We start from the raw sequence: 55,700 nt of genomic DNA on the forward strand, positions 1-55,700 counted from the left end.
CACTACAACCTGTTCCGCTACTACGATCCGCAGGTCGGCCGCTTTACGACCCCGGATCCGATAGGGCTAAACGGTGGGTTTAATCTTTACCAGTACGCACCGAACCCGCTGAACTGGATCGACCCGCTGGGCCTTACTAAATGTTCGCCAGGAAAAGATAATAGTGCTCACAATGCAGCGGACTATCAGAAGCTTAAAGATTATTATACTCAGCATGAAAAATATGGTTCTGGCGGTGTAAGAGAATTACAGAATGGTCGTTACCGTTTTTATGACGAAATAAAACCATCTCGAAATCCAGGTGAAATGAAAGGAGCGAGGTTAGTTAGAGAATGGGATCCTTCTACAGGTAATAAACGTACATGGTATGAAACGGTAGACCATACTGGAAATATACGAAGTGTGGCTCCAAAGCCTGTTACTCATGAAAAGAATCATCATATATTTGATATTGATGGTAATTATAAAGGAAGGAGGTAGCGTTTTGAGCATTCAACCTCAACGTATTGATATAATTAATAAAATATTAAATATATTAGCAGGTGATGCAAAAAGAAATGATGTATCTGAATGGGCATTTAATATGTTCGATGATGACTCATTAAGATTAGATGATCCCGTGGTTTTAAAATATCTGAAATTGCTAGGAGCTGTTGATTTACCTTCTACAGATCGGGATTTTTTATATACGGATGATGATCTTCGCCACTGGATAACTGAAATCGAGAATCAGTAATAAAAGCCGGAAGCGATCTTAACGATCCTTCCGGCTTGTTCTCTTTAGCTGCCCGCTGTCAGAATCAGACAGCCCTGTTCAACCTTCACCGTTACCTTCTGACCCACCTCAAACCCCATCTCAGCCAGCCACTTCCCGGCAATGTTCACCTGCGGCGTGCTCCGGTCTCCCCGGTGCGGGCGGTATCCCACAACATACTGTCGTTCTCTTTTTGCCGCTTTATCTGCGGCGGTGCCTGACTTAGAATGCGTTCCAGCCATGATAACTACCTCGCTTAGTTGCTGTGGTGAGCGGTGATAAAGGGTGTCCGCCCTTTATCACCGCGCTAAAACCGGCTCAGCCCAGCACGCGCCTTGCCTGGTGCTTCAGTATCATCGCGTCGAGGATCGACGTGATCGACTTCTGCTCTTCTGCGTCCATCTGCCTGACCGCTTCAAACTTCAGCTTCAGCTCATCCTGCGGCTCCCGCTCGCCTTCCTCAAATATCAGCCAGTCAGCCGTCACGTTGAAGGTCACAGCGATGCGCCTGAGAATGTCTAAAGAGGGCTGCGCTTCGCCTGACTCGTAGCGACGAACCTGCGTCAGATGAATGCCGACTTTGTCAGCCATCTGAGGCTGGGTCAGCCCGTGCTGCCTGCGCAGCTGGAGAAAACGGGTGGAAAAGCTGTAGTGGTCTAATAGATTCGGACACGCTCAGAGGTTATAACTTCAGTAACCAGAGAGGTGACACTTATGAGTGGAAGAACATTTACCCCCGAATTTAAGCGTGAATGCGCTGAACTCGTTCTCGATCATGAATACTCCATCGCACAGGCTTGTAAGGCAACGGATGTTGGACCCACGGTAATGCGACGCTGGGTTAAGCAGCTCCGGCAAGAACGCAATGGCGACTCTACGGCACCAGGCATGATGATTTCGCCTTCTGCGGTTCCGCTGACACCTGACCAGCTCCGGATTCGCCAGCTTGAGGAACGCATTCAGAGACTGGAACGGGACAAAGAAATATTAAAAAAGGCTACGGCTTTGCTGATGTCGGACTCCATAAAACCCTGACATTAATCACCGCATTGAGCGGGCCGTACAAAATAAAAGAGCTCTGCGCGGTGCTGGGAGTGCAACGCAGCCAGTTTTACTACCATAAAAAACAGCAACAGAGAGGTAACGCAGAGCGTGATGCCCTGCGCCAGAGAGCTGCGGAGTTGCATCTGATGAGCCGTGGTTCTGCTGGAGCCCGGACGCTGTCATCCATGTTGAAACAGGAAAGTAAACAGGTTGGCCGCTATAAAGCGGGCAGACTCATGAAGGAAGCCGGGCTTATCAGCCATCAGCCCGGCAAGCATCGCTATCGTGTACGGGATAAAGTCTCACGGATAGCAAACAATGAGCTTAATCGCTGCTTTAATGCAGCAAAGCCAAACCAGGTCTGGTGTGGAGATATTACCTTTATCAAAACAGCACACGGATGGTCTTACCTGGCAGTTGTAATGGATCTGTATGCAAGGAAAGTGGTGGGCTGGTCTTTATCCACCGTTGCAGATAGCAGGCTTGCACAGGATGCGTTGAAAATGGCGTGGGTCAGCCGCGGTTGTCCATCAGATGTTCTTTTCCACTCAGATCAGGGCACGCAATACAGCAGCCTTGTTTATCAACTGGCGTGCCAGCGATATGGAATGAGACAGAGCATGAGCCGGAGAGGAAACTGCCTGGACAATGCAGTAGCAGAGCGGCTGTTTCGAAGCCTGAAGAGTGAATGGCTGCCAGAAAAAGGGTACTGGAACGTTGAAGAAGCCAAAAAAGATATCTCATTTTATCTGAGTGGCTATTACAACAGAGTACGTCCTCATCAATATAACGGCGGCTTGTCGCCCGTTGAAAAAGAAAGGCAAAGTCTAAAAAAACCTCTGACAGTGTCCTAAAAATATTGACCACTACAAAGCAGCTTGCAGCACGACGTAGCCGGGTTGCCGGTAAAGCAGAGGCTGTTAGTATGATACGGTGCAGACAGGGCCAGTCACGGCGAGGCGGTAGCGTGCGGGCCAAAAGTGCGCGTCGGGGCATCGGGGGAAACCCCAGACCACAACCGGCAGATCTGACGTCAGAAAGTCGCGTTACATCAGCAGGTTAAGTTGCCTTAAAAGTATGGCCGCACCGGAATCGTCCCGATGACCCGATTGGGGTGCTGGGTGGGTTTAATCTTTATCAGTATGCGCCGAATCCGAATGGATGGGTTGATCCACTGGGATTGAATAAAACAGAATGTACACCCAACAAGAAAACGACTTATGAAGGTGTTAGCCGCAGAGATGCATTAAGACAGGCTAAACGTGATGCGAGAATACCTAACAATCAGCAGCCCTATGAAGTTAGCCGAGAGAAATTAGGGGATGGGTATGGTGATTTTGTGAGAGATAAGAATGGGGTGCCTGTTGAAACAAGACAGTATCATTTTAAAGACCAAAATAACTCCACAGTGGTTATTCAAGAACACAGTTTAGGCCATGTTAAAGCAACACCTCTTCATAGTGCTGAACCACATTTTAATGTTAGGCCTATTAAGAACCTGAATACGGGAGATGTTCCTGGTACTCATGGGCATTACAACTTTTGAGGGTGGTATGAATATAGTTGAGCTATCAAGAAATAGATTCCTGGACTCTCTTTATCCTAATGGCTTAGGAGATAATTTATTAATCGGCCAGGTTAACTTGGATTTTTCAGATCGAGTCACTTTAAGCATCCATACATATGAACCTCCCAGCAAAAAAGTTGAAAAATGGGGTCGATGGGGGGAGGACTACAATGTAGTGGTTGTTAATTTATTGTTGCAGTTTATTACGGATTGCCAGTTAAACAACTGGCAAAACATAACATCCTCTCAAGTTATTATTGAGACTAGAGATAATGGAGTTTTTTCTCTAACCTCTCAAGGTGAAAACTGGAGTTTAAATATTAACTTTAAGGCCATGACTTTTCAAGGGTGTGATGTATATATTAAATAGTGCGTTATGAATATCCGAAAATAATAAAAATTATGTGTGGGATTGTAATAGATCCCCCTTACTCTTGTGAAATTTAATTTCACCCTTAAAAATCTAACAAAAGGAAACTAATTTATCAGACCCCAAGCAATGGATAACAATAAAATACCTGCATATTAAATAATAAAAATCGAGGGGTGATTAAAGAATCTTGGTTTATTTTAATATTTTAAGCCTGTGCGTAAATTAACTAGTGTATCCATAACTGTCTGTTTATGAAGATAAATGTAAGTATTCAGTGCCAATGTCTCGTTACATCAGCGATCAAAATAATGCACCCGTGCGAAATATTCACAGTAATGTAATCCCTTGCATCAGAACCCAGCGCTGATAAAAATTTTTACGGGATAAAACACCGGATGTTTTATTCACCACCCGGCATTTGCATTTTTATTGAGCTGGCGTTACTGGAATGATGCGCAGCGTGATGCCATCAATCCCGGTTACCATGACCTCTGTTCCGGCGGGTAGGGAAGAGGTGGCCTGAACGCGCCAGCTGCTGTCGCCGATGCGCACATGGCCAATCCCATTCACCAGCGCCGTCTCCAGCGTCAAACGAAAGCCAATCAGCTGATGGCCGCGTTGGTTCAGAGAGGAAACCACAGGTTGACTCTTCTGATCACGTTGCATCCAGCGATACCACAGATACAGGCTGAGTAGCATTAACACCGCAAATAAGCTGCCCTGTACCGCCCAGCCGAGGGGAAACACCCACTCCACTAAACCCACCAGAACGGCGGCAACACCACTCCATAACAGATAACCACTGGTGCCAAGCATTTCGGCGGCCAGAAGCAGGCCGCCTAACGTCAGCCAAAACCAGTGTGGATGAGCGATGAGATCGAGCAGCATCAGGACTTATTCTCGCGGCGAGATTCACCCAAGAGTTCGCTAATGCCCGCAATCGACCCGAGCAGGCTGCTGGCCTCAAGGGGCAGCATCACCACCTTACTGTTACTGGATTCGCCAATTTTTTGCAGCGCTTCGGTGTAGCGTTGGGCGACAAAATAATTCACCGCCTGGATATTACCGGCGGCGATGGCGTCTGAAACCATTTGGGTTGCACGGGCTTCGGCCTCAGCCTGACGTTCACGCGCTTCGGACTCGAGGAATGCAGAAGTCCGTTCACCTTCTGCTTTCAGGATCTGCGACTGTTTTTCCCCTTCAGCGCGAAGAATTGCAGCCTGACGCACGCCCTCGGCGGTGAGGATGTCCGCACGCTTAGTTCGCTCAGCTTTCATCTGGGCATTCATTGCTGCGATCAGTTCCTGCGGCGGGCGCACGTCACGAATCTCAATGCGGGTAATTTTAACGCCCCACGGATTGGTCGCTTCATCGACGATGTGCAGCAAACGCGTATTGATGTTATCGCGCTGCGACAGCATCTCATCCAACTCCATGCCGCCTAACACGGTACGGATATTGGTCATGGTCAGGTTGAGAATAGAAAGTTCAAGGTTGCTGACTTCATACGCGGCACGTGCAGAATCTATCACCTGAATAAAACAGACGGCATCAATGGTGACGTTAGCATTGTCTTTGGAAATCACTTCTTGAGAAGGGACGTCGAGCACCTGCTCCATCATATTGATTTTTCGACCAATACGGTCCATGAAAGGCACTACGAGGCTTAAACCGGGTTCTAAGGTGCGGGTGTAGCGGCCAAATCTTTCTACTGTCCACTGAAACCCCTGGGGAACGATCTTAACGCCTGACCAGATGATCACCAACGCGACCACGATAAGAACGGGAATTACCGTAAGCATACAACCTCCTGACTGTCGGAATAGCGGGCCGAGTCTGTTCGGCCCGAGGATCGAGCACTCAGTAGAGCAGGGAATAGAGCTGACGACGATAACGTGACGCCAGCGCATCACCTGTACCGAGCGCGGCTAAAATTTCCTGCAACATCTTACGCGCCTGACCATCTGCTGCATTAAGGTCGGTCTTGATGAAACTGAATAATAATTCCAGTGCCTCTTCGTTACGGCCAACCTGATGAAGCTGTAAAGCAAGTTTAGCAGCCAGTTCTGCATTTTCCGGTTCGCTTTGCAGCTGGGTCTGCAACTGCTGGATTTCTGGCGTATCTGCGGCCTGCTTGAGCAGATCAATTTGCGAATGCAGGCTCTGAAAGCGGGTGTCCTTATCCTGCAATGGCACGACATCCAGCACCGCTTCGGCTTCATCACTGCGGTTCAGCGTGATCAACACTTCTGCCAGCAGGAAACCAATTTCAGTGGCTTGTTGACTCAACTGCCAGGCATCTTTCAGTAATGGCAGAGCATCCAGCGGTTTGCCCTCATCCAGCAGCGCCATTGCCTGCTGCACCTTCAGTTCTTCTTCACGCGGCAGGACTTTTTGCAGCAGAGCGCGAATCGCTTCCTCTGGCTGCGGCCCCTGGAAGCCATCAACTGGCTGGCCATCTTGCAACAGATAAACGGTAGGAATAGCGCGCAGGCCAAACTGCGATGCCACCATAGGTTCTTTATCGCAGTCCACCTCGGCCAGAATGAACTGCCCGGCGTACTCCTGCGCCAGGCGCTCCAGAATCGGAGTCAGCTCCAGGCAGTGTTGACTGCGTTCGGACCAGAAATAGAACAGCACCGGCACCTGCATCGACTGTTCGATGGTTTGGCGCAGGTTAGCTTCGGTAACGACGATGATGGGCGCTTGAGGTGACATAGTGAATCCCTTAATAAAAAGTCTTAAGAGGATATGGGGCTGGTGGCCCCAACTTCAAGCACCATTTGCAGGTTGTCAGGCACGTCCGCGCAAAATGCGATCCAGTATCCAACCTGGCAGCAAGCGTTTGAGAACCGTCATTATCTGCGCGACCAGCGTCACCGGATAGCGCAAACGTGGATTTTTACTCTCCAGCGCATGATGAAGTTTAGGTAGGATGGCTTCCGGTGGCAGGGTGAACCGATCGGCGCTTGCGGGATTCAGCACGGGATTGGTGCTGTCACCTTGCCTGACGTTCTCAGTAAAACGGCTACTGATCGGGCCGGGTTCGATCAGGCTGACGCGTATGCCTTGGGTATGTAGCTCCATCCGCAGCGCATCACTCCAGGCTTCCAGTGCGAACTTACTGGCGGCATAGGCACCACGTCCCGGCATGGAGATCAGCCCAAGCACAGAGCTGGTGTTGATAATTCGGCCATCGCCGCTGGCTTTCAGTGCCGGTAACAAACGCAGGGTAAGTTGGTGCACGGCAAACAAGTTGGTGGAAAATTGCTGTTCTAACTGCTGGCGCGTAAGCGTATGCAGTGGCCCATAAATCGCGAAACCGGCGTTGTTGAACAAGGCATCGAGGCGATGTTGAGTCAGTGCTAAGACCTCATCGGCTGCGCGGTCAACACTGGCTGCATCATCAAGATCGAGCTGTAGCCCTGTCAGGCCGAGGCTGTTCATCTGCGCGACGTCAGCGGGCTGACGACAGGCGGCAATCACATGATAACCGCGTGAGTGCAGATCTTTCGCCGCTGCAAGGCCAATGCCGCTAGAGCAGCCGGTTATTAAAATGGTTTTTTGCATAATGCATCTCAGGCTAAGTGGCAAACTGAAGGTGCAGGAATAGGGACATGACAGCGGAAATGTAAAACAGCTAAAAACATCACTGCTGCTTTACATTTCTTTACCCCTTAACCCTGAGTGGTGTGTTTTACCAGGGGAGCCAACGTTTTCGCCATCAGATCGGCGATAAACGGCTGCGCATCGGGATTGGGGTGGATACCATCTTGTTGCATCCACTCAGGTTTAAGGTAGACCTGCTCCATGAAAAAGGGTACTAAAGGCACGTGATACTGCTGCGCCAGCGCCGGATAAATCGCGCTAAAGGATTCGGTATAACGACGTCCATAGTTAGCCGGTAACCGGATTTGCATCAGTAACGGTTGTGCGTTGGCCGCTTTCACCTCGTCAATCACTTTGCCCAGTACCTGGCTGACATTGGCGGGAGGAAAACCACGCAGGCCATCGTTACCGCCCAGTTCGATTAACACCCACTGCGGCTGATGCTGCTTTAATAGGGCAGGCAGGCGAGCCAGGCCTTGTTCGGCGGTGTCACCGCTGATACTGGCATTAATCACTTTGGTTTGCGGCTGCCACTGCTGCGCCAGCAGATTCGGCCATGCGGCACTGCCCGCCATGCGGTATCCGGCACTCAGGCTATCGCCCAGAATTAACAGGGTATCGGCGCTGGCAAAGCGTGATACCAGCAACAGCAAAAACAGGAAGGGATAATGCCAGCGGAAAACATTGTTGCGGTTCATCATCTTACTAAGTCCGTCGGTCAGGGAGAGCATCAGCTAACCATCCTCACCGGAGTTGAGCTGGTTGTCAAACCGGCGGAAACCATCGCCCTGATTGGGGAGTCGGGTTCTGGGAAGTCCACGCTATTAGGGATTTTGGCCGGCCTGGATGATGGTACTGAGGGGGAAGTTCACCTGTTCGGCCAGCCACTGCACCAGATGAACGAGGAGCAGCGGGCAGCGCTCCGGGCGCAACAGGTGGGATTTGTCTTCCAGTCTTTCATGTTGGTGCCTACGCTCAGCGCGCTGGAGAATGTTCAGTTACCAGCACTGTTACGCGGTGAGAACGATCGCCAAAGTCGCGAGCAGGCACGTGCGTTGCTTGAGCAACTTGGACTGGGTAAACGGCTCAATCACCTCCCGGCTCAGCTTTCGGGCGGGGAACAGCAACGTGTTGCGCTGGCGCGCGCGTTTAGTGGCCGACCTGGCCTGCTGTTTGCGGATGAGCCAACCGGCAATCTGGATCGTAAAACCGGGGAGCGCATTGTTGATCTGCTGTTTTCACTCAATCGTGATTTTTCCACCACGCTGATTCTGGTCACCCATGATGAACAGTTGGCTGCCCGTTGCGATCGCCAGTTGAGGCTGGTCGATGGCAAATTGCAGGAGGTGCAATGATCTGGCGCTGGTTCTGGCGCGAGTGGCGCTCGCCCTCGCTGTTGATTGTCTGGCTGGCGCTGACGCTGGCTGTGGCTTGCGTTTTAGCGCTGGGGTCGATCAGCGATCGCATGGAAAAAGGCCTGACCCAGCAAAGCCGTGATTTTATGGCAGGCGATCGTACGCTGCACAGTAGCGCCTTGATTCCCCAGTCGTGGCTTGATCAAGCCCAGCAGGATGGGCTCTCAGTCAGCCGCCAGCTGATCTTCATGACCATGACCTTTGCAGTAGATAAACCGCAGTTGGCCTCGGTAAAAGCGGTAGACAATCGCTACCCCATGTTTGGCACCTTGCTAACCAATCCTCCGGACCTTAAGCCCGCGCCCGGGACTGCTCTTGCAGCGCCTCGCCTGATGGCGCTGCTAAACCTGAAAGTGGGCGATAAGCTGGATGTGGGAGATACCACGCTGACCATTGCCGGTGAGTTGATTCAGGAACCGGATGGCGGGTTTAATCCGTTCCAGATGGCACCGCGACTGATGATTAATCTGGCGGATGTCGATAAAACCGGCGCGATTCAACCCGGTAGCCGCTACACCTGGCACTATAAATTTTCCGGCAATCCCGATCAGCTTGCCGCTTATGACAGCTGGATCAAACCGCAGCTAAAACCGGATCAGCGCTGGATCAGCGTTGAAAACTCGGAAGATGCGCTGGGCCGTTCCATGCAGCGAGCACAGCAATTCCTGCTGCTTTCCGCCTTACTGACGCTGATGCTGGCCATTGCGGCAGTCACGGTCGCCATGAATCACTATTGCAGCAGCCGCTATGACCTGATCGCGATCCTGAAAACCCTGGGGGCTTCTCGTCAGTCGCTACAAAAACTGATTATCGGCCAGTGGCTGGCGGTGCTGGTGTTGGCCGCAATATGCGGCAGTGTAATAGGCCAGGGCGTAGAAGCAGCACTGCTGGTGATGCTCAAACCGGTCTTACCGGCGGCTTTGCCTGCGGCTAGCGGCTGGCCGTGGCTGTGGGCCTGTGGTTCGCTGTTTACTATCTCGTTACTGGTGGGTATTCGCCCCTATCGCCTGTTACTGGCGACTCAGCCACTGCGCGTATTACGGCGTGATGCCGTTGCCAGTCTGTGGCCGCTGAAATTTTATCTCCCCCTGATGGTGCTGGTGGTGATCGGTTTACTGGCGCTGCTGGTGGGCAACAGTAAGTTACTCTGGTCGCTGCTGGCGGGCGTTGTGCTGCTGGCCGGTCTGTTATCTCTGCTGGGGTGGGGGACTTTGCTGCTGTTACGTCGCCTGGTGGTGCGCAGTCTGGCGTTGCGATTAGCCATTAATCGCCTGTTACGGCAACCGGCGCAAACCCTGAGCCAACTGGCGGCATTTTCATTCTCCTTTATGCTGTTGGCACTATTGCTGGTGATGCGGGGCGATCTGCTGGATCGCTGGCAGCAGCAACTGCCGCCAGACAGTCCCAACTATTTCCTGTTGAACATTACCCAGGATCAGGTGCCGCAGGTGCGGGATTTCCTGCAACAGCATCAGATCCAACCGGACACGTTCTATCCTGTTGTACGCGTGCGTTTGACTCAACTTAATGGCGAAGATGCCGATCCGAAAAAAGATCCGTCACTGAACCGTGAGCTGAATCTGACGGCGTTAGCCGAGAGGCCAGAGCATAATCCGATCGTGGCAGGAAGTTGGCCGCCAAAAGCGGGTGAAGTCTCCATGGAAGCTGATTTAGCCGATCGCCTCGGTGTGAAACTGGGCGATACCTTGACCTTTACCGGCGATACCCAACAGTTCAGTGCGCGTATCAGTAGTCTGCGGAAAGTTGACTGGGAGAGCTTACGGCCTAACTTCTTCTTTATTTTCCCGCCGGGCGCACTGGATGCGCAGCCGCAAACCTGGTTGACCAGTTTCCGTCTCGATAGCAATCCGGAACTGCTGGCACAGTTGAATCGTCAGTTCCCGACGCTGAGCCTGCTGGATATTGGCAGTATTCTCGGCCAAATCAGCCAGGTGCTCAGCCAGGTGAGCCGTGCACTGGAAGTGATGGTCATACTGGTGACGTTATGTGGTTTGCTGCTGCTGTTGGCACAGATTCAGGTTGGCATGCGCCAGCGGCGTCAGGAACTGGTGGTCTATCGTACCCTTGGCGCTGGCAAGCGCCTGCTGCGAACCACGCTGTGGTGTGAGTTTGCACTGTTGGGCGTGGTAGCGGGTATTGCGGCGGCACTGGGCGCAGAAGCAGCGCTGTGGGCATTGCAGCGTAAGGTGTTTGATTTCCCGTGGCAGCCAGACTGGACGCTGTGGCTGGCGCTCCCGCTGTGTGGTGCGCTGTTGCTCTCATTGTGCGGTGGCTGGCTGGGCGTACGTTTGCTCAACGGTAAAGCACTGTTCCGCCGTTTCGAATCGGCATAAAAAAAGCCGGTCAGTGACCGGCTTTGCTGATTACAGCTTTTCTACTGCCCAGGCGATGCCGCTGGCATACTCCTGCGGCAGTTGTGGCACCAGAGCATTCAGTGCAGTGGCTAAACGCGGGTGATCGCTGTCGCTGAGGTTGAGATGTCCGACTTTACGGCCAGGACGTACTTCTTTCTCATACCAATGCAGATGCACCAGGGGCTGCGCCAGCCAGTCATAATTCACGTCGGTGCCAATCAGGTTAACCATCACTGAAGTGGCTGCAACCACGGGCTGCGGCAGCGCCAGGCCGAGTACCGCACGCAAATGCAGCTCAAACTGGCTGACAGAAGCACCATTTTGCGTCCAGTGGCCGCTGTTGTGCACGCGAGGCGCTAACTCATTGATCAGCAAACCTTCAGGCGTAATAAAGCATTCCATCGCCATCACACCAACATAGTTCAGTTCATGCATAATCGCGCTGAGCATGCTTTCAGCCTGCGCCTGCTGCGCGGCATCGGCTTGCGCGAAGGCTACGCTGGTGCGCAGAATGCCTTCCTGATGGAGGTTATGAGTTAACGGATAGAACACCGTGCTGCCATCATGTCCACGCGCACCAACCAGCGAAACTTCACCAAGGAAGTTAATGCCCTGCTCAACAATACATTCGCCATAGCATTCATCTGGCAGCGTGTCAGTTTCATTGGCACGCAGGCGCCACTGACCGCGACCATCGTAGCCACCGGTGCGACGTTTAACGATCGCCAGTTCGCCAAGGGTGCTGAACACCTGCGGCCATTCCGCTTTGTCTGCCAGTAACTGCCACGGCGCTGTTGCCAGATTGAGCTGGTCGAGCAGCTGTTTCTGCGTCAAACGGTCAGCCAGACGCGGGAAAATGTCGCGGTTCACAAAGGCAGGATGGCTAGCCAACTCGCGCGTGAGGGCGGTTTCAGGCCAGCGTTCGACCTCGGCGGTGATCACACTCTGTGCAATCGGCAGTGACTCGGGCTCCGCATCAATTCCCACCGGATACACCTGAATACCCAGTGGCTCAGCGGCCTGACGCAGCATGCGTCCTAGCTGGCCGTTGCCCAGTACGCAAACCGGCTTCATGCTTCCTCCCGTGGGTCCGGGTTATTCAGCACGTCATCGGTCTGGGCCTGACGCCAGTTCGCCAGACGCGTATTCAGCGCTGCGTCGTGAATCGCCAGGATCTGTGCAGCCAGCAGGCCAGCATTGGCGGCACCGGCTTTGCCGATCGCCAGCGTACCCACCGGAATCCCGCGTGGCATCTGTACAATGGAGTAGAGGCTGTCAACGCCGCTCAGGGCTGCGCTCTGTACCGGAACACCCAGTACTGGCACCAGCGTTTTGGCTGCCAGCATGCCTGGCAGATGAGCGGCACCACCGGCACCCGCAATGATCACCTGGTAGCCATTATCGGCGGCGGTTTCAGCAAAGCTGAACAGCTTATCTGGCGTACGGTGAGCAGAAACCACTTCAACATTGAAGGGGACGTCCAGCGTGGTGAGGATTTCCGCAGCGAACTGCATCGTGGCCCAGTCACTTTTGGAACCCATGACAATAGCGATACGGGCCGTGGTGGCGGCAGCATTGGATGACATGCGGTCAACTCCTGTGAATATTCATACGTACCTGGCCGGTCGGTCAGGTGAAGAAGGGCACAGAGAATAGCATGAGAAGTGCGGAAGGAAAACGGTTGCGTCAGAGGAAAACCGGCACAAGGGCCGGTTTTCAGAACGGAAAGCGGATCAATTGAATACCGTTGGCATCGAGTTGGATCATCGATCCTTCTTCGTGCCACGCACCCAGTACGGCACGCTGTGCGGGCTGGGTCTGCAAGGCAAACTGATGAATCGCCGGTCGATGCGTATGGCCGTGGATCAGCGTTTTCACCTGCTGGCGTAGCATGGTGCTCTCCACCGCCTGCAAATTCACATCCATAATGCTGATGGATTTGTGCTGATTAGCCTGCTTGCTACCTGCACGCATTTTACCGGCAATACGCTGACGTAAGCGTAAGGGTAGCGCGAGAAACAGCCGTTGTAGCCAGCGTTTATGCACCTTAGCGCGAAAATTCTGGTAGCCAGTATCATCAGTACATAAGGTATCACCGTGCATAATCAGTACCCGGTGACCATAGCACTCCAGCACCTGCTCCTCTGGCAACAGGGTCATGCCGCTGGCGCGCGCAAAACGCTGCCCAAGCAGGAAATCACGATTGCCATGAATAAAGAAGGTCGGGATGGGCAGTGCGCGCAGTGCCTGAGCGATTTGTTGATGCAACGGATTAGGATCGTCATCGCCGATCCAGGCTTCGAACAGATCGCCGAGAATGTAAAGCGCATCGCAGTGTGGCGCTTCTCGCTGCAAAAAATGCAGAAAACCGGCGGTAATCGCCGGTTCTTCCTGACACAGATGCAGATCTGCGATAAACAGGGTGCGAGACATTACTCGCTAACGGTGACTTTCTGGATCACTACGTCATCAACTGGCACGTCCTGGTGCATGCCGCTGCGGCCGGTTTTTACCGCTTTGATTTTGTCTACAACGTCCATACCTTCAACCACTTCGGCGAACACGCAGTAGCCCCAGCCCTGCAGGTCAGCAGAACGGTAGTTCAGGAAGTCGTTGTCGGCTACGTTGATGAAGAACTGAGCGGTAGCAGAGTGAGGAGCCTGGGTACGCGCCATTGCCAGCGTGCCTTTGGTATTTTTCAGGCCGTTGTTCGCTTCGTTCTTGATCTCGCCTTTGGTTTCTTTCTGATCCATGCCTGGCTCGAAGCCGCCGCCCTGAATCATAAAGCCGTTGATCACACGGTGGAAAATGGTGTTGTCGTAGAAACCTTCACGGCAGTAATCCAGGAAGTTTTTCACGGTTGCTGGTGCTTTGTCGTCGAAAGTTTTGATGACGATGTCGCCATGATTGGTCTGGAAGGTAACCATTATTCTCATCCTGTAAAGGGTAGTCAGTGTACGCACCACGTCCCGGTGCGGGGCGCGGGCTTATAGTCGACGGTTTTTATAACACAAATTGACATGATGAGTCAGCCTGACTGCATAAGAAGCTGCACTTTGCATCGCACCAGGTGAAAAAATACGGCACAATATCCGGATAACATGAAAAAGTGTCATCCGCACACGTCTCAATACGGAACTGTTAAATGCTAAAGATTTATAACACCCTGAGTCGACAGAAAGAGGAATTTAAACCGATCCATGCCGGCGAAATCGGTATGTATGTGTGTGGTATTACGGTTTACGACCTCTGTCATATCGGCCATGGCCGTACCTTTGTGGCATTTGACGTGGTTTCTCGCTATCTGCGCTATGTGGGCTACAAGCTCAACTATGTGCGTAATATCACTGATATCGATGATAAAATCATTAAACGTGCGCAGGAAAATGGCGAAACCATTGAAACCCTGACCAACCGCATGATTGCAGAAATGCACAAAGATTTTGCCGCGCTCGGCATTCTGCCACCGAATCAGGAACCTCGTGCTACGCGCCACATCGGCGAAATCATCGACCTGGTTGAGCGTCTGATCGCGCGCGGCCATGCCTATGTGGCAGACAATGGCGATGTGATGTTTGATGTGCTGAGCGATGTCGATTACGGCAAGCTGTCACGCCAGGACCTGGAGCAGCTGCAAGCGGGTGCTCGCGTCGAAGTGGCAGAAGTTAAACGTAACCCGATGGATTTCGTGCTGTGGAAGATGTCCAAGGCCGATGAGCCATTCTGGCCTTCTCCGTGGGGCAATGGTCGTCCGGGCTGGCACATTGAGTGTTCTGCTATGAACTGCAAGCAGCTCGGCGCGCACTTCGATATTCACGGTGGCGGTTCAGATCTGATGTTCCCGCACCATGAAAACGAAATCGCGCAGTCAACCTGTGCGCACGATGGCCCTTACGTCAACTACTGGATGCACTCCGGGATGGTGATGGTGGACCGCGAGAAGATGTCTAAATCGCTGGGTAACTTCTTCACCGTGCGTGACGTGTTGCAGCACTATGATGCAGAAACCGTGCGTTACTTCCTGATGTCTGGCCACTACCGTAGCCAGCTCAACTACGGCACCGAGAACCTGAATCAGGCGCGTGCTGGCCTCGAGCGTCTCTATACCGCTTTGCGCCACACCGATACCAGCGTGGCAGCGCAGGGCGGCGAAGAGTTTGACGCCCGTTTCCGTGCCGCGATGGATGATGACTTCAACACGCCAGAAGCCTACTCCGTGCTGTTCGATATGGCGCGCGAAGTGAACCGCCTGAAAGGCGAAGATGCTACCGCCGCGAACGCACTGGCAGCCAAACTGCGTGAAATCGCTAATGTGTTGGGCATCCTGCAACAAGATCCAGAGCTGTTCCTGCAAAGCGGTGCGCAGAGCAATGACGATGAAGTGGCCGAAATTGAGGCGCTGATCGTGATGCGTAACGATGCACGTAAAGCCAAAGACTGGGCGCAGGCCGATGTAGCACGCGATAAGCTGAACGCATTAGGCATTGTGCTGGAAGATGGGCCGCAGGGCACCACCTGGCGACGTAAATAAGCAAGAGGGCGAGCAATCGCCCTTTTTTATGGACGCTTGCGCTAACAGCTAAGCGTGCAGGACAGAAAAAAGGCGCTCAGTATGGGCGCCTTTGTTGTTTTAACCTGACGGCTTACGCGACGACAGTGATGCTCTGCCCGGCGAACGAGACCGTCTGGCCTGGGAAGATTTTGCAGCGCTTACGCGTTTCAACCGCGCCATCAACGCTGACTTGACCTTCGTCGATCACGATTTTTGCCTGTGCACCACTTTCTACCCAGCCTTCCAGCTTCAGCAGGTCACACAGATCAACGTGGGCGTGTTTGCCCAGAGAGAAAGTTGCCATTATGCCTGTGCTCCATCGTGGTACTCTTCGCACGCCTGTAGCGTGTTCTGAATCAGGGTAGCAACGGTCATTGGACCTACGCCGCCCGGTACTGGGGTGATAAAGGAAGCACGCTCCGCAGCGGCTTCGTACTCTACATCGCCAACAACTTTGCCGCTTTCCAGACGGTTAATACCCACATCGATCACGATGGCACCAGATTTAATCCAGTCACCTGGAATGAAGCCCGGTTTGCCCACGGCAACCACCAGCAGGTCGGCGTGTTCGACGTGATGACGCAGGTTTTTGGTGAAGCGGTGAGTCACGGTGGTGGTGCAGCCTGCCAGCAGCAGTTCCATGCTCATCGGACGGCCTACGATGTTTGAAGCGCCAATGACTACCGCATTCAGACCGTAGGTGTCGATGTTATAACGCTCCAGCAGCGTAATGATGCCGCGTGGGGTGCAAGGGCGCAGCAGTGGCGCACGCTGGCACAGACGACCTACGTTGTAAGGATGGAAGCCATCAACGTCTTTGTCCGGCACGATGCGTTCCAGCACTTTGACGTTATCGATACCGGCAGGCAGCGGTAGCTGCACCAGGATGCCATCAATTGCGCTATCGTTATTGAGCTGGTCAATCAGTTCTAACAGTTCTGCTTCGCTGGTGGTAGCGGGCAGGTCGTAAGAGCGGGAAACGAATCCAACTTCTTCGCAGGCGCGACGTTTGCTCGCCACATAGATCTGCGATGCCGGGTTTTCACCCACCAACACCACTGCCAGACCAGGTGCGCGTTTACCGTCCGCTATGCGTTGCTGAACTTTTTCAGCAACCTCAGAGCGCACCTGCTGCGCAATCGTTTTACCGTCAATAATCTTTGCTACCATCAGAGAGGAAATCCACTGTGTTATGTTGAATCGGGGGAATGGCGCATATTGTGTCAGAAGAGTCGCGTGCTGTCAGGTGTTGCATTGCCACGACTGCACGATTCTTCTGCAACTGATTGCCTGGACGCGTAAAATCGTTGACTCAGCAAGTGCCCACCGTATAATCCACCCAGCTTCCCCAAGCGCCCTTAGCTCAGCTGGATAGAGCACCGGCCTTCTAAGCCGTAGGTCACAGGTTCGAATCCTGTAGGGCGCGCCATTTTCACTTCTCCTGTAGTTTACTCAAGTACAAAAATTCCCTTTTAAACCAGCTCACAAGCGAAATATCGTGATCGTGATGTCTACTAAGTTCTATTGAAAGCTAAATCTATGTGGGGATAGGTTCCTGTTAGACGAACTCCTGATGATCGCTTTTCCTGCTGTTTCAAATGAACAACAATGCCCATAGCGTTAGTTTGCTGCGCTGAAAGGGATCGGGTATTTCAGATCGATTTGTGGCGCATCGCTTAGAAACCTGCCAGATTTTGCCATCAGGTATGCTGCCATTTCCTCTGGCGTTAAATCGACATGAAACATGTCCTCGTCCTGGAACCATGCATCAGGCCAGTAGATGAGATCAGACGGGTTGGCATCAAAGTTTTTCTCCAGCAATCCCAGCGCGTAGCTTTGTTCCGATCCCTTGCCTTCAGCATTGCACACGAAATTGATTATCTGAATTAGCTCAAGCCAGGTTAAATCGTTAATGTATTTTTCCTGATTAAATGCCATCCAGGTAAAGTTCTTTGCACTCGTCCAAGAGGAAAAGTCCCGGAAATCAGAAAATGTTTGTGGGTTGATAACCTGGCCGTTCCAGTCGGCGATCATCGCTTTTAGCCCTTCATCATCTTCGTTAGTGCCTGTATCAATTTGCGACAGTATTTCTTCGGTAGTGTCAGCTAACACCTTAAGTCTTTGGCGACTGATTTTGGCTAGTTGAAAGCGCTCAGGCAATGGCATTCGGTCTTCCTTGTTAAATTGTGGAGCAGTAGTGATGCGGCGACAGATAATCTGCGTCAAGGGGGGCCTCATGTAACTTATGAAGACATTACTAACATCGCGGTGTATTAATCAACGGGGAGCAGGTCAGATGAGGTTAATTTTGCTGTTCACCGCAGGACGTTTTTAAGACGGAGCCAGATGATGAAGAGATGGACTGTAAGGTTTCCTCAATGCTTATAAGGTGTTATAAATCGATAAATTAACTGCATGGATGCCATAATGAAAAAAACACTTACTTTTATATGCCTTATTCTATTGGCGGGATGTCAGACACATACAAAACAAACGCCTGGCAAAGCATTGAGTTTCCCAACCGCTTTGGAAATAAAAAACCAATGCGAATCGGAAACACCGCAGCAGGTTGGGAGCCGGGAACTCCATGTATGGATGTGCCAGTCTGTTACTGCAATAGAGTCTCGTTTTTTTGATGCAGATAAATACCAAGGCAAGACCTGCGATATAGTGATTACACAGCCGTTAGGTATGCAACCAACGAACGTTAATGCGGAAGGGGGCGATCCCGCTCTGTGTACAGTAGCTCTGGAAGCCACTGAACAAGCCATCAATTCAGGTACTTTCCCCATGCGCCCGGCAACCCTGAAAGACAAATTTATTCTGCATTTCGCGCCTGAAGGAGGCTGACCGCCGCCGGGCGGTTTTATCCTGGAGTTCATGTGGCATCATTACTGGCGTGCTCCGACGCCAACACCCACCGGCATTGACCAATCTTTGCAAATATTAGCAAGCTATTAATTACCATCGGTGTTAGGGTGGGGGTTCACTCTCAACCGGATGTCCATTATGGAAACTGGTTTTTACTGGGTGGGGGACGGTGTGACAGCGCCGTATGTGTGGTTCTGGCAGTTGGGATATGGTTTCCACCGGCCTTCTGGAACACTCCCCATCACGATGCCGAATTTCAAAGCCGCTGGCTTATCTGTGCTTAGCGATAAACTTACTCTAACGGATATCAAGAAAGGCTTTTAAAGGGCAGGGGTGTCTTTTAGGGCTGATGACATAGCCATAGAGAAAAATGTTTTTCTATGGCTACCTGTTTGAAATATAAAGGTTATACAGACTTACTGTTTAGTTTAAGCGGTAGCTGCTAACCCTAAACATTCTCCTCTGAACGTCTGCTACCAGAAAAGTACTTGTGCGAATTCCAGTTAATGGCGCAGCAAAATACCATTCCAACCAGAAACGGTACTGTCGAACCCGAGAAGAAGAAGCTGGCTATCCAATAGCCCAACGATAGGCTGGCATAGATTGAGGCCAGGCGCAGCCATTGCGTGAAAACGTTTGATTTATCCATAAATTAATTCGCTATTCCTTTAACGTGTTAACACAGTCAACCCCGCCGTAGTCGCTCCAGTACTGCCTCAAACCCTTGATTAACAATCATCTCAGCGGCTTCGCTGCGGGTGATTTCACTCAACAGGCTGATCTGGTCAATCTTGCGCAGTACTGACATGCGTAACGAGAGCGAAACCGCTTTTTTCTTCTCTTTGTCGAGAAACACACGGCTTTGGGTGTCTGCGGTTTGCAGTTCAGCATTGAATTTTAGCGCTTCATTCATATAGCGCAGGCTTTTTTTATCCAACTTGCCGCTATCGACCAGTACATAGCTCTGGTTGCCACGGCTGTACTTGATCTCGGCGGACCAGGATTCGCGTAGCTCTTTCAGCACGCGGGTCAGGGTCGGTTCGGAACAATCCAGCTCGGCTAACAGCTGGCTGGCCGCGACGGGCTTACGGTTGCTGAGTAGCGATGCGAGCATATATACACGTGTTTGTCGGGTACTGAGTTGCATTGTCGATCAAGGCCTGCGTTGTGAGTTAAAGGTCAGCCACGCAATCCTTGCTAGTGACTTCACGACAATATCAATATTTGCCTTAATGTCAGGTAAATAGATTGCGTAAAAGCATTGCGTTACCTGAACTATTCTCTGCGGCGATGCCGTACTCCTGCGCGCGCGCCAGAATTGCTTCCGCCCAGCGGCGATGGGTGGCCGGTTCACACATCGCACCCTGTGATTTAAATACCGCCTGGCTGGAGTTGAGAATGCGTAAGGCATCAGCGTGATCTGCAGCAGAAACCATCAGTTGACTCTGTATCGCGGCAATCTGGCTGGGATGGATGGCGGTTTTGCCCACCAAACCATGGGCAATATCCAGTTGCAGCTCATTTTCCAGCATCATCTGATCGTCAATCAGTTCGCACACCGGCGCACTCAAGACAAAATCCCGTGAGGCGAAGACCGCCACCAGCATTTTAATGGTGTAACCCATTGGCGTGTCGTACAGCGTCAGGTGGCGCGGACGGCGCAGCGATAGCGTGTTCATCAGATCATTACCGCCAATGCGCAACGCCAGAATACGTGAGCGGCAAGGGTGCTGCTGTAGTGCCTGTGCCAGTTCGCGCATCGCAACCACATCAAACACCTCTTCTGTCTCCAGCGTTGGCATCAGGTGCAGATGGGTTTCTGCGATGATTTGCCACCAGGCAGGCAGGGTAGCCAGGGTAAATTTGGGCAGCACCAGGCCATCAATCGCGCTTAAATCGAGATTCTCAATCAGCCATTCGGCCATCGCCAGATGGCGCGGACGGATAAACACTAACGGCCATGCGGCATTGCCTTCTGCACGCTGCGCGGCACTTAACTGCAGCAATAATTGCTGGAGATTGTGTAGCGCCTGTGGCAGCTCAGCGTCACTTACCGCATCTTCAAGGCAGATCACCAGCGAACGCAGCCCGGTAATTTTGTCGCGTAAGATCGCCTCGGCGATATCACTGCGCACGGCAGGCATGTAAAGCGTTGCGCCCAAACGCCACGGTGAGAGACGGGCGTTCATCACAGCACCTTCTTGATAATCGTCACCGCGCGATACTGACCCAGTTCGTCGCCCGCTTCGGTGATGGGAATATTTTTCTGGCCGGCGAGGTAAACCAGCAGTGCGACGTCGGGATCAGTGACCGATCGCACTAACACATGATCCGGGACGCGACGCAGCACCGCACGGGTCGCCTCGGCGATGCCGGGTTTAATGCGGTTCAGGCTGTCGACCTGATAACGGTCTGCCAACAACGACAGCACCTCTTCACTCCGCGCTATCAATTGCTGTTGCGGGAGCGCATTCGGTTGGCACGGTGGCAATGTGCTGGCGTCCAGCCGTTGTGCATAGCGGACAACGGTATCAACCAACTGCTGGCTGCAATCATATTGCGCGAGATGATCGCACTTTACGCAGCCGTGCAGGCCAGATTCCGACCACAGCGAGCGTGAGATCAACCCTGAAACTGGCGCACCCATAATGCCAAACGGGATCAGCCAGTCATCATCGCTGGCGGAAAGCCACGCGCGGCCACAGGGATCGGCCAGAACAACCAGGCGTGGCTGAGCGGGATAGCCAGGGCGCTGGGCGAGTGAACGAACCAGCTCACCGGTAATCGCACCTTTGCCCGTCCAGCCATCGACAAATACAATGCCTTCGCAGCCATGACGTGCCTCAATGATCTCCAACGCCGCACCGTCGATGCCACGATCGCGAATAATACTGATGCCATAATGGTATGACGTATGACCGAGGGATCGCAGTGCCTGTTGCAGCATGACACCGAGCGGGACGCCAGCACGCACCAGGCTGGCCAACACGATTGGTGTGGTAGGGAACTGGTTTATCAGCGCCTGGGCCAGCATCGTCACTTCCTGTGCCAGACGTTCTGCCCCCTGATCCAGAGCCTGATTAAACAGTGTCAGATGCCAATGGGTGGGCTCGGGTTCCTGGCTAAGCATCTCGGAGTAGTGGCGGGTGCCGGACTGGATCAGCTGCTCTTTTTGATCCACTGGGGTCATGGCGATCTGTACCGGATTCAGCAAAAACTCGACGTCACCCGGCAGGTACGATCCGGAAAAAGGCTGTGCATCAGGCATCGGTCTGTTCTCCAAAAATCGTGCGGTTGATCTGTGCGGCAAACTGACTCTGGCGCGGCAGGCCGTACCAGCTACAGAGCTGCATAAAGCGGTGATCGCTCAGGCTGTCCCCAAGGCCGATCACCGGGAAGATGCCGCGCTCAGCGCGCAATTTCTCAAGTAAAAAGCTGACTGCTAATCCTTTTTCCACTACCAGCGGTAGCCACGCCACGTTGTTGCTGTTTCGATGGAGATAAAAACCGGTGGTCGGGAACCGCTGTTCAATCTCATCCGCAATGGCATACAGCTCATCGAGGCGCGTGCTGTCGCAGTGCTTCATCACCAGGTAGATGGGGGTGTGGTCATATTCGTAGTTGATGCGTGCCCAGCCGTTGATATCACGCTGGGCCATCAGTTCGGTAATCGCTTGCTGCATGTCCAGTAAGCGGCTGCGGTAGGGCTGCAATTTTTCCAGCATCTGTGTGCGCCACTCGGCATCCTCTTCCCCTTGTGGATTGAGGATCACCGCGCCGTGCGTAGCGATCGACCAGGATCGGAACGGGATTTTTACCCTGGCAATCTCTTCCGTGCCGCGTGCGGTGACCGGGATCAGATCGGCATGCTCCAGCATCCAGTCAACCAGCATTGCCTGTTCTTCTGTCATAAAGCTGCGCGGTTGCAGGCTGCGATCCAGCGCGCCAGGGCGGAAGGGCGCGACATTCAGCTCGTCCACCATTTTGCGACGTGTCTGGAACAGGGTGTCGTCCAGGTCGGAGAAAATCACCGGTTTAGTCATAGCAAATCACCTCAACGTGTGTCGCAACCTGCTGCAACGCGGTGAGTAACTGTGGATCGACGCTGGATTCCGGGGTTTCAATGCACAGCAAAATGCGATCAAACCGCTGGTGCGCCACGTTATAGACAAAATTAGCAATACCGAGCCCGTAGTTGTCATTGAAGGCAATGATCGATTCGATAGCGAAGCCGGACGCTATCGGTGAACGGGTGGTGGAGCTGTATTTGACCTCTGCACCCAGTGCGGCCAGTCGTTCAGCCAGCAGGAAGGGTTCCCAGACAAATTCGCTGCTGCCGAGGACGAGGATCTTCTCTCCCGGCTGGGGCTGAATATGGCATCCCAGATCGGCCGCAGGCGCTTTCATGCCGAGACGTCCCCAGCTCTGCTTGCCGATCAGCGGCACATCAGACGAAGTATGCAGTGAGGCGGCGGGCATTTCTGGCAGCGGTGCTGCAGGGTCGGCCAGCCATTGCCAACTGCCTTGTGCGAGTGAAACGGCATGCACCGGCAGCGGTGAGCGCTCTGTGAGCGCATCCCCGCTCCAGTCCGTGAGCGTAACGGTGATCACGCGCTCAATCTGGTTCAGCCCGCCTTCCTGACGTAATGCCTGCAACAGGTTGATAAAGGTGTTGCCGGTGGTGGCCTCATCATCAATTAGTACCAGCGTGCGGGCATTCAGTACCCGCTGGCGTAACTCGGTATTTTCCGGCAGGTAGATCAGATGATCGGTGGCATGGCTGTGGTTTTCTTTGAATTCACACAGCAATTCTGCCGCCTGTGGATGACGGGTCGAAGTGAGATAAACCGGCTGTTGCGCCTGGTGGCGCGCTTCATCAAACACGCCAGCGCCCAGCCCGACGGCGGTTTCGGCCATGCCGATAAACAACACCGGGCCATGATCGAGGGCGGGAAGACGTTGTGACAACTGGCGGTAAACCTGGCGCATTTTGGCTGGAGCAACCGGAATATGCCGACCCAGAACCTTGCTAACGAACAGAAAAGCCCGCTTCGGATTGCGGCGTTCGGCCACTTCAAACAGCTCATCAAAGCGGGTGTCAGCCCCGGTTGGGATGACGCTGAGCGTGCCGCAGGACAGGGTTCGGCTCCAGAGAGTCTCCATAGAATTCCTTAAATAAGACGATTGGTCAGCGCAGGGCTGTAAGACACGGCTTGCGTTAATGCGCGCACCGAAGTCGCATGAAAACGCTGAGTAGCTGCAAGGATCTGCGAATGATCAATCAGGTCCAACTGGCGCAGGGCAAACAGTGCTGGCAGGTTTACCCCGCTGAGCGCGGTGTAACCAATGCCACCCGATGGACGCATATTGATTTCCAGTAGCAGCGGCTGGCCCTGCGCATCATGGCGTGTTTGTACATTAACTAATCCATCTGCACCCATGGCGCTGGCGCAAGCGACTGCCAGTTCGTAAGCCGCTCCGCCCTGTTCCAGATGCTGTAACGCACCCTCTTTGCGGCGGGCAACGGCGGCCAACACCTGGCCTTTTTCTGCCAGGATATCCACCGAATACTCGGGGCCTGGTAAGTAGGGCATGAGCACCAGGGGTGAGAAGGTTTCAGTCGCTTCCAGCGCCTGCAAATAGAGCGCGGTATTGACTCGACGATGATCGGGATGGGTAAATGCCGCCATTGGTGAGAGGCTGTCATCAAACTGCCAGAATCCCATGCCATAAATGCCGTTAACCGGTTTGATGCACAGCGGCGCACCCGCGAAAGGCTGGCTGGCGATCTGCTCACGCAGTGCGGCGGCGGAATCAACGCGAATGGAAGGCACCACCGGCAAGCTGAGGTGCTGCATCGCTTCCGCAAAGGCTGCTTTATCATCAGCCAGTGCCAGCTGATCGCGGTTGCTGGCACCGGTGGTTAAACGCACCCCGCAGGCTTCAATGGCCTGTCGATGGGATTCAAACCACTGCGCATGACGTCCGGTGTGAATCGCCTGAATTGCGTATTTCTCTTGCGTGGAGAGAATAAATTCTAGCCGTTGATTGTCATCTGCGGGCTCAATAAATGCCGCATCCGCCAATGAGAGAATTTCATTACGCTGATGGCGATGAGATGCATAAACAGTAATATTAAGCTGTTGTACATGCAGATCGTTTTTAATGTGATGAATAATATCTCTTTGTGAAGAGAGTCCTTCCATAAACCAGATGTTGTGTCTCATTTCAGGTTATTTCCACGCTCGGGAATGAAGGATGTTATGTCCAGTGGAGTGTATTTGTCACGCAATCTACTGTCAATCATAATATGATTTTGTCATTGACGTAAGATTATGAATTTTCATGTAAAGATTTGTCATCTTAAAATCGGTTTTTTTCCTGGTGAGGAAATTTTTATTCTTTTGATTTCAATAATTTAAAGTGCTACCAAACATTTCAGGGAAAAATGCGCTTGTTCGATATTGGCATCATGTTATGATTTTTCCTCTAAGGAATAGGGTGTTTAAAACAGAACCTTTTCAATACCTGGTTGAAGGAAATATGACATGGTTTCATTAAGCAAAAATCAGACTGTCTCACTCAGCAAACAAACATCCTCATTAAATAAACTTCATTTCGGCTTAGGCTGGGACCCAATAAAGAAAAAAGGGTTATTCAGCAAGCTGCTTGGCGGTGGTAATGACGCCATCGATCTGGATGCCAGCTGTATTTTACTGGATAAATCCGGTCACCAACTCGACACTATCTGGTTCCGTAAACTCGCCTCTTCCTGCGGCTCTGTGCAGCATAGCGGCGATAACATGACAGGCGAAGGTGATGGCGATGACGAAGTGATTAACGTTGATCTCCTGCGTCTGCCTGCGGAAGTGGAGTATCTCGCTTTTACCGTGAATAGCTTCCGTGGCCAGACCTTCAATGAGGTCGAAAATGCCTTCTGCCGGGTGGTCGACCAAAGCGGCAAAGAGCTGGCGCGCTATCAACTGGCAGAGCAGGGCAGCCACACCGGCATTGTTATCGCTTCGCTGCACCGCAACGGTGGCCTGTGGGATTTCACTGCTCACGGTCAGGCCTCTAAAGGTCGCGTCATCGATGACATGATGGCGGATATTGTTGCTGTGGTGGTGCGCTAATGACGATGTCTCCTGGAAGTAACGCCGCAGTGCCGGGCAGCCTGCTGACGGTACGCGTGGTATCAGGTGCTGAGGTGGATGCCTCGGCGTTTCGCCTGTTTGCCAGCGGTAAAGTCAACGGTGATGCGGACATGGTGTTTTACGGCCAGCCGGAAAACGATGACCGTACCATCAGCCTGAAAACGGAAGGCCATCACTCGCTGTTCAGCGTGGATCTCAGCCGCTTACGCCCTGAAGTGCAGAAAGTCGCCTTTACCGTCACTTGTGACGGTGGCCGCACGGTAGCCGCTCTGCAACGCCTTGCAATTCAGGTCGAGCAGAACAGCGAAGTACTGATGAGTGGCAACGTTGAACTGGCTGGACGCCAGGAGGCAGCACTGATTCTCGGCGAGCTCTATCGCCGCAACAACGAATGGAAATTCCGTTTTATTGCCCAGGGCTTTAACGGTGGCCTTAAGCCGCTGGCAGAGCATTTTGGTGTGAATGTATCGGATGAACCGGCACCCGCTCCGACTCCAGCACCGACACCTGCGCCAGCGAAAATCAGCCTGAGCAAAGTCTCTCTGACCAAAGAGAAACCCGCGATCAGCCTGACTAAGCGCGACAACTTTGGTGAGATCCGCATCAATCTCAACTGGCACCGTGGCAATGGCGGCGCAACGGGCCTGCGCTCAATGTTCGGCGGTAACAAAGGCGTCGATCTCGACCTGGGCGCGTTTGTGCGGCTGGAAGATGGCTACAAATGTGTGATCCAGGCGCTGGGCGGTAACTTCGGCTCCCTGCGTGATGAGCCATATGTTCAGCTCCAGGGTGATGATCGTACTGGTGAAGTTAGCGATGGTGAGTGGCTGCATGTCAACGGTCGCGAGTGGAAGCACATCAGTGAAGTGCTGATTTTTGCCTACATTTATGAAGGCGTTGCTAGCTGGGATAAGACCGATGGCATCGTCACGCTGCACGTTCCGGATCAACCGCCGATTGAGACGAGAATGACCGAAGGCCAGAACCGCCGCAACATGTGTGCCATTGCCCGTCTGGTTAATGACAACGGCAGTATCCGCGTTGAGCGCATCAACCAGTTCTTTAATGGACACGACGATATGGACAAAGCCTTCGGCTGGGGCTTTCGCTGGCGTGCCGGTTCCAAATAATTCAGACAGAGGAAAGACCATGAGCTTTTTTGACAAGGTAAAAGGGGCGTTCAACTCAGGACGCGACGAACTGACTAAACAGGTCAGTCGCTATAAAAATAAGAAATTCATGCAGGGCACCGTGGCGGTTTGTGCACGTATTGCGGTTGCCAGTGACGGAGTCAGCGCGGACGAGAAGCAGAAAATGATCGGCTTCCTGCGCGCCTCTGAAGAGTTGAAAGTGTTCGAGACCACGGAAGTGATCGAGTTCTTCAACAAACTGGTCACCAGCTTCGATTTCGATCTGGAGATTGGCAAGGGCGAAACCATGAAGTACATCATGGCGCTCAAAGATCAACCTGAAGCGGCGCAGCTGGCCGTGCGTGTCGGTATTGCTGTTGGTAAAAGCGACGGTGATTTCGATGCAGACGAGCAGAAAGCGGTACGTGAAATTGCCATCGCGCTGGGTTTCGACCCCGCGGAATTTGGCCTGTAACTTAATCTGAAGGATTAATAATGGAATCCACACACATCGGTTTCCCCGTTGAAACTGTGATTGTTTTTATCGCACTCTCCGTCGGTGCGATTTTAATCGACCTGTTGATGCACCGTGGCGATAAGCCTATTTCGCTGAAGAGTGCGGCACTGTGGTCACTGTTTTGGGTGGCCGTGGCGATGGGCTTCGCTGGCTTCCTCTACATTCATCATGGCGCTGAAGTGGCCAGCCTGTTTATTACCGGTTATGCGCTGGAGAAAGTGCTGTCGGTTGATAACCTGTTTGTGATGATGGCGATTTTCTCCTGGTTCGCCGTACCTGACCGCTACCGCCACCGCGTGCTCTACTGGGGCGTGATTGGTGCCATCGTATTCCGTGGCATCTTCGTGGCTATCGGTACTGGCTTACTGAGCCTTGGCCCGTACGTTGAGATTGTGTTTGCGCTGATCGTGGCATGGACAGCAGTGATGATGCTGAAAAGCGGTGATGACAGCGATGAAATTGAAGATTACTCGCAGCACCTCGCCTATCGCCTGGTAAAACGTTTCTTCCCTATCTGGCCTAAGCTGCGCGGCAACGCGTTCCTGCTGAAGCAGAGCGAAGTGGATGAAGAGTTAAAGAAACCGGAAAACAAAGATGTGGTGATTGGCCGTGGTGCAAAAGCAGCGCTGTATGCCACGCCGCTGATGCTGTGTGTGGCGGTGGTTGAGCTGTCAGACGTAATGTTTGCCTTTGACTCGGTGCCAGCGATTATTGCTGTGAGCCGTGAACCGCTGATCGTTTACAGCGCCATGATGTTTGCCATCCTCGGCCTGCGTACCCTGTACTTCGTGCTTGAAGCGCTGAAACAGTACCTTGTTCACCTGGAGAAGGCGGTTATCGTGCTGCTGTTCTTCATTGCGGTGAAGCTGGGGCTGAACGCAACCGATCATCTCTGGCATCACGGCTATAGCCTGTCAGCCAGTACCAGCCTGTATGTCGTACTTGGCGTGCTGGCAGTGGGGATTATTGTCAGCGTGCTGTTCCCTGGGAAACCAGAGGAAAAAGAAGAAAATTAATTTTCTTCCCACGAACTAACTGAACGAATATTAACCAAGAGGGTAATTCAATGAGCGTTTCTCTATCAAAAGGCGGTAACGTTTCGCTGAGCAAAGCGGCACCAACCATGAAAAACGTCCTCGTTGGCCTTGGCTGGGATGCACGTTCCACCGATGGTCAGGACTTTGACCTGGACGCTTCTGCATTCCTGCTGTCTGCCAGCGGTAAAGTGCGCGGTGACACCGATTTCATTTTCTACAACAACCTGGTCTCGACTGACGGTTCTGTTTCACACACCGGAGACAACCGTACCGGTGCTGGTGATGGCGATGATGAATCACTGAAAATCAAACTGGATCTGATTCCAGCGGACGTCGATAAGATTGTGTTTGTGGTCACCATTCATGACGCACAGACCCGCCGTCAGAGCTTTGGTCAGGTGTCGGGTGCTTTCATCCGTCTGGTGAACGATGACAACCAGAGCGAAGTAGCACGTTACGATCTGACCGAAGATGCTTCAACGGAAACCGCAATGCTGTTTGGTGAACTGTATCGTAACGGCACCGAGTGGAAATTCCGTGCAGTAGGCCAGGGTTATGCCGGTGGTCTGGCATCGGTTTGTGCCCAGTACGGTATCAACGCTTCTTAATCATTACGTCACTTACGGGCAGCGTCCGCTGCCCGTCTTTCACAGCATCAGCAGGAGAAAACCAATGGCAGTATCTCTGGTAAAAGGCGGTAACGTATCCCTGACTAAAGAAGCCCCGACCATGAATGTCGCGATGGCGGGTCTGGGTTGGGATGCACGCGTAACAGACGGTCAGGGCTTTGACCTGGATGCCTCGGTCTTTATCGTGGGTGAAAACGGTAAGGTTCTGAGCGACAGCAGCTTTATCTTCTTCAACAACAAGCAAAGCACTTGCGGCTCTGTTGAGCACCAGGGCGATAACCGCACGGGTGAAGGCGATGGCGACGATGAGCAGGTGAAAATCACCCTGTCTAAAGTGCCTGCTGAAGCGAAGAAGCTGGTATTTGCCGTGACGATTTATGATGCGGAAACCCGTAAGCAGAACTTCGGCATGGTCAGCAACAGCTATATTCGTATCTTCAATAATGACAATGGCACGGAAATCGCGCGCTTTGATCTGTCAGAAGATGCCTCAACCGAAACGGCGATGGTCTTTGGCGAACTCTATCGCAATGGCGAAGAGTGGAAATTTAAAGCGGTAGGTCAGGGCTTCGCCGGTGGTCTGTCAGCGCTGGCAGCGCAGCACGGTGTGAACGTTTAAGTCGCCTGCAAAATCGATGAACCCCGGCATGTCCGGGGTTTTTTATGAAGAAAGTGGCTTTAACCGGCGAATTCAGGCCGGGAACTGGAACCGAACGCTAACAGGAGGTTACTCGAATGACGTTACAGCCAGGCCAGAACATGGTGCTGAACACTCAGCAACTGACGTTGCAGCTGCGCTACACGGCTTCACCGGCGTTGAGCGGGGATGTGGATACCAGCGTGTTTCTGCTCAATACCGAAGGCAAAGTGAGTGCCGATGAAGATTTTATCTTCTTTAACCAACTTGCCACGCCAGACCGTAGCGTGGTGATGCAGCCGCACGCCACCGGCTGCCAGATTGATATCAATTTAAGCCGGATTGCGCCACGCGTCAGTAAAATTGCGGTAACGCTGGCGCTGGACAGCAGCGCTGCGATTTCAGCGCTCTCCAGCCTGATACTGACGGCGGAGAATATCGCACAGTTTTCTCCTGAGCTACCGGGCCGCAGTGAGAAAGCATTGATTCTCGGTGAGATTTATCGGCATAACGGCGGCTGGAAGTTCCGTGCGCTGGGGCAGGGGTTCAATGGCGGGCTGGAGCCCTTAGCCCTGCACTATGGTGTCGATGTGGCGCAGGCGGAAAATACGCCGCCCGCAGCGCCTGTGACGGTAAGCCTGGAGAAAAAGCTACAGCAGCAGGCACCACGGTTGGTCAGCCTGGCGAAAAAAGCCTCGGTCAGTCTGGATAAACATCGCTTACAGTCGGTGAAAGCGCGAGTGGCCTTTGTGCTGGATGCATCCGGTTCCATGACCGGTCAGTTCAAGCGTGGCAATGTCCAGGCGGTGTTGGATCGCATCGCCGTACTGGCGGTGCAGTTTGATGATGATGGTTCGATGGATGTGTGGGGATTCGGCGAACGGCATGCAAAATATCCCGATGTGACGCTGAACAATCTCGACGGCTATATCGACAGCATTCAAAAGCAGGGCAAACGATCATCGTGGGAGTTGTTACCCGGCCTGGGTGGCACCAACAATGAGCCGCCGGTGATGGAAGAGGTTATCGATACCTTCCGCCATAGCGATCTGCCCGTGTATGTGGTGTTTATTACCGATGGGGGTATCAGTAAAACGCGCGCCATCAAAGAGGCTATCCGGCGCTCGGCTAATTATCCTATCTTCTGGAAATTTGTCGGTCTGGGCGGCAGTAACTACGGCATTCTGGAGGATCTGGATAACTTTACCGATCGTCGTATTGATAACACCCATTTCTTCGCGATTGATAACTTCGCTACGCTGGCAGAAGAGAAACTCTATGACCTACTGCTAGAGGAGTTTCGAACCTGGCTGGATGAGGCGAAAACCGACCGCATTTTGTGATCGGTTCTGCCTGAGTCCATCAGGGATCGAGCTGAATCATGCGCAGTTTTTCAATCGGCATGCGGCGTTTTTTCCAGCCGGTGTGGAAATGACGCCAGTGTGGGTCCTGAGCGGCGGCCAGCAGTTCGAAGTCGCCGCGTGTATCGCCCCAGGCGCGGAGATGATAGCCGCTTAGTGGTCCATACACCGCTTCAAGCCGCTTAACCTTCTGGCCGCAGCGGCAGTTGTGGCCGGTAATACGGCCTGTCAGTTTACCGTTGACCACTTCTAACTGCGTGCCGATAAGCTTGATGCCGAGGCGATCGGCAAACGGCTGTAACACCATTTCAGGTGAGGCTGAACAGATGGTGACTTCCGCCACGGAATTCACTTCAGCGGCGACGGCCAGCAGCCCGGCAGGGCGCATCAGGCGCGTCCAGTTCGCGGCGCAGAATGCCAGCGCTTTTTCGCGCACCCACTGCTCATCGATATCGGTTAAAAAGGTTTTGATCAGCACCTCTTTCAACTCATCACGCGTCAGCTTTTTACGCATACAGCGCAGCGTTGGCAGCACCAGTCTGGCAATTTTGCGGGAAAAAACGCGTCTGCCAAAGCTAAAGCGCAGGAAGGGGATAAAACTGTCATGGATGGTCAGCGTGCCATCGAAATCAAACACCGACAGAACCTTGTCGGTGTGCTGTGGAAATGAATCCATCGTCATTTGTTCTCCTTCGCCCTCGGAAAGGCTGTAATTTCTGCCTGGATGATAGCAAAAAGCAGGCCGGATGACGAAGCACGCCGGGCGGCGAACTTGAATTAGGGCTAATCCTCTAACCGGCTCAGCCAGCCCAGCAAGGTTGCTGCCAGCTGTTCAGGTTGCTCCAGCGGCACCATATGGCCGCAGCGATCGATCTGTTGCAGCTCTGAACCCGCAATAAAGTGCGCTAACTCTTCGGACTCTGCCAGTGAGCGCAACCGATCCTGGCGCGCCGCGACGATCAGCGTCGGGCACGTAATCGGCTGGCAGGAAATATTCTGGCGGATCAGCGCGGACTGACGCAGAAACACAGCATTGCCCAGTCGGTCACCCATCATTTTGATCTTGTTGATCAAAGCGTGATCTTGTGCGCGTTCGGGATGGAGTGAGCGTGCAATTGCACTGCTGGTGAGTCCACCGAACTTCGCCCCCTGTTGCATGGCTTTTGCGGCTGACTGCTTCTGCTGCACCTGTTCTGGCGTATCTTCACGTAGCGAAGTGGCGATCAGCACCAGCGCCGCCACTCGCTCGGGGTAGTGCTCCACAATCGCCCGTGCTACGTAGCCACCCAGTGAAAAGCCCACCAGCACAAAACGCGCGGGCAGGGTGGCAACAATCTGTTCGGCCAACTGTCGGATGCTGTTGCCTTCGGCCAGGCTGGCGCAAATAAAGCGCCTTTTACCCTCGGCGGCCGCGATAACCCCCTCCCACAGCGTTTCATCGAGCATAAAGCCGGGAATCAATACCACGGGCAGTGCTGCTGAGCGGGCTACTGACGTCAATTCCGGTGTCAAAATGGCCTCCATTGGGCAAAAGGCGGTTGAGGGTGGGCTTTTACCAGGGGATCACTCGACCTAAATAGTCGAGGTAGTGCAACCCGCCGTGTCCGGCATACTCTTCCATGGTATTGAGCAGGTTAGGGATGCTCTCTTCAATCGTCAGGCTAGCCTGCGGGCCGCCCATATCTGTGCGCACCCAGCCTGGTGCCATAATCAATAGCGTACGGCTGTTCTGCTCACGAGCAGCAAAGCTGCGCATAAAGGTGTTCAGCGCGGCTTTGCTGCCACGGTAAACCTCAAACGTGCCTGTGGTATTGTTCGTGACGCTGCCCAGCCCGGAGGACATGACGGCAATGGTCCCGGCGGCAGTGACATTGCCTTTGAATGTCTCAATCACGCGCATCGGACTCAGCGCATTGGTCACCATTACGCGCATGAACTCATCAGTGGCGACATCCGCAATGGTTTCGGCATCATCATTTTTCACGCCCGCATTCACGAACAGCATATCGAACTGTTGAGTGCTCAGGCGTGAATGCAGTGCGGTAACTTCATCAGGCTGATTGATATCAACAGACTCAACGCTGAGTTGAGTGGGATAGCGGGTCGCCAGCTGTTTCAGTTGTGCCGTGGAGTGCGCCCGACCTGTGGCAACCACCTGATAGCCGCGCTGCAGCAGCGTTTCAGCCAGGGCAAAGCCCAGGCCGCGTGAAGCACCAATCAGTAATACTCGGGACGATGTTTGCATGGTGTGATTCTCTGTGAGTTCAGAAGTGCGAAGAGATATTACCTGATTCAAGTTAGCAGAGTGCGCAGTCTGTGCGTGTTGCTGTCGGGAGTGGTTCTGGGCAGTTACAGGTAACGCAGGTAAAAGGGGAAAATCAGCCGTTTTTACCGCCAAAAACGCACAATTAAATTGTGCGTAAATTCAGCATGATAGGTGTTATTTTAGGGTAAGAGAAACTTTATCCAAGAAACGTCTTGCAAGACTCGACAAACAATGCGTTAATAGCTCGTCGGTCTGAATAGCAGACAGTTTCGATTAGGTTTCAGTTGTATTTCTCATCTCAGTTAGTGCCGCAAAACAGCCTTTCTCTTTGAGTCTTATCCTAAGCTCTGATTCGTATCTGCAGCTCAGCCCTTTTTATCGCCGAAAGGCTCATTGAATAGGTAAATATTATGTCTAACAAAATTCAAGGTACTGTTAAGTGGTTTAACGCGGACAAAGGTTTCGGTTTCATCACTCCTGCAGATGGCAGCAAAGATGTGTTCGCACACTTCTCTGCAATCCAGAGCAACGGTTTCAAAGTACTGGAAGAAGGTCAGCGTGTTGAGTTCACTGTTGAAGCAGGCCAGAAAGGCCCAGCAGCAGCTAACATCGTTTTAATCTAAGGTTAATTTTATTAACTTTCGGTTCCAGTGCCCTTGTTGCCGTGGGTCTCAATACAGAACATCGGTTTACGATGTGAGTAAGAATAATCCCCACGGCGCAAAATGTATTTTTTGTAAAGCCAACATGGTTGCTTTCAGCGCAGCATAAACGCCAGGCTTCGTGGCCAGTAAATGCGTTGTTGTTCTGAATCTACAGCTTCTCTGTTTGGATCTCCGTTTGTTTCGATAAGCAGAATCCACGGCTATAAAAGCCCCGCCTTTCAGGTGGGGCTTTTTTATTTCTAATGTTTAGCACGGTTTTCTACATCATCCCTGCTCTTGCACTCAGAAACGAAATGACACCCAGCCAGTAGCCAAGGTAGTAAAAACCCCATTTTTTAAGGCGGATCGCCAGCAACAGAAACAGCAGGCCAATGAAACAGGTGGGGATAGCTATCATGGTGAAAATATTCATATGCGACACATCCTGTGAACTGGAATCAGTACACAGGATAGCAAAGCAGGGGGATTTAGATCATGGGTTACAGCTGCCAGCGTTCAACCAGATAATTCACCACCGCCAACTGGATACCAAATTTAACTTCAGCATCGCTGACGTCGGCCAGAATCCAGGTAAATAGATCGTTGAATGCAATATCATTTTGGCTTTCAGGGACATCACGCAGTGTACGAATAAAGTTTTGCGTGGCTGAAGGGAGATGGGAGAGCGTGATTTCCGGCAGTTGACTTCCCGCCTGTTCAGCTTTGTACGCTTTTATTGCAAAGGCGTAGATTTGACCGGCACATTGTTCCGCCTGCGCTTTATCTTTTACCCGCTCATCCACGGCTTCGCACAGGGAGGCGAAGCTGCTGAATTTCAGATCGTTTTGTTGCGTAGCATTTTTCCAGAAGGAAGGCTGATTAGCATTGCGTTTTAATAGTCGGGAAAAAAACATGCATCACCTGCACTTTTGGGTTGCGATCAGTTAGTTAAGGCAAGAATAATTTCTCCTTTTGGTTAAAGCAATGTCCCACTATCGCCACACCGATGTTTCGGGAACTTTCATATAAAAAAGTTTATTTTCATAAAAAAGCTGGTTTTTTCTTACTTTTATTAACGTCATCAATATTACCCGCCGGAGAATAATAACTGGCGGCTGTAATTATTTTCAGCCGTGGGTCTGGGGTGTGTTGTATCAACAACCTCCACAATTTTTCCGGCACTCAGAACCGCAACACGATGGCTCATGTGTAACACCACGCCAGGATCATGTGAAATGAACAGCATGCTCAGACCGAGCTGGATCTGTAGCCTGCGCAGCAGATCCAGAATCTGTGCCTGGGTCAGCACATCCAGCGCCGAGACCGGCTCATCACAAATCAGGATTTCAGGATCAGAAGCCAGCGCTTGCGCAATCGCCACTCGCTGTCGCTGTCCACCCGATAAGGCAGCGGGGCGTCGTGAGAGCAGCGCCAACGGCAGGCCAACCTGCTGCATCAGCGCTTCGGTACGCGCAGTGATTTTTTCCGCGGACGCATTTGCTTGCAAACGTAGCGGCTGCTGCACGATCTGCATCACGGTATAAAGCGGATTAAAAGCACCCAAAGGATCCTGGCTGATGGTCTGGATGCGCTGGCGTAATGGGCGACGATCCGCTTCATTCATATGGCTCCATCGCTGATCTTCCAGCCAGACTTCGCCCTGCTGTGCGTTGACGAGTCCGAGGATCACTTTGCCAAGGGAGGTTTTTCCCGATCCCGATTCCCCCACCAGGCCCAGTGTTTCACCATGGCGTAACTGGAATGAGATGTCGTCCAGCACCTGATGGCGCGATCCGTCCGGGCGGCGAAACGCCAGGTGTAGTTGCTGTACCGAAAGCAGCCGTTTCTGGCGATCTACCCGTGGCGTAATATTTAACTGATCTGTACTCGGGTCTGCCAGCCACTGATTGCGGGTGTGGACGCCGGGGATTGCAGCCAAAAGCTGGCGCGTGTAAGGGTGCTGCGGTGCAGCAAGCAGTGCGGCGGTTTCGCCTTGCTCCACCACCCGCCCGTGGCGCATCACCAGCACCCGATCGGCAATTTTTGCTACTACCGCAAGGTCATGGGTAATGAGTAACACGCCGTGCCCCCGATCGGCCAACTGGCGGAACAAGGATAAAATACGTTGCTGTACGGTGACATCCAGTGCAGTTGTTGGCTCGTCTGCTATCAGTAATGTTGGTCCTCCGGCAAGTGCAGAGGCGATCAGGGCGCGTTGACGCAGCCCGCCAGAAAGCTCATGAGCATACTGATCCATACGCTGTCTGGCATCGGGGATCCCGACATCTTCCAGTAGCTGTTCTACCCGAGCGGCGACTTCCCGACGCGGGATTTTTTGATGTCTGCACAGCGCTTCGGCAACCTCAGCACCGATGGTTTTTAGCGGATCGAGTGAGGTGAGCGCATCCTGCAAGACAAAACCAATCTCGCCACCGCGTACCTGCTGCCAGGCTTTCGCGCTGAGTTTGAGTAAATCACGCGTTTCACCTTTCGCGTTATACAACCGGGCTTTGCTGGCTTGCACGCGGGCGTTGTCACCGGCCAGGCCCACCAGCGCGCGTGCACTCACGGATTTCCCGGAGCCAGATTCACCCACCAGGGCGACAATTTCACCGCTGTGTAGCCGTAAAGAGAGCCCCTGTACCGCAGGGTGATCTGGAAAAGTGACTTCAAGCTGCTGAATGTCGAGCAGTGGCGTCAGTTGGGTCATCGATTTACGATCCTTGTGTCAGTCGGGACTGAATACGACGTCCGGTCAGCGTCAGGGCAATCACTGAGAGGGCTACGACGCTCGCCGGGAGTAGGCTTATCCACGGCGCGGTATCGAGAAAATCCCGCCCATCCGCCAGCAAAGCGCCCCATTCCGCCACGGGAGGCACCACGCCAAGCCCGAGAAAACTAAGAGAGGACGCGTTTAACAGCGCCTGCCCAACGCCCAGCGTCGCCACTACCAGTAGCGGTCGCAGTGCGTTGGGCAGAATGTGTCGCAGCACAATGGTGGTACGCCGTTCGCCTAACACGACGGCCTGTTGGACATAGCCCGAGAGTTTGACCTGTAGCACTTGCGCACGCAGCAAACGGGCATAGCTGGCGATACCGGACAGCCCCACCGCTAACAACGTATTGCTGGGGCCGCGCCCCAAAACAGCCACAATCAGTAACGCCAAAAGGAGCTCAGGAAAAGCCAGCAGAATATCCAGCAAATGCACCAGCGGCTGGCGCAGCCAGCGTGGCCCAAGACTGGTCAGCAGCCCCAAAACAATTCCGCCCGCTGTAGCCAGCACGGTGGCACCCAAGCCAATGCTGAGTGACAACGCAGAACCGTAAACCACCCGGCTGTAGAGATCGCGCCCCAGGGCATCGGTCCCGAACAGGTGATGAAGTGAAGGAGGTTGCAGGATGGCATCCATATCCATGTCATCCGGCAGATAGTGGGTAAACCAGTGCGGCACAAGGACCACCAACAGCAACAGGACAACAAATGCCAGCGGCAGGCTACCCGTCAGAGAAAACTTACGCCGACGGCGTAATGCAAGAGGATGCTCATACAGCAGGGGATCATGATTCATAGTGCGATCTCCGGTGTCGCAGACGGGGATCAATCAACAGATATAACCCATCCACCAGCAGATTGATCAGAACAAACGCGAGCGCAGAGAACATCACCAGGCCAAGAATCAACGGCATGTCGCGATTCACAATCGCCTGGAGGGTAATTTTGCCAATACCTGCGCGGCCAAATACGGTCTCAGTCAGAATTGAACCGCTTAATACGCCAGCCAGCAGCGTTCCGGTCAGCGTACTGGCGGCAAGCGCGGCATGACGCAAGCCATGACGCAGACGCAACAGGCTCTCACTAACGCCCCGGGTGCGAACGGTGAGGGCAAAAGGTTGAGCCAGTGCCGCTTCCAGCCCGTCACGCAGTACCTGGCTCAACAGCGCAAACAACGGCAGGCTCAGAGTAATGACCGGCAGCACCAGCGATCGCCAGCCATCATTACCCGTGACCGGGAACCAGTGCAGATGAAAACTGAACAGCGCCAACAGCACAATGCCCGCCCAGTAAACCGGTGTACTGAGCAGGCACAGCTCAAGGGTAGCAAACAGGGTGCGCAGCGGTTGCCAGCGACCTGCAGTGGCGAGCGCATTCAGTGTGGCTAGTACCAATGCCAGCAGTACGGCAAGCAGGGCGAGCTGGAGCGTCTGGCCAAGCGCACTGCCGATCACCTCAATAACCGGTGCGCGATTTTGATAGCTGTCACCAAAATGTCCCAGCAGTGCCTGCCCACAATAGTGCAGATATTGCAGCCACAACGGTTGATCAAGTCCGTAGCGCGCGATGAGTGTTGCGCGGAAAGCATCATCAACCACATTGTCGCCGCCGCTGAGAATCGTAATGGGATCGCCAGGAATCAGCTTTACCGCCATAAAGGTCAGGCTTGCGGCACCCCAAAGCACCGCAATCACTGTCAGTAGGCGTTGTAGCAGGCGTTTTATCATGTTACTGGCTCAGCCAGGCATCATAGAACGTCGGTTTGGCATTGGTCGCCCAGCCGATGCCGTGCAGTCGTTTTGCCGCACCGGATTGCCACGCCGGGATGTAAATCGGTACCGCATAGGCCTGGTCGATGATTTGATGCTGCAACTGTTGATACAGCACTTTACGCTCGGCATCTGGAGCACCAATGGCCCGGTCGAGTTTGTCATCCAGGGTGGTGACGCGGCTGTAGTTGGCCCCTTTAGGTGGGATATAGGCGGAGCTGAAAACCGTACGTAGGATGTCAGGTTCAGCGCGAACATAGTAGTTAGAGACGATATCGTAGTTATTTTTGGTGGTGCGATCGGCCAGCACGCCTGCATCAAGTGGGTCGAGTTGCAGGTCGAAGCCCGCTTTCTTCACCTGGAACTGGATCGCCTGGAACAGAGTGATATCGGCACTTTGCGCATCGTCCGGTGAGTAGGCAAAGACCACTTTCAGCGTCTGCCCCTGTTTCTCACGAATACCGTTGGCGTTGCGCTTCCAGCCGTCGGCATCCAGCAATTGATTGGCTTTCTCCAGATTGAAGCCCCAGGTTTTCGCGACGCTGGCATCATAGTAGAGCGTCTGCGGACCCAGCACATTATCGGCCGCTTTCAGGGTGCCGAAGAAGGCGACTTTTACCGCAGTTGTGGCATCAATGGCTGACTGGAAGGCCTGACGTACGCGCAGATCGCTAAACGGGGCTTTCGCGGTGTTGAGATAAAGCACTCGGTTCACGCCTGGATTCTCGCGGGTCAGGATTTGCAGCTGCGGGTTGGATTGCACACTGCGTGCACTGGCCGGCGGGATGGCATCAATCAGTTGAACCTGGCCGCTGGTCAATGCGCCAAGGCGGACTGAGGATTCCGGCAGGTAGCGGAAATTAATCGCATCCAGGTATGCAGGCCCCGTGTGATGGGCATAACCCGGCCCCCAGTGGTAGTCGGCGCGGCGGGTTAACTGGCTGCCGCTTCCTTTAATAAAAGATTTGAGAATAAATGGCCCGGAACCCACCACGCTGTTGCTGGTATTGGCGGTCTTTTTTAAATAGGTCGGAGACTGAATGCCCAGATAGGGCAGGCTCAGCCCCTGGAGTAAGGGAGCAAACGGCGTTTTGTAGTGGATCACCACCGTATAATCATCGGGCGTGGTGATGGCGCTGATCGGGCCAAGCAGCGATTTCGCATAGCTAGAGGTAGTTTTCGGGTCAAGAATACGTTCGAAGTTATATTTCACCGCTGCCGCATCCAGGCGAGTGCCGTCACTGAACGTCACATCTTTACGCAGTTGAAAGCGATATTCGGTATGGTCTGGGGTGACGGTCCAGGACTCCGCCAGCCAGGGAGTGAAGCGGTTGTCCTCTGCCTGTCCCACCAGCGAATCAACCACGCTGCGCGTCACCAGCGCGGTGACGGAGTAGCCGGTTATCGATGGGTCGATGATCGGCGTATCACTGCCCAGCGCCACGTTTAATGTGCCGCCGGTCACGGGCTGCTCCGCGGCCTGAGCCGAAAGTGCCAGCGCCATGCTGGCGATCAGAAAGGCGATCCCTCTGGTGATGGTGGTTTTCATTCCTTGCTTCCTAAATGGGCTGTTGTTACAGGCACCCTACGAGAGCCCTTCGCCGGGCAGAAGCAATTTAAAATGCTTTCATATTGCGCGAGAGGAATAACGCCTGCCTGGACTTCCCAATGCCGTAGCCGCTAAACTGCAGCAAATCCATAAAGAAAGTGAACCAATGACTGCTGTAAACCGCGCCAGGCTTTCCCTGCCGAACAGTGCTGATAAGCTGCTGTTACACTCCTGCTGTGCTCCTTGCTCTGGCGAGGTGATGGAAGCCATTCAGGCTTCAGGCATCGAATACACCATTTTTTTCTATAACCCGAATATCCATCCGCAGCGCGAGTATCTGATCCGCAAAGAGGAGAATATTCGCTTTGCAGAACAGCATGGTGTGCCGTTCATTGACGCGGACTACGATACGGATAACTGGTTTGCGCGTGCGAAAGGCATGGAGTGGAGCCCGGAGCGCGGCGAGCGCTGCACCATGTGTTTTGATATGCGGTTTGAGCGTACGGCACTGTATGCCTGGGAGCACGGTTTCAGTGTTATCAGCAGCTCGCTGGGCATTTCTCGCTGGAAAAACATGCAACAGATTAATGATTGCGGTCAGCGTGCCGTCGCGCCCTACGAGGGGATGGCTTATTGGGACTATAACTGGCGCAAGGGTGGTGGTTCTTCACGCATGATTGAGATCAGCAAGCGCGAGCGTTTCTATCAGCAGGAGTATTGCGGCTGTGTTTATTCGCTGCGCGACAGCAATTTGCATCGCAAATCTCAGGGGCGTCCGCTGATCAAGATTGGTGTGCAGTACTACGGTGATGATGACAGCAATTAATGCTAAACGCCGCAATGCGGCTGTCGTATGCTACAAGGCGAATTTTCAGGTACGAAACCGTTAACATGGAGAAAACGATGACCCTTCCCGTAGTAGCGCTGTTCACTGTAAAAGCAGGACATGAAGAGACCGTAGAGCAGCTGTTTCGAGGTGTGATTGAAGCCACCTTGAAAGAAGAGGGCTGCATCAGTTACCAGTTGAACCGCGACATTGAGAACCCACGTCGTTTTATCTGGACTGAAGAGTGGCAGAGTCGTGAATTGCTGCAAAAGCACATTGAGTCGCCGCACATCAGCAAACTGTTTGCCGAATTGCCGCCGTATATTGAGCATTCAGAAGTGGTTGCCCTGCAAAAACTGGCGGGTGGCGTTGCTTAACGCCAGTTGGCTGCCAGATAGTCAATAAAGCAGCGTACCCGGGGCGTCAGCCAGCGGTTGGTGGGCCAGAGCGCCGCAAACTGACTGCTGTGCTGGCAGTGATCGACAAGGATCTCCTGTAATTCGCCCCGTTTTATCTCTTCTTCCACCACAAATGAGGGCAGATAACTAATGCCCATTCCCGCCCGAGTGGACTGGACCAGCGCTTCAATATTGTTGAGCGTGACGCCGATCTGCGCCGTATTTTCCCCGGTAATCCGCATCCCTTCTAACTCCCACGGTTGAATGCGACCCGTAGTGGGGAAGCGAAACAGGATGAGTTGATGCGTCGCCAGTTCAGCGGGGAGTGCCGGTTGACCCTGACGTTGCAGGTATTCGGGGCTGGCACAGACCATAAAACGAAAAGTGCCCAGCGTACGCGCAGTGAGCCGCGAGTCAGTGATTTCGCCGCTGCGAATCACCACATCAAACCCTTCATCAATCACATTGACCATCCGGTCACTGAAATCCAGATCCAGTTCGACCAATGGGTAGCGACGTTGAAAGCCGGCCAGCATGGGCAGCACCAGACGGTAGCCGATCACGGGTAGGGAGACGCGCAGTCTGCCGCTGGGTTCCGCTACGGCGGCCGTAAGTTCTGCCTCGGCTTCACGCAGCTGTTCGAAGATGAGGTGACAACGCTCCAGTAGGCGCGCCCCTTCATCAGTCAGGCTGACACTTCGGGTGCTGCGGTGAAACAGCCTGACGCCCAGCTGCTGTTCCAGCCGCGCAACATTTTTACCCACCGCCGAAGCGGAGATGCCGAGTTGATGGGCTGCCTGGGTAAAACTCAGGCTTTCAGCTGTGCGAACAAATGCGGTGAGCGTGGTCAGGCTATCCATGATTATTAACTTTATATCCGCAAAGAGTGGAGTTTGAGTTTATTTATCTCTAACAAACTCCGCAATAGCATGTCGGTATGACTTCCCACGATGAGAGAAAACCATGATGACTCGCCCTGCGCGGCTGCTAGCGACTGTGCCCCTGTTTTTCGCTGCACTGATGTTACCGCTGAGTTTTACCGGCGGTGTGATGACCACACCCGCGATTGGCCATGCGCTGGGCAGTAGCCCGCTGGCGCTGATGTGGCTGACTAACGGGTTTATGTTGCCCTTTGGGGGTTGCTTGTTGGGAGCCGGGGTTGCGGCGGATAAACTGGGCAGTCGACGCCTGTTTTTCAGCGGGCTATTGCTGTTTGTGGTCAGTTGCGGATTGATTGGCGTTGCCCAAAGCACCTGGGTCGTGGGTGGACTGCGTACCCTGCAAGGTTTGGCTGCCGCTCTGACGTTAGCAGCGGCGGCCACTGCGCTGGCTCAGCTCTATGAAGGGGCAGCACGAACCCGCGCATTTAGCCTGTTGGGCACGTTGTTTGGTCTTGGGTTAGCGTTTGGCCCGTTGCTGATTGGTGTGCTCACCCAGCATGGGAGCTGGCGCTGGGTGTATGTGATACTGGCATTAATGGCAGGATTGAGCCTGTTGTGGGCACTGCGTTTTCTGGCTGTTGCCAGCCCGGCGGTGACAGAACGGGCCGACTGGCGCGGTATTACGCTGTTCACTGCCGCGTTAATGTTGTTTTCCGTCGCGCTGTTGCTGTTGCCAGAGCAGGGGATGTTTGCCTGGCCAGTGGCGATGCTTTTTGCCTTGAGTTTGCTGCTGGCCGTGGTTTTTGTGCGTCACTGTCAGCGCCACCCTGCGCCGGTCTTTCAGCTTCAGCTGCTGCGTCAGCCGCGCTTTGCCGGGGTGTTGGTGCTGCCCGTGGCGACCTGTTACTGCTATGTGGTGTTATTGATTGTGATGCCGCTGCATTTTATGGGCATGCAGGGGATGGATGAGATTGATAGCGCGCTGTGGCTGCTGGCACTGACTTCGCCGATGCTGGTGGTGCCGATGTTAGCCGCGCTGTTGACGCGCTGGTTCAGTGCGGGGGGCATTGCTGTCGCGGGGTTACTGCTGGCGGCGCTGGGGTTGCTCGGGTTGAGCTTTGCCGTCGCCGGGCCGTTGGTGTTATTCGCCATGTTCGTGATTGGCTGCGGAGCGGCCCTGCCGTGGGGATTAATGGATGGACTGGCCGTGTCTGCGGTGCCTTTGTCTCAGGCGGGGATGGCCGCAGGCTTATTCAACACCGTGCGCGTGGCCGGTGAGGGGATTGCGCTGGCGCTGGTGGTGGCACTGTTGGTGGCGCTGAATCATCTGACATTAGGCCATGCCTTGCCAGAGAGCGATCCACAGGCGCTCAGCGCTGCGGCTAACTGGCTCGGCAGCAGTAATTTAGCGCAGGCGCGTTTGGCTCTGCCTGAGGTTGATCTCACGTTGATACTGAGTAGCTACCAGCAAGCCTGGCAAGGGTTGTTATGGTTGTTGGCGGCGATCACCCTGTTGACCGCCGTTGGGGTATGGCTGCTGTTAGTGAGTAAAAACACCACTGCGGTGGAGCCGGTTCAGCAGGTTCCCTGACCTCAACCCGATAAACACCCGCAGAAGATGCAGGCGATCCGGCAGGCTGCTATGCTGCCGGAATCGCTTCCCGTAACCGGATACCCGCAGTGCAGACGATTTTAATCATTGATGACGAAAAACAGATCAGCCGCTTCTTACGTCAGGCGTTGGAAAATGAAGAGGTAAAAGTGTGGGAAGCGGATACGCTGGCACATGGTCTGAGTAGCGCGGCGAGCCGTAGACCTGATCTCGTCATCCTCGACTTGGGTCTGCCAGATGGCGATGGTATGCAATTTATTCGTGAATTCCGCCAGTGGAGCAATAAGCCTGTGATTGTGCTCTCGGCACGCACCGATGAAGAAGACAAAATTGCCGCGTTGGACGCGGGCGCTGACGATTTCCTCAGCAAACCGTTTGGCGTAGGCGAACTGCAAGCCAGAGTCAGAGTGGCACTGCGACGCCATGAAGGTGAAAAAGAGCAGGCCATCACCTTTGGCGATGTCACCGTCAACCTCAGCGCGCGCACCGTATTACGGGCAGGGGAGCATATCCACCTCACCCCCACAGAATTTCGCCTGCTCGCACTGCTGGTGGCGCATCCCGGTAAGGTACTTACCCAGACACAAATTCTGAAACAAGTGTGGGGGCCTCACGCTGACAACAGCCAGTACCTGCGTATCTACATGGGTAATCTGCGGCAAAAGCTGGAACAGATCCCCGCTCAACCGGTGCACTTCATTACGGAAAATGGCGTGGGTTATCGGTTTATGCGTTAGGGCGATTTACTCTCCGCCTTGTGCCTCGTACTGGTGCACCCGCCTGATCAATGCTTCCAACTGCTGTTCCGAAAAAACCTCAACACCCTGCTGACGTAACAAGGTGGCTGCAATGCCAGCACCAGGGTGCTTCACACCGCTAAAGCTACCATCGTAGATGTACTGACTGCCGCAGGTTGGACTGCCATCGCTCAGCAAGGCAAAACGACAACCTTCAGCCTGCGCGGCAGCAACAGCCAACCAACCGGCCAGCACATACTGTGCCGTGACGTCCTGGCCATCGCTCTCCTGTACCTGGGCGCAGCCACTTAACACCTTATCGCCGCTGCCATGAATAATCTCTGCGGGCAGTCGGGGAGTGAGCAGACCCGCTGCCAGCTCCGGACAATGGACAACCAGCCGACCTTCTTGCTGCCAACGTGTGAGGATCTCTGCCACGACTTTTTTATCGCTACCGTTATAACGAACCTTAAGACCCATTAAACAGGCACTCACCAGAATTTTGCTACGCATTACGGCTCTCCATGCGAACACGTCCACTCTCCAAAGGAAGCGCACTTATGGTAACGGAGAACCGCGATGTTGAATGGTTAATTGTGTGAAACTGGGATCGTGAAAGGCGTGTCAGAAAGGGCCAACCCCACGGCGATAGCATGGCTGGCATACAGCGGTTCAGACCTGCCGGTTTTCCGGCAGGTCCACTCACATCAGAAATGCATGCCCAATTCCATGTAGTAAGTACGGCCAGACTCGTTATAGGTATTTGCGCCAGCCCCATACAGATAGGCACCGGTGGTGGAGTTGCCTGTAGTCTGCGCATTACCCTCGCGGAAATGGCGTTTATCCAACAGGTTATCGATCCCCGCCGTCAAATCGACATACTTGTTAATGGTGTAGGTGGCGCTGGCGCCGAACAACGCATAAGGCGCCACGGTCCAGGTTTCACTGCCGCTCACGGCTTCACCCTTATAGTTATATTTCTTCGGTTTCTGGCGACCGTACCAGGTCATGGTGCCTTGTACAGAGAGATCGTTAGTGGCCTGCCACTCCAGCGTGGAGTTAATGGTGTACTTAGGAATGATGGAGAGATAGTCGCCAGTGGTTTTGTTTTTATTTTCAATGATGTAAGTAAAGTTGTTCTTCATTGAAATGTTGTCAGAGATTGGGAAGTTCAGCGTTCCTTCCAGGCCTTCAACCACGGCTTTTGGCACGTTCTCCCACTTATACACATTGGACGTGCCGTTGTTGTAGGTGGAGGTATAACCGGCTTCGATCTTGTTGCGGTAATCGTTGCGATACCAGGTCAGGCCAGCCTGCACGTCATCATGATTGTACTCAATGCCAATCTCTTTATTGATGCTGGTTTCTGCCTTCAGATCCTTGTTCCCTTGCAGATAGCAGCTGCTGGAGCTGTTATAACAGCCCTGACCGTTGCTATATAACAGATAGTTCGGGTTGGTCTGATAGAGGTTCGGGGCTTTCCAGGCACGGGCGATACCCAACTTCAGGGTAAAATCACTGCCGAGATCCTGCGACATATTCAGTGCCGGGCTCCAGTTACTGCCACTGATGGTCTGATAGTTAAACCGTAGCCCTGGTGTCAGCTTAGTGGACTCCGTCAGGTCGATATTGTCTTCCGCATAGAAACCATAGATATCGGCAGCACTGTACTCACTACGTGAACTGCTGATGCCCTCTACACTGCCACCACTCAGTGCCTGGGTATTCGAAATCGGGTCCTTCATGGTCTGATGATTCATCTCAGCGCCGAAGGTGAGTGTCTGATTGACCCACAAGTCGAGCGGAATATTTACATCGGAGTGCAGGTTAGTATCGTTCAGATAAATGGTGGAGAAACCGGTATTGGTGGTACTGAAAATCCCCTCCGTGCCGCCCGCTAATCCCTCATTGATACGCTTGTTACGCGTTTTCTCAAACTGGATATAGTTATTAGTGCTCACCCCATTATCCCAGGCCCCGGTGTACTTCAGGGCCAACGTCTGACGATAGATAACATTGGTTTCCTTACCGTAGTTGGCCACGACCAGCGCGTTTGAGTTGGTATTCTGCGTATCGCCAGCATACAGATTGCCCTGACGGCTAAAGCCAGCGTCTAGCTCCAGTGACTGCATCGGAGCAAAATCCCAACGCAGCGCGGCATGCACATCTTTATCAATCACCCCTTCGCGACCGGCAGGAACCGTACCGGCATAAGTACCGGTACGTGCCGCTTCGTGACCTGCGTTAATGTTTTGCGCGTCAGCCTGAGTCTTGCTCCAGTTGCCATACAGCTGCAACGTCAGGTTATCTGCTATCGCGCCGCTCAGGTTGGCGTTGTAACGCCTGGTGGCACCTTCTTGCTTATGCTCCGGCGCGTTGAAGTAGGTATTCAGTCCGCCATGCCAGGTATTCTCGGCTTTCTTCGTGATGATATTCACCACGCCACCCATGGCTCCGTTGCCATACAGCGCCGCAGCGGGGCCACGAATCACTTCAATGCGATCAATCATCTCAGCAGGGACCCAGTTGCTGTCTCCCAGCGTATCGCGCTCTCCTCGCCAGCCATAGCGCACTGAGTTACGGCTGCTCACTGGCATGCCGTCAATCAAAATCAGCGTATTTTCCGGGCCCATACCGCGAATATCGATCTGGCGGTTGTTACCGCGCTGGCCGCTGGTGGAGTTACCGGTGAGGTTAACACCCGGCATAGTACGAATGATTTCGGAGACGTCTCGGGCAATTGGGTGCTTCTTAATGGCTTCGCTATCAATCACCGACACGCCAGGTGCCTGTAGGGTCTGCTCACGGGCTGTTACCACCAGGGTATTGTCCTGTGCCGACTGGGTGTTGCTGACTTTTAATGCGTCATTCTGTTCAGATGTGCTGGAGGTAGATGTGCTAACTGCTTGAGCTGCAGGCATAAAAATGCAGCTCGCAACGAAAGTACTCAGCAGCGAGAGCTTGAAAACCGGTCTGTTCATGAGAGGTCACATATCCTTGGTGAAGAGAAAAAAGACACGCTCAAAATTTTATCGGGGCGATAATGGTTATCAATTTCATTAGCATCTGGATTTTGTAATTTTGCTACAGGCAGCGTAAACACTGCTCGGGAGGTGACATAAAACTGTATTTAATTGTTTCTAAATGAAAAATTGTCTTAACATGGGCGGCAGGACGGTCAGATGTAGCCTACTATCACTCCCTAAATATAAGTGTAGCTGATGAATTGTTGGTGCTTTATATAAGCGTGACAAGAGCCTCATTTTGCCCCGGATATCCTTAAAGCCATCAAAGATATTTATATCTGGAAACAAGTGAGGCGGTAACAAAGTACCTATAACACCGCATTGCACTGGTGGTTTTATGTACTTTTTTGTGGTCATTTTTTAGGCTTGTGGAGCGTAAATGATTCCATAAAGTCTTAAACCATCAGGGCAGCAATGTTAGCAAAACTGACCTTTGGTGCAAAAAATGATCAAACTGACCCTTCGGGGTATAAATCATCAACTTAGGACTAGATTAGAGGTAAAAAGTTGAGTTTAGTCACAGGTTGCATTCGGATTAGTACCCAGGAATTATCTGGAGTTTTGATGAAACTATTAAGGGATTAAGTGCTGATAAGGATATATAGGGACCTGACTATTGCGCTTGTGACTTGTTCCGCAGGGCAATTAAATCAGGTAATTTTCTGCTCAAGAAAGGGTTTAGGAATATGTCTGTTATATCATTTTATTTAACCAAGATTATTCCTGGATTATTAGGACAATACGTTGTTTCTTTGCCCCAATCTTAATCAAATGCGAAAAAAAACTGTTATAAAGCTTATGTTCTCTTGCGAAGTTGCCCAGATTAGTAGTATACCTACTCGCACTAGCCCAACATCAAGCTGAGTGACTTGCGCAATAGGATTAAATCTTAAAACGCTGGTTTAGTCTGAAGGGTGAACGTCACAACAATTGAGGACCATCATGAACATAAAAGTTTGCTTGTTTGATGGTGACCCCAAAAGCCCGTATCGGCTTTCTGGGTTTACAGCAACTCAATGTATCGCTGGCAGCTGCAAGCAGGTCACTCTGCCACAAACTGTCGCTTTGTATTTTGAGTAGTAGCACCTCAGTTTCAAATTAAAGATTTCACTGATGCCATAGATTGCGTCGGAAGTTACCTTTATCACTAAATTTCAGGAAAGATGAAACGTCTCATGGAGCCAGACAAACAAAGATCAAAATTTAACTAAATCAATCAGCATAACCAGCAGTGTTTTTCTGTAGGTGCCGTGCTGATTTGCTTTGAGAAATTTTAAATATAAATATCTTCGTGCTGAATATGCGCGCGGTATCTGCTTTGTTTTTCGCATGAAAATACATCAATAAGTTTATCGTATGCTTATTAATGTGTTTTTAATCTACAGCGTGAGCTGTAACTCAATGATATGAAAGGATTTTTTATATAGAACCCGAATGAGCTGAGTCGATACCTGCGTCTTGAACGCATAAAAATACTACAGGCTTATTACACCGAATCTTTGAATAACAAAGATATCGGCGGGGACTTTCATATCTAAAAATTATGAAGATGTTTTTAGTGCATTGGTAGCTGGAAAACCAAGGGCGGTAGCGTGTCTTTTTACCGGTAACGGTAAAAAATATCTGCTATGCAATAAAAGCATCATTTTAATGTGCGTAGGGTAACTCCTCAGTCTTTCTCCAGTTATTTCAGCGGGAACAGTGGTGTTTAACATGAACTTTTATTTATCCGGGATGATCCAGGAACTATGAATAAAAATCTGGTGAAATTATCTGCTCTAGCCCTGGCAGTAGGTGTTTTAAGCGGCTGTACTGTTATCCCTGGTCAGAACCTGAGTAGCTGGGGGAAGAACGTTGAGAAACCGGCTGATAAGGATTTTGATCTCGACAAGGCGGTCAACATTATTCCTATCACGCCTGGGGTATTAAACCAGTTACGCACGCCGCCGGTGCTGTCGCGTGAAAACCCTCAACTCGCTGAACAGCTCAGAAACTACGAATACCATATCGGTATTGGTGATGTGCTGATGATCACCGTATGGGATCACCCGGAACTCACCACACCAGCAGGGCAGTACCGTAGCGCCAGTGACACGGGTAACTGGGTGAACTCAGACGGCACCATCTTCTATCCGTACATCGGTAAAGTGTCTGTGGTCGGGAAAACCGTGATGCAAGTGCGTGATGAAGTGACGCGCCGCCTTGCTACCTACATTGAAAGCCCACAGGTTGACGTCAGTATTGCCGCCTTCCGTTCACAGAAGGTGTACGTCAGCGGTGCTGTGACCACTTCTGGTCAGCAGCCTGTCACCAATATTCCTTTGACCGTGCTGGATGCCGTTAACGCAGCGGGTGGCCTGGCTGCCGATGCCGACTGGCGTAACGTAGTGTTGACCCATGCCGGTAAAGATACGCTGATTTCACTGTACGATCTGATGCAGCGCGGCGACCTGATGCAGAACCGTCTGCTGACCCCTGGCGATATCCTCTATGTTCCGCGCAATGACAATCTCAAAGTGTTTGTCATGGGTGAAGTCCTGAAACCAGGCACCCTGGTGATGGATCGCAGCGGAATGACGCTGGCGGAAGCGTTGGGTAATGGTGGTGGTCTGAATCAGGAACTTTCAGATGCCACAGGCGTATTTGTTATCCGTCCGACCGGTTCACGCGGTGGCAAAATTGCTGATATCTACCAACTGAATGCGAAAGACGCTTCAGCCATGGTTATGGCAGCCGATTTCAAACTGCGTCCGTATGACATCGTCTATGTGACTGCCGCACCGTTGGTACGTTGGAACCGCGTGATCAACCAGATCCTGCCAACCGTTACCGGCATCAACACCAGTACCGAAACGCTGTACTACACACGTCACTGGGATTAATTCTGACACACGCCACTTTAAGCGGTGGCGTGTTCAGAGCAAAACAACCCATTTCGTGTAGAGCCCGATGCCATCCGAAGTCATCGGGCTTCCAGGCTGACAGGAAACAATCATGAAATATTTTCTGACGATCCCGACCTATAACGGTGGTGACGTGTGGAAACAGGCTGTGGAAAGAATTTCGTCAAATCTCCCAGCCAACTTTTCAGTGCTGGTCGTTGATTCCGGCAGCAAAGATGACACGGTGAAATGGGCAGAAGAGGCCGGTTTTGCGGTTAAGCACATTTCATCTCGTGAGTTCAATCACGGTGGCACCCGCAATCTGGCAGCCAGTCTGGCCCCCGAAGATTCTGAAGTGGTGGTCTTCCTGACGCAGGATGCGCTGCTGGAGCCGGGAAGTCTGGAAAGCTTAGTGGCGTGCTTTGCCGATGCCGATGTCGCCTGCGCCTACGGACGCCAGCTGCCGCATCTGGATGCCAACCCCATCGCCAGCCACGCACGAGCGTTTAATTATCGCCAGCAGAGCAGAACGTATTCACTCGAAGATATTCCGACCGCGGGTTTGAAAACGGTATTTTCTTCAAACTCATTTGCTGCGTATCGCCTATCCGTATTTCGCGAGCTAGGGGGTTTTCCTAGCGATACGATACTGAGCGAAGATATGTTCTTTGTCGCAAAAGCGGTGATGTCTGGTTACAAACTGGCTTATGTTGCTGACTCGCAGGTGAGGCATTCACATAATTACAGTTGCATGGAAGAGTTTAAACGTTACTTTGACATCGGTGTGTTTCATGGCAAGGAAAGCTGGATAAGAGAAAAATTCGGCGGTGCCGGTGGAGAAGGAAAGAATTTTATATTCTCGGAAATTAACTATTTAGTTAAAAATGGCGTCCTTTATTTACCTTCTGCATTTCTACACAACTTCTTCAAGATTCTCGGATACAAATTAGGGCAAAACTATCGCGCACTTCCGGCTAACGTCACCAGGTCGCTGAGTATGCACAAGCGCTACTGGGAACAGTAACGGATTTCTGCTGCATTATTACCTTCAGAGGGAAAAATGAAAATTATCGTAACGGGTGGAGCCGGATTTATTGGTTCGGCTGTAGTACGTCACATTATTGAAAATACCAACGACACTGTTCTGGTCGTAGATAGCCTGACTTATGCAGGCAACCCTGACTCTCTGGCCAGTGTGAATGAAAATCCACGCTACCATTTTGCCCAGGCGGATATTTGTGATGCAAAAAAAATGGCGGAACTTTTTGACCATTTCCAACCCGATGCGGTAATGCACCTGGCGGCAGAAAGTCACGTCGATCGCTCTATTGATGGCCCTGGTGCATTTATTCAGACCAATATCAATGGCACCTTTACCTTACTGGAAGCGGCTCGCCGTTACTGGCAGGCGTTGGATAGCGAGCGTCGTGAAGCCTTCCGCTTCCACCACATCTCGACCGATGAAGTGTATGGCGATCTGCACGGGGTGGATGATCTGTTCACAGAAACCACGCCATATGCACCAAGCAGCCCATACAGTGCTTCGAAAGCCGCCAGCGATCACCTGGTGCGCGCCTGGCAGCGTACGTATGGTTTGCCAGTTCTGGTAACCAATTGCTCGAATAACTATGGTCCGTATCATTTCCCGGAAAAATTAATTCCGCTGATGATCCTCAACGCCTTAGCCGGTAAACCGTTGCCGGTTTATGGTAATGGCCAACAGATTCGTGACTGGCTGTTTGTAGAAGACCATGCTCGCGCTTTATATCTGGTCGTCACCACCGGTGTGGTTGGGGAAACTTATAATATTGGCGGTCATAACGAACGTAAAAATATTGATGTTGTTAAAACAATTTGTGCGCTGTTAGAAGAACTGGCACCGGAAAAACCACAAGGTGTGGTGAATTACAGTGACCTAATTACTTCTGTAACTGATCGCCCTGGACATGATTATCGTTACGCGATCGACGCAGGAAAAATAGATCGTGAGCTTGGCTGGAAGCCAGCAGAAACATTTGAAAGTGGAATCCGTAAAACAGTGGAGTGGTATCTAACCAACAACGACTGGATTAAGAACGTTCAGAATAAGACAGCTCATCATTCTCGTCCTGGTCTTTCTCACTAATTACGAAGGGTTAATCTTATGAAAGGTATTGTTCTGGCTGGTGGCTCAGGTACGCGGTTATATCCAATTTCCCGAGGCGTTTCTAAACAGTTGCTGCCGATTTATGACAAACCTATGGTCTATTATCCGATCTCAGTGTTAATGCTGGCGGGTATTAAAGACATCCTGATTATTTCAACACCAGAAGACCTGCCTGGTTTTCAGCGTCTGCTAGGTGATGGTAGCCAGTTTGGTATTGCATTGAGCTATGCAGTACAGCCAAGCCCGGATGGACTGGCACAGGCCTTCCTGATCGGTGAGCAGTTCATCAACGGCGACCGTTGTGCACTGGTGCTGGGCGATAACATTTTCTACGGTGAAAGTTTTGGCCGTAAGCTGGAGAACGTCGCGGAGCGTCAGGATGGCGCAACGGTGTTTGGTTACCAGGTGATGGACCCAGAGCGTTTTGGTGTGGTGGCTTTCGATAAAGACTTCCGCGCAATCTCTCTGGAAGAGAAGCCGGTTGAGCCAAAATCGAACTGGGCAGTTACCGGGCTCTATTTCTACGACAAAGACGTGGTCGACATGGCCAAAGAGGTTAAACCTTCTCCACGCGGTGAGCTGGAAATCACCACGCTGAATGAGATGTACCTCGGTCGCGGCAAGCTGAATGTAGAAATCCTGGGTCGTGGATTCGCCTGGCTGGACACCGGCACGCACAACAGTTTGTTAGAGGCTTCTCAATTCATCCATACCATTGAGCAGCGTCAGGGATTCAAAGTTGCCTGTCTTGAAGAGATTGCCTTCCGTAAAGGCTGGATCTCTGCAGAAGAGGTGATTCAGCTGGCACAGGGATTGAAAAAGACCAGCTATGGTCAATATCTCACTCAACTGATTGAATTCGAAGGTCTTTAATATGGACATCATTGAGACGCCACTCCTCGGTGTCAAAGTCATCCAGCCCCAGGTATTTGGTGATAGCCGTGGTTTCTTCCTCGAAACCTTTGAGAAAAACCGCTACAAGGAGATGTTGGATATTGACCTGGAGTTTGTCCAGGATAACCACTCCCGCTCCACGAAAGACGTTCTGCGTGGTATGCACTTCCAGACGATTAACCCGCAGGGCAAATTAGTGCGTGTGGTACGCGGTGCCGTTTACGACGTCGCCGTGGATATTCGTCCTGACTCACCCTCTTTTGGTCAGTGGTACGGTGTACTGTTAACCGAAGAGAACAAAACCCAGTTCTGGGTACCACCGGGTCTGGCACATGGATTCGTGGTGTTGTCAGATGTGGCGGACTTTGAGTACAAGTGCACCAACTACTACACGCCTGAGCATGAAGCCTGTCTGATCTGGAACGATCCGCGCGTGGGGATTGAATGGCCGGTTGAGACTCCTCGTCTGTCAGAAAAAGACAAACGGGGCAAATTCCTTGAGGAGCTGGCGCTATGAAAATACTCCTCACGGGTGGAAATGGTCAGTTGGGGCGCTGCCTGCAAGACCGTTTCCCGGCTGACTGGCAGATCAGTGTCACCACGTCCAGCGAGCTGGATATTGGTGATGCGGCAGCAGTAGAACGTGCAGTGCTGGCTTTCCAGCCGGATGCCATTATCAATGCGGCGGCGTATACCGCCGTAGATAAAGCAGAAAGTGAACCGGAAAACAGCGCCCGCGTTAACAGCGCTGGACCAGAGAACCTGGCGCGTGCTGCGCGCTTGATTGGCGCTCGCCTGGTGCATGTTTCAACGGACTATGTGTTTGATGGTACGGCCCAACGGCCGTATCAGGAAACCGACAACACCTCGCCGGTTTGTGTGTATGGACGCACCAAGCTGGAAGGTGAGAAGCGTGTACAGGAGCTACTGCCGGATGCGGTGATTCTTCGCACGGCCTGGGTCTTCAGCGAGTATGGCAGCAACTTTGTCAAAACCATGCTGCGTCTGGGCGAACAGCGCGATGCACTCAGCATTGTTAGCGATCAGTTGGGCTGCCCGACTTATGCCGGTGATATCGCTCAGGCCATTATTGTGTTGTTGCAGCAGTCCGCAGCCGGTGGCATTTACCACTACTGTGGCGACCAGCAGGCGACCTGGTACGATTTTGCCGAGCAGATTTTTACCCAGGCAACGCAGCAGGGGCGTTTAGCCAAAGCACCGCAGCTCACGGCTATCAATACTGAAGCGTTCCCAACACCAGCACAGCGTCCCGCTTACTCGGTGCTCGATTGCAGCAAAGTGCAGCATTATGGCGTTAAGCTCTCTGACTGGCAGAAAGCGCTGAGTGCCGTCGTCGCAGAAAGCTAAATTTTCCAGAGCGGCTTTCACAACACGCTGTCGGGGCTATCCTCACATTAATTAAAACAGGATGTCATGAAAAAAATTGATGTTATTTTAGCGGCCTATAATGGTGAAAAGTATATCCGGCAGCAGATTCAGTCGGTATTGATGAATTTTGACAGCTTGCCTGAGTATGACTGTCGTATTCTGATTTCGGATGACAGTTCCAGCGACAGTACAACGGCGATTGTTGCCGGGCTTAGCGCGCACGATAACCGCATCCAGTTGCTAGATAACAGTAAAAAAGGCGGCGTCAGGCAGAACTTTCACTACCTGATTCTGCATAGTGATGCGGACTATACGTTTTTCTGCGACCAGGACGATTTGTGGCTGCCGGGGAAGATGGCTATCTTCATGCAAACGTTCGCGCAGCACAACGATGACGAACCTCTGTTGCTGCATTCGGATTTGTGTGTTGCGGATGGGCATTTATCCCCAATCCATCCTTCAATGTTTGTTTATCAGCACATCAATAAAAACCCTGACCTGGCAGCATTAATGGTCAGCAATTCCGTGACGGGCTGTGTGATGGCCTGTAACCGTGCACTGATGGAAAAAACCAAGGCGAGTCAGGTTGAACACTCCATCATGCATGACTGGTATATCGCACTGCTGGCTGTTGCAACCGGAAAAATCGCGTTTATCGACAATGCCTTGATTCTCTACCGTCAGCACGGCAATAACCAGGTTGGCGCTAAGGCATTTTCGCTTGGAGAATTATTAAAGAGCAAAGCATGGCGCGCCAAACTGGCTACTGCCCGTCAGTCGATAGAGAAAACCCGCGATCAGGCTGCGCTGTTTTTAAATGACTTCTCTTCCGTCATGAAACCCGAAGATCGCCGCCTGATGCACGCCTACGTTGATTCTTTCA

General features: G+C 52.5%; 61 protein-coding genes, 1 tRNA gene and 1 pseudogene (1 of these 63 running past the window's edge). 31 read left to right on the plus strand and 32 right to left on the minus strand.

The features are described from left to right. On the plus strand, positions 1-480 hold a 480-nt coding region (locus tag B880_RS27065; RefSeq protein ID WP_237760997.1), incomplete at its 5' end, for an RHS repeat-associated core domain-containing protein. 4 nt (positions 481-484) lie between these two features. Beyond that, the gene (locus tag B880_RS0107480) at positions 485-736 is read left to right on the plus strand and encodes a hypothetical protein (RefSeq protein ID WP_083482074.1); all 252 of its coding nucleotides are present in this window, start codon (positions 485-487) and stop codon (positions 734-736) included. A 44-nt stretch (positions 737-780) separates the two neighbouring features. Here the strand turns inward: B880_RS0107480 and B880_RS24855 are convergent, their stop codons facing one another. Then, entirely contained in the window at positions 781-996 is a 216-nt protein-coding gene (locus B880_RS24855) for a SymE family type I addiction module toxin (protein ID WP_017346773.1), read from the minus strand. 76 nt (positions 997-1,072) lie between these two features. After that, positions 1,073-1,402, minus strand: a pseudogene (locus B880_RS0107490) (helix-turn-helix domain-containing protein); the annotation flags it as partial. A gap of 66 nt (positions 1,403-1,468) precedes the next feature. Here B880_RS0107490 and B880_RS0107500 point away from each other — a divergent pair. The 3 genes from B880_RS0107500 to B880_RS0107505 all read left to right on the plus strand — a co-directional run bounded on the left by B880_RS0107500 (position 1,469) and on the right by B880_RS0107505 (position 3,735). Continuing rightward, a protein-coding gene (locus B880_RS0107500; protein ID WP_157060527.1) for an IS3 family transposase occupies positions 1,469-2,652 on the plus strand; the annotation gives its coding sequence in 2 pieces (ribosomal slippage) (positions 1,469-1,742 and positions 1,742-2,652; 1,185 coding nt in all). Positions 2,653-2,978: 326 nt separating this feature from the next. Next, positions 2,979-3,344, plus strand: a complete 366-nt coding sequence (locus B880_RS25985) for an HNH/endonuclease VII fold putative polymorphic toxin (protein ID WP_443146814.1) — start codon at positions 2,979-2,981, stop codon at positions 3,342-3,344. Next, positions 3,325-3,735, plus strand: coding sequence for an Imm50 family immunity protein (locus tag B880_RS0107505; protein ID WP_026042481.1), 411 nt, complete (start codon positions 3,325-3,327; stop codon positions 3,733-3,735). The genes B880_RS25985 and B880_RS0107505 overlap by 20 nt, the downstream gene beginning before the upstream one ends. Positions 3,736-4,164: 429 nt before the next feature. Here the strand turns inward: B880_RS0107505 and B880_RS0107510 are convergent, their stop codons facing one another. The 5 genes from B880_RS0107510 to tesA form a co-directional block, all read right to left on the minus strand. Then, positions 4,165-4,626, minus strand: a complete 462-nt coding sequence (locus B880_RS0107510) for an NfeD family protein (protein ID WP_017346778.1) — start codon at positions 4,624-4,626, stop codon at positions 4,165-4,167. After that, positions 4,626-5,540 carry an SPFH domain-containing protein gene (locus B880_RS0107515; RefSeq protein WP_017346779.1) on the minus strand — a complete coding sequence of 305 codons (915 nt, stop codon included), beginning with the start codon at positions 5,538-5,540 and terminating at the stop codon, positions 4,626-4,628. Before B880_RS0107515 ends, B880_RS0107510 begins: the two co-directional genes overlap by 1 nt. Positions 5,541-5,598: 58 nt before the next feature. Then, positions 5,599-6,456 carry a co-chaperone YbbN gene (locus B880_RS0107520; RefSeq protein WP_017346780.1) on the minus strand — a complete coding sequence of 286 codons (858 nt, stop codon included), beginning with the start codon at positions 6,454-6,456 and terminating at the stop codon, positions 5,599-5,601. 75 nt (positions 6,457-6,531) lie between these two features. After that, positions 6,532-7,308: an SDR family oxidoreductase gene (locus B880_RS0107525; protein WP_017346781.1), complete on the minus strand. Its 777-nt coding sequence runs from the start codon at positions 7,306-7,308 to the stop codon at positions 6,532-6,534. Positions 7,309-7,415: 107 nt separating this feature from the next. Next, positions 7,416-8,048 carry a multifunctional acyl-CoA thioesterase I/protease I/lysophospholipase L1 gene (tesA, locus tag B880_RS0107530; RefSeq protein ID WP_036645646.1) on the minus strand — a complete coding sequence of 211 codons (633 nt, stop codon included), beginning with the start codon at positions 8,046-8,048 and terminating at the stop codon, positions 7,416-7,418. On the opposite strand from tesA, the gene ybbA reads away from it, so the two are divergent. Continuing rightward, positions 8,016-8,702 carry a putative ABC transporter ATP-binding protein YbbA gene (ybbA, locus tag B880_RS0107535; RefSeq protein WP_017346783.1) on the plus strand — a complete coding sequence of 229 codons (687 nt, stop codon included), beginning with the start codon at positions 8,016-8,018 and terminating at the stop codon, positions 8,700-8,702. The two genes, tesA and ybbA, sit on opposite strands and share 33 nt — an antisense overlap. Next, the gene (gene ybbP, locus B880_RS0107540; protein WP_017346784.1) at positions 8,699-11,116 is read left to right on the plus strand and encodes a putative ABC transporter permease subunit YbbP; all 2,418 of its coding nucleotides are present in this window, start codon (positions 8,699-8,701) and stop codon (positions 11,114-11,116) included. Before ybbA ends, ybbP begins: the two co-directional genes overlap by 4 nt. A 30-nt stretch (positions 11,117-11,146) precedes the next feature. Here the strand turns inward: ybbP and purK are convergent, their stop codons facing one another. From purK to ppiB, 4 genes are all read right to left on the minus strand, one after another. Next, positions 11,147-12,211, minus strand: coding sequence for a 5-(carboxyamino)imidazole ribonucleotide synthase (gene purK, locus B880_RS0107545; RefSeq protein ID WP_017346785.1), 1,065 nt, complete (start codon positions 12,209-12,211; stop codon positions 11,147-11,149). Beyond that, positions 12,208-12,723, minus strand: coding sequence for a 5-(carboxyamino)imidazole ribonucleotide mutase (gene purE / locus B880_RS0107550; RefSeq protein ID WP_017346786.1), 516 nt, complete (start codon positions 12,721-12,723; stop codon positions 12,208-12,210). Before purE ends, purK begins: the two co-directional genes overlap by 4 nt. A gap of 130 nt (positions 12,724-12,853) precedes the next feature. Further along, complete coding sequence (locus tag B880_RS0107555) at positions 12,854-13,570, minus strand: UDP-2,3-diacylglucosamine diphosphatase (RefSeq protein ID WP_017346787.1); 717 nt, start codon at positions 13,568-13,570, stop codon at positions 12,854-12,856. Beyond that, complete coding sequence (gene ppiB, locus B880_RS0107560) at positions 13,570-14,064, minus strand: peptidylprolyl isomerase B (protein WP_017346788.1); 495 nt, start codon at positions 14,062-14,064, stop codon at positions 13,570-13,572. Before ppiB ends, B880_RS0107555 begins: the two co-directional genes overlap by 1 nt. 218 nt (positions 14,065-14,282) lie before the next feature. Here ppiB and cysS point away from each other — a divergent pair, with 218 nt between their 5' ends. Continuing rightward, positions 14,283-15,668: a cysteine--tRNA ligase gene (cysS, locus tag B880_RS0107565; protein ID WP_017346789.1), complete on the plus strand. Its 1,386-nt coding sequence runs from the start codon at positions 14,283-14,285 to the stop codon at positions 15,666-15,668. A 112-nt stretch (positions 15,669-15,780) separates the two neighbouring features. Here cysS and ybcJ read toward each other — a convergent pair whose 3' ends face one another. Then, a complete protein-coding gene (ybcJ, locus tag B880_RS0107570) occupies positions 15,781-15,993 on the minus strand; it encodes a ribosome-associated protein YbcJ (RefSeq protein ID WP_017346790.1) in 213 nt (70 codons plus the stop codon). Beyond that, positions 15,993-16,859, minus strand: a complete 867-nt coding sequence (gene folD, locus B880_RS0107575; RefSeq protein ID WP_017346791.1) for a bifunctional methylenetetrahydrofolate dehydrogenase/methenyltetrahydrofolate cyclohydrolase FolD — start codon at positions 16,857-16,859, stop codon at positions 15,993-15,995. Before folD ends, ybcJ begins: the two co-directional genes overlap by 1 nt. A gap of 182 nt (positions 16,860-17,041) precedes the next feature. Here folD and B880_RS0107580 point away from each other — a divergent pair. Next, positions 17,042-17,118, plus strand: a tRNA-Arg gene (locus B880_RS0107580). A 191-nt stretch (positions 17,119-17,309) separates the two neighbouring features. Here B880_RS0107580 and B880_RS0107585 read toward each other — a convergent pair. Beyond that, a complete protein-coding gene (locus tag B880_RS0107585; protein WP_017346792.1) occupies positions 17,310-17,855 on the minus strand; it encodes a hypothetical protein in 546 nt (181 codons plus the stop codon). A gap of 261 nt (positions 17,856-18,116) precedes the next feature. On the opposite strand from B880_RS0107585, the gene B880_RS0107590 reads away from it, so the two are divergent. After that, positions 18,117-18,539 carry a cell envelope integrity TolA C-terminal domain-containing protein gene (locus tag B880_RS0107590; protein ID WP_017346793.1) on the plus strand — a complete coding sequence of 141 codons (423 nt, stop codon included), beginning with the start codon at positions 18,117-18,119 and terminating at the stop codon, positions 18,537-18,539. Positions 18,540-18,698: 159 nt separating this feature from the next. Next, positions 18,699-18,884, plus strand: a complete 186-nt coding sequence (locus B880_RS0107595; protein ID WP_017346794.1) for a hypothetical protein — start codon at positions 18,699-18,701, stop codon at positions 18,882-18,884. A 361-nt stretch (positions 18,885-19,245) separates the two neighbouring features. Here B880_RS0107595 and B880_RS0107600 read toward each other — a convergent pair whose 3' ends face one another. The 6 genes from B880_RS0107600 to B880_RS0107625 all read right to left on the minus strand — a co-directional run bounded on the left by B880_RS0107600 (position 19,246) and on the right by B880_RS0107625 (position 24,787). Further along, positions 19,246-19,707: a hypothetical protein gene (locus B880_RS0107600; protein WP_026042483.1), complete on the minus strand. Its 462-nt coding sequence runs from the start codon at positions 19,705-19,707 to the stop codon at positions 19,246-19,248. An 88-nt stretch (positions 19,708-19,795) separates the two neighbouring features. Continuing rightward, complete coding sequence (locus B880_RS0107605; RefSeq protein WP_017346796.1) at positions 19,796-20,749, minus strand: HpcH/HpaI aldolase/citrate lyase family protein; 954 nt, start codon at positions 20,747-20,749, stop codon at positions 19,796-19,798. After that, a complete protein-coding gene (locus B880_RS0107610; RefSeq protein ID WP_017346797.1) occupies positions 20,749-21,828 on the minus strand; it encodes a cysteine protease StiP family protein in 1,080 nt (359 codons plus the stop codon). The genes B880_RS0107605 and B880_RS0107610 overlap by 1 nt, the downstream gene beginning before the upstream one ends. Next, positions 21,821-22,603 carry a hypothetical protein gene (locus B880_RS0107615; RefSeq protein WP_017346798.1) on the minus strand — a complete coding sequence of 261 codons (783 nt, stop codon included), beginning with the start codon at positions 22,601-22,603 and terminating at the stop codon, positions 21,821-21,823. The genes B880_RS0107610 and B880_RS0107615 overlap by 8 nt, the downstream gene beginning before the upstream one ends. Further along, positions 22,596-23,723, minus strand: a complete 1,128-nt coding sequence (locus B880_RS0107620) for a phosphoribosyltransferase domain-containing protein (protein ID WP_017346799.1) — start codon at positions 23,721-23,723, stop codon at positions 22,596-22,598. Before B880_RS0107620 ends, B880_RS0107615 begins: the two co-directional genes overlap by 8 nt. An 8-nt stretch (positions 23,724-23,731) precedes the next feature. After that, positions 23,732-24,787 carry an ATP-grasp domain-containing protein gene (locus tag B880_RS0107625; protein ID WP_017346800.1) on the minus strand — a complete coding sequence of 352 codons (1,056 nt, stop codon included), beginning with the start codon at positions 24,785-24,787 and terminating at the stop codon, positions 23,732-23,734. Positions 24,788-25,108: 321 nt separating this feature from the next. Between B880_RS0107625 and B880_RS0107630 the strand changes: the two genes are divergently transcribed. From B880_RS0107630 to B880_RS0107660, 7 genes are all read left to right on the plus strand, one after another. Continuing rightward, positions 25,109-25,693, plus strand: a complete 585-nt coding sequence (locus B880_RS0107630; RefSeq protein ID WP_017346801.1) for a TerD family protein — start codon at positions 25,109-25,111, stop codon at positions 25,691-25,693. After that, positions 25,693-26,844 carry a TerD family protein gene (locus B880_RS0107635; protein ID WP_017346802.1) on the plus strand — a complete coding sequence of 384 codons (1,152 nt, stop codon included), beginning with the start codon at positions 25,693-25,695 and terminating at the stop codon, positions 26,842-26,844. Before B880_RS0107630 ends, B880_RS0107635 begins: the two co-directional genes overlap by 1 nt. 19 nt (positions 26,845-26,863) lie before the next feature. Continuing rightward, positions 26,864-27,319, plus strand: a complete 456-nt coding sequence (locus B880_RS0107640; protein ID WP_017346803.1) for a tellurite resistance TerB family protein — start codon at positions 26,864-26,866, stop codon at positions 27,317-27,319. A 20-nt stretch (positions 27,320-27,339) separates the two neighbouring features. Next, complete coding sequence (locus B880_RS0107645) at positions 27,340-28,377, plus strand: TerC/Alx family metal homeostasis membrane protein (protein WP_017346804.1); 1,038 nt, start codon at positions 27,340-27,342, stop codon at positions 28,375-28,377. Between the two features lie 50 nt (positions 28,378-28,427). Further along, positions 28,428-29,006, plus strand: coding sequence for a TerD family protein (locus tag B880_RS0107650; RefSeq protein ID WP_017346805.1), 579 nt, complete (start codon positions 28,428-28,430; stop codon positions 29,004-29,006). 64 nt (positions 29,007-29,070) lie between these two features. After that, positions 29,071-29,646: a TerD family protein gene (locus tag B880_RS0107655; protein WP_017346806.1), complete on the plus strand. Its 576-nt coding sequence runs from the start codon at positions 29,071-29,073 to the stop codon at positions 29,644-29,646. A 116-nt stretch (positions 29,647-29,762) separates the two neighbouring features. Further along, positions 29,763-31,007, plus strand: coding sequence for a vWA domain-containing protein (locus B880_RS0107660; protein ID WP_017346807.1), 1,245 nt, complete (start codon positions 29,763-29,765; stop codon positions 31,005-31,007). Between the two features lie 19 nt (positions 31,008-31,026). Here B880_RS0107660 and B880_RS0107665 read toward each other — a convergent pair whose 3' ends face one another. From B880_RS0107665 to B880_RS0107675, 3 genes are all read right to left on the minus strand, one after another. Then, entirely contained in the window at positions 31,027-31,707 is a 681-nt protein-coding gene (locus B880_RS0107665; protein ID WP_017346808.1) for an HAD family hydrolase, read from the minus strand. A gap of 101 nt (positions 31,708-31,808) precedes the next feature. Next, on the minus strand, positions 31,809-32,537 hold the full coding sequence (locus B880_RS0107670; protein WP_237760998.1) for an alpha/beta fold hydrolase: 729 nt from the start codon (positions 32,535-32,537) through the stop codon (positions 31,809-31,811). 40 nt (positions 32,538-32,577) lie between these two features. Continuing rightward, positions 32,578-33,270, minus strand: a complete 693-nt coding sequence (locus B880_RS0107675) for an SDR family NAD(P)-dependent oxidoreductase (protein ID WP_017346810.1) — start codon at positions 33,268-33,270, stop codon at positions 32,578-32,580. Positions 33,271-33,701: 431 nt separating this feature from the next. Here B880_RS0107675 and cspE point away from each other — a divergent pair, with 431 nt between their 5' ends. Then, positions 33,702-33,914 carry a transcription antiterminator/RNA stability regulator CspE gene (gene cspE, locus B880_RS0107680; protein WP_017346811.1) on the plus strand — a complete coding sequence of 71 codons (213 nt, stop codon included), beginning with the start codon at positions 33,702-33,704 and terminating at the stop codon, positions 33,912-33,914. A 10-nt stretch (positions 33,915-33,924) separates the two neighbouring features. Continuing rightward, positions 33,925-34,062 (plus strand): cold shock small protein YmcF, encoded by a 138-nt coding sequence (gene ymcF, locus B880_RS27325; RefSeq protein WP_237760999.1) that lies wholly within the window; start codon positions 33,925-33,927, stop codon positions 34,060-34,062. A gap of 153 nt (positions 34,063-34,215) precedes the next feature. On the opposite strand, the gene B880_RS26665 is transcribed toward ymcF, so the two are convergent. From B880_RS26665 to B880_RS0107710, 6 genes are all read right to left on the minus strand, one after another. Continuing rightward, on the minus strand, positions 34,216-34,368 hold the full coding sequence (locus B880_RS26665; RefSeq protein WP_017346812.1) for a hypothetical protein: 153 nt from the start codon (positions 34,366-34,368) through the stop codon (positions 34,216-34,218). A 67-nt stretch (positions 34,369-34,435) separates the two neighbouring features. Then, entirely contained in the window at positions 34,436-34,849 is a 414-nt protein-coding gene (locus B880_RS0107690; protein WP_017346813.1) for a hypothetical protein, read from the minus strand. A 173-nt stretch (positions 34,850-35,022) separates the two neighbouring features. Next, positions 35,023-36,645, minus strand: coding sequence for an ATP-binding cassette domain-containing protein (locus tag B880_RS0107695; protein ID WP_017346814.1), 1,623 nt, complete (start codon positions 36,643-36,645; stop codon positions 35,023-35,025). Positions 36,646-36,649: 4 nt separating this feature from the next. Further along, entirely contained in the window at positions 36,650-37,504 is an 855-nt protein-coding gene (locus tag B880_RS0107700) for an ABC transporter permease (protein ID WP_017346815.1), read from the minus strand. Next, positions 37,494-38,435, minus strand: a complete 942-nt coding sequence (locus B880_RS0107705) for an ABC transporter permease (protein WP_017346816.1) — start codon at positions 38,433-38,435, stop codon at positions 37,494-37,496. Before B880_RS0107705 ends, B880_RS0107700 begins: the two co-directional genes overlap by 11 nt. A 1-nt stretch (position 38,436) precedes the next feature. Next, positions 38,437-40,026, minus strand: a complete 1,590-nt coding sequence (locus B880_RS0107710) for an ABC transporter substrate-binding protein (protein WP_017346817.1) — start codon at positions 40,024-40,026, stop codon at positions 38,437-38,439. Between the two features lie 166 nt (positions 40,027-40,192). Here B880_RS0107710 and B880_RS0107715 point away from each other — a divergent pair, with 166 nt between their 5' ends. Both B880_RS0107715 and B880_RS0107720 read left to right on the plus strand, forming a co-directional pair. Then, entirely contained in the window at positions 40,193-40,852 is a 660-nt protein-coding gene (locus B880_RS0107715) for an epoxyqueuosine reductase QueH (RefSeq protein ID WP_017346818.1), read from the plus strand. 77 nt (positions 40,853-40,929) lie between these two features. Further along, positions 40,930-41,229 carry a putative quinol monooxygenase gene (locus B880_RS0107720; RefSeq protein ID WP_017346819.1) on the plus strand — a complete coding sequence of 100 codons (300 nt, stop codon included), beginning with the start codon at positions 40,930-40,932 and terminating at the stop codon, positions 41,227-41,229. Here the strand turns inward: B880_RS0107720 and B880_RS0107725 are convergent. Continuing rightward, entirely contained in the window at positions 41,226-42,110 is an 885-nt protein-coding gene (locus B880_RS0107725) for a LysR family transcriptional regulator (RefSeq protein WP_017346820.1), read from the minus strand. The genes B880_RS0107720 and B880_RS0107725 overlap by 4 nt on opposite strands. 106 nt (positions 42,111-42,216) lie before the next feature. On the opposite strand from B880_RS0107725, the gene B880_RS0107730 reads away from it, so the two are divergent. After that, positions 42,217-43,722 carry an MFS transporter gene (locus B880_RS0107730; protein ID WP_017346821.1) on the plus strand — a complete coding sequence of 502 codons (1,506 nt, stop codon included), beginning with the start codon at positions 42,217-42,219 and terminating at the stop codon, positions 43,720-43,722. Positions 43,723-43,811: 89 nt separating this feature from the next. After that, a complete protein-coding gene (gene kdpE, locus B880_RS0107735; RefSeq protein ID WP_017346822.1) occupies positions 43,812-44,480 on the plus strand; it encodes a two-component system response regulator KdpE in 669 nt (222 codons plus the stop codon). A gap of 6 nt (positions 44,481-44,486) precedes the next feature. On the opposite strand, the gene B880_RS0107740 is transcribed toward kdpE, so the two are convergent. Together B880_RS0107740 and B880_RS0107745 are read right to left on the minus strand one after the other, a co-directional pair. Continuing rightward, positions 44,487-44,993 (minus strand): DUF523 domain-containing protein, encoded by a 507-nt coding sequence (locus tag B880_RS0107740; protein WP_017346823.1) that lies wholly within the window; start codon positions 44,991-44,993, stop codon positions 44,487-44,489. Positions 44,994-45,187: 194 nt separating this feature from the next. Then, positions 45,188-47,461, minus strand: coding sequence for a TonB-dependent siderophore receptor (locus B880_RS0107745; RefSeq protein WP_017346824.1), 2,274 nt, complete (start codon positions 47,459-47,461; stop codon positions 45,188-45,190). A 1,793-nt stretch (positions 47,462-49,254) separates the two neighbouring features. Here B880_RS0107745 and B880_RS0107750 point away from each other — a divergent pair. From B880_RS0107750 to B880_RS0107780, 7 genes are all read left to right on the plus strand, one after another. Next, the gene (locus B880_RS0107750; RefSeq protein ID WP_017346825.1) at positions 49,255-50,388 is read left to right on the plus strand and encodes a polysaccharide export protein; all 1,134 of its coding nucleotides are present in this window, start codon (positions 49,255-49,257) and stop codon (positions 50,386-50,388) included. A 112-nt stretch (positions 50,389-50,500) separates the two neighbouring features. Next, positions 50,501-51,412, plus strand: coding sequence for a glycosyltransferase family 2 protein (locus B880_RS0107755; protein ID WP_017346826.1), 912 nt, complete (start codon positions 50,501-50,503; stop codon positions 51,410-51,412). Positions 51,413-51,448: 36 nt separating this feature from the next. Beyond that, positions 51,449-52,513, plus strand: a complete 1,065-nt coding sequence (rfbB, locus tag B880_RS0107760; RefSeq protein ID WP_017346827.1) for a dTDP-glucose 4,6-dehydratase — start codon at positions 51,449-51,451, stop codon at positions 52,511-52,513. 18 nt (positions 52,514-52,531) lie between these two features. After that, the gene (gene rfbA, locus B880_RS0107765) at positions 52,532-53,407 is read left to right on the plus strand and encodes a glucose-1-phosphate thymidylyltransferase RfbA (protein ID WP_017346828.1); all 876 of its coding nucleotides are present in this window, start codon (positions 52,532-52,534) and stop codon (positions 53,405-53,407) included. 1 nt (position 53,408) lies between these two features. Next, a complete protein-coding gene (gene rfbC, locus B880_RS0107770) occupies positions 53,409-53,945 on the plus strand; it encodes a dTDP-4-dehydrorhamnose 3,5-epimerase (RefSeq protein WP_017346829.1) in 537 nt (178 codons plus the stop codon). Continuing rightward, positions 53,942-54,796, plus strand: coding sequence for a dTDP-4-dehydrorhamnose reductase (gene rfbD, locus B880_RS0107775; RefSeq protein ID WP_017346830.1), 855 nt, complete (start codon positions 53,942-53,944; stop codon positions 54,794-54,796). Before rfbC ends, rfbD begins: the two co-directional genes overlap by 4 nt. Before the next feature lie 66 nt (positions 54,797-54,862). Beyond that, positions 54,863-55,700 carry the 5' portion of a glycosyltransferase family 2 protein gene (locus B880_RS0107780; RefSeq protein ID WP_017346831.1) on the plus strand. It continues 107 nt past the right edge of the window, so the window shows 838 of its 945 coding nt (coding positions 1-838); it begins with the start codon at positions 54,863-54,865; its stop codon lies off the right edge, out of view.

It is taken from the genome of Pantoea sp. A4, assembly GCF_000295955.2.
Classification (GTDB): Bacteria; Pseudomonadota; Gammaproteobacteria; order Enterobacterales; family Enterobacteriaceae; genus Pantoea; species Pantoea multigeneris.

Coding starts and splice junctions, on each gene's coding strand:
- B880_RS0107620 (WP_017346799.1), bottom strand. CDS start 23,723: ATGGAGACTCTCTGGAGCCGAACCCTGTCCTGCGGCACGCTCAGCGTC.
- B880_RS0107600 (WP_026042483.1), bottom strand. CDS start 19,707: ATGCAACTCAGTACCCGACAAACACGTGTATATATGCTCGCATCGCTA.
- rfbA (WP_017346828.1), top strand. CDS start 52,532: ATGAAAGGTATTGTTCTGGCTGGTGGCTCAGGTACGCGGTTATATCCA.
- ybcJ (WP_017346790.1), bottom strand. CDS start 15,993: ATGGCAACTTTCTCTCTGGGCAAACACGCCCACGTTGATCTGTGTGAC.
- B880_RS0107655 (WP_017346806.1), top strand. CDS start 29,071: ATGGCAGTATCTCTGGTAAAAGGCGGTAACGTATCCCTGACTAAAGAA.
- B880_RS0107645 (WP_017346804.1), top strand. CDS start 27,340: ATGGAATCCACACACATCGGTTTCCCCGTTGAAACTGTGATTGTTTTT.
- folD (WP_017346791.1), bottom strand. CDS start 16,859: ATGGTAGCAAAGATTATTGACGGTAAAACGATTGCGCAGCAGGTGCGC.
- B880_RS0107705 (WP_017346816.1), bottom strand. CDS start 38,435: ATGATAAAACGCCTGCTACAACGCCTACTGACAGTGATTGCGGTGCTT.
- B880_RS0107665 (WP_017346808.1), bottom strand. CDS start 31,707: ATGACGATGGATTCATTTCCACAGCACACCGACAAGGTTCTGTCGGTG.
- B880_RS0107525 (WP_017346781.1), bottom strand. CDS start 7,308: ATGCAAAAAACCATTTTAATAACCGGCTGCTCTAGCGGCATTGGCCTT.
- B880_RS0107510 (WP_017346778.1), bottom strand. CDS start 4,626: ATGCTGCTCGATCTCATCGCTCATCCACACTGGTTTTGGCTGACGTTA.
- B880_RS0107605 (WP_017346796.1), bottom strand. CDS start 20,749: ATGAACGCCCGTCTCTCACCGTGGCGTTTGGGCGCAACGCTTTACATG.
- B880_RS0107690 (WP_017346813.1), bottom strand. CDS start 34,849: ATGTTTTTTTCCCGACTATTAAAACGCAATGCTAATCAGCCTTCCTTC.
- B880_RS26665 (WP_017346812.1), bottom strand. CDS start 34,368: ATGAATATTTTCACCATGATAGCTATCCCCACCTGTTTCATTGGCCTG.
- tesA (WP_036645646.1), bottom strand. CDS start 8,048: ATGATGAACCGCAACAATGTTTTCCGCTGGCATTATCCCTTCCTGTTT.
- B880_RS0107730 (WP_017346821.1), top strand. CDS start 42,217: ATGACTCGCCCTGCGCGGCTGCTAGCGACTGTGCCCCTGTTTTTCGCT.
- B880_RS0107740 (WP_017346823.1), bottom strand. CDS start 44,993: ATGCGTAGCAAAATTCTGGTGAGTGCCTGTTTAATGGGTCTTAAGGTT.
- B880_RS0107755 (WP_017346826.1), top strand. CDS start 50,501: ATGAAATATTTTCTGACGATCCCGACCTATAACGGTGGTGACGTGTGG.
- B880_RS0107650 (WP_017346805.1), top strand. CDS start 28,428: ATGAGCGTTTCTCTATCAAAAGGCGGTAACGTTTCGCTGAGCAAAGCG.
- B880_RS0107590 (WP_017346793.1), top strand. CDS start 18,117: ATGAAAAAAACACTTACTTTTATATGCCTTATTCTATTGGCGGGATGT.
- B880_RS0107660 (WP_017346807.1), top strand. CDS start 29,763: ATGACGTTACAGCCAGGCCAGAACATGGTGCTGAACACTCAGCAACTG.
- purE (WP_017346786.1), bottom strand. CDS start 12,723: ATGTCATCCAATGCTGCCGCCACCACGGCCCGTATCGCTATTGTCATG.
- B880_RS0107715 (WP_017346818.1), top strand. CDS start 40,193: ATGACTGCTGTAAACCGCGCCAGGCTTTCCCTGCCGAACAGTGCTGAT.
- rfbB (WP_017346827.1), top strand. CDS start 51,449: ATGAAAATTATCGTAACGGGTGGAGCCGGATTTATTGGTTCGGCTGTA.
- B880_RS0107700 (WP_017346815.1), bottom strand. CDS start 37,504: ATGAATCATGATCCCCTGCTGTATGAGCATCCTCTTGCATTACGCCGT.
- ybbA (WP_017346783.1), top strand. CDS start 8,016: ATGCCAGCGGAAAACATTGTTGCGGTTCATCATCTTACTAAGTCCGTC.
- B880_RS0107515 (WP_017346779.1), bottom strand. CDS start 5,540: ATGCTTACGGTAATTCCCGTTCTTATCGTGGTCGCGTTGGTGATCATC.
- rfbC (WP_017346829.1), top strand. CDS start 53,409: ATGGACATCATTGAGACGCCACTCCTCGGTGTCAAAGTCATCCAGCCC.
- B880_RS0107725 (WP_017346820.1), bottom strand. CDS start 42,110: ATGGATAGCCTGACCACGCTCACCGCATTTGTTCGCACAGCTGAAAGC.
- rfbD (WP_017346830.1), top strand. CDS start 53,942: ATGAAAATACTCCTCACGGGTGGAAATGGTCAGTTGGGGCGCTGCCTG.
- B880_RS0107520 (WP_017346780.1), bottom strand. CDS start 6,456: ATGTCACCTCAAGCGCCCATCATCGTCGTTACCGAAGCTAACCTGCGC.
- B880_RS0107640 (WP_017346803.1), top strand. CDS start 26,864: ATGAGCTTTTTTGACAAGGTAAAAGGGGCGTTCAACTCAGGACGCGAC.
- B880_RS0107610 (WP_017346797.1), bottom strand. CDS start 21,828: ATGCCTGATGCACAGCCTTTTTCCGGATCGTACCTGCCGGGTGACGTC.
- B880_RS0107555 (WP_017346787.1), bottom strand. CDS start 13,570: ATGTCTCGCACCCTGTTTATCGCAGATCTGCATCTGTGTCAGGAAGAA.
- B880_RS0107750 (WP_017346825.1), top strand. CDS start 49,255: ATGAATAAAAATCTGGTGAAATTATCTGCTCTAGCCCTGGCAGTAGGT.
- ppiB (WP_017346788.1), bottom strand. CDS start 14,064: ATGGTTACCTTCCAGACCAATCATGGCGACATCGTCATCAAAACTTTC.
- B880_RS0107720 (WP_017346819.1), top strand. CDS start 40,930: ATGACCCTTCCCGTAGTAGCGCTGTTCACTGTAAAAGCAGGACATGAA.
- B880_RS0107710 (WP_017346817.1), bottom strand. CDS start 40,026: ATGAAAACCACCATCACCAGAGGGATCGCCTTTCTGATCGCCAGCATG.
- B880_RS0107675 (WP_017346810.1), bottom strand. CDS start 33,270: ATGCAAACATCGTCCCGAGTATTACTGATTGGTGCTTCACGCGGCCTG.
- B880_RS0107745 (WP_017346824.1), bottom strand. CDS start 47,461: ATGAACAGACCGGTTTTCAAGCTCTCGCTGCTGAGTACTTTCGTTGCG.
- B880_RS0107635 (WP_017346802.1), top strand. CDS start 25,693: ATGACGATGTCTCCTGGAAGTAACGCCGCAGTGCCGGGCAGCCTGCTG.
- B880_RS0107630 (WP_017346801.1), top strand. CDS start 25,109: ATGGTTTCATTAAGCAAAAATCAGACTGTCTCACTCAGCAAACAAACA.
- B880_RS0107595 (WP_017346794.1), top strand. CDS start 18,699: ATGGAAACTGGTTTTTACTGGGTGGGGGACGGTGTGACAGCGCCGTAT.
- cysS (WP_017346789.1), top strand. CDS start 14,283: ATGCTAAAGATTTATAACACCCTGAGTCGACAGAAAGAGGAATTTAAA.
- B880_RS24855 (WP_017346773.1), bottom strand. CDS start 996: ATGGCTGGAACGCATTCTAAGTCAGGCACCGCCGCAGATAAAGCGGCA.
- B880_RS0107505 (WP_026042481.1), top strand. CDS start 3,325: ATGGGCATTACAACTTTTGAGGGTGGTATGAATATAGTTGAGCTATCA.
- B880_RS0107585 (WP_017346792.1), bottom strand. CDS start 17,855: ATGCCATTGCCTGAGCGCTTTCAACTAGCCAAAATCAGTCGCCAAAGA.
- B880_RS0107695 (WP_017346814.1), bottom strand. CDS start 36,645: ATGACCCAACTGACGCCACTGCTCGACATTCAGCAGCTTGAAGTCACT.
- B880_RS0107625 (WP_017346800.1), bottom strand. CDS start 24,787: ATGAGACACAACATCTGGTTTATGGAAGGACTCTCTTCACAAAGAGAT.
- purK (WP_017346785.1), bottom strand. CDS start 12,211: ATGAAGCCGGTTTGCGTACTGGGCAACGGCCAGCTAGGACGCATGCTG.
- ybbP (WP_017346784.1), top strand. CDS start 8,699: ATGATCTGGCGCTGGTTCTGGCGCGAGTGGCGCTCGCCCTCGCTGTTG.
- cspE (WP_017346811.1), top strand. CDS start 33,702: ATGTCTAACAAAATTCAAGGTACTGTTAAGTGGTTTAACGCGGACAAA.
- B880_RS0107615 (WP_017346798.1), bottom strand. CDS start 22,603: ATGACTAAACCGGTGATTTTCTCCGACCTGGACGACACCCTGTTCCAG.